Here is a 54,716-nt window from a genome sequence, read left to right on the forward strand (position 1 = left end):
CCCGCGATCCTCGAAGCCGCTCACGGCCTCGATCAGCGCGACCATGCCGATCTGGATCAGATCCTCGACCTCGACGATCGAACTCATCGATCCGTGGACGTGCCAGGCGATCCGGCGCACCAGCGGCAGATGCTTGCGCACCAGCGCCTCGGCATCGCGCCTGGGCAGCGGCACGGGCGAATAGGTCAGGGGCGCGGCAGTGGCCATGTCGGTCATGCTCCTGGGGCTGAAAGCGTTCATGCGGGCAGCGCCTCCGGCGCGCCGATTACGGCGACGACCTCGACTGCCTTATCCTCCGGAACTTCGAAGAAACTCATAACGGGCGTGTCGGGGAGCACGGTCTTGACCAGCTTGCGGATGGCGATGCGGATCGCGGGCTGGACGACCAATGCGAAGGGCTTGGCTTCGTTGACGAGGGGCTGTGCAGCGCGCTGCAATGCATCGGCGATGCGACGGCCGAGATCGGGCTCGATGGTGTGGCGGCGCGAGGGGTCCGAGCGGACCGCCTGCCCGAGCAAAGCCTCAAGCTGGCCTTCCAATGTCATCACCCGCAGCGGCTCGCGCACGCCGCAGAGCTTCTGGATGATCAATGGGCCGAGCTCCGGACGGATCAGTTCGAGGATTTCCTCGGGGTCGAGCGACTTCTGCGCGGCCACGGCAATTGCCGAGGCGATGCGGCGGAATTCCTTGAGCGGAATGTTCTCGGCGAGCAGCCCGCGCAGCACCGTCGTGAGCGTCGTGAGCGGCACCGGATTGGGCGACAGTGACGCGACCAGCGAAGCCGCGCGCTCCTTCAGGCCGTCGAGTAGCAGCTGGACATCGTCGGGACCGAGCAGATCGGCCGCGGAAGACGCCAGCGCCTGATTGAGGTGCGTTGCAACCACGGTGCCCGGATCGACGACGAGATATCCCGCCCCGGTCGCGGCATCGGCTTCGCCCTGCGGAATCCATACGGCGTCGAGACCGAAGGTCGGATCCTTGACGTGCTTGCCCTGCAAGGCGCCGACAGCCTGGCCGGTGTCGAGCGCGAGCATTTCGTCGGGCGAGACATTGTCCTCGGCCATGACGACGCCGCCGATCGAAATGCGATACGTGAAGGGCGACAGGTTGATGTCATCACGCACGCGCACCTGCGGCACGACGAAGCCCAATTCCTTGGAAAGCTGGCGGCGCACGCCGGTGATGCGGCCCATCAGCGGCCCGCCGCGGCGCTCATCGACCAGCGGCACCAGGCCATAGCCGATGTCGAGCATCACCTGCATGTTGTCGGTGACTTCATCCCAGCCGATCTTCGACTGATCGACCGGCTCGGGCGGCGCTTCGGGCGGGGGCGGAAGGTTGGCGATCTTCTTGAGACGCCACGCGGCGAAGCCGGCCACGGCTGCGGCGGGCAGGATCACGAAATGCGGCATGCCGGGCATCACGCCGAGCAGGCCAAGGATGATCGCCACCGGCATCCAGGTCTTGTGGCTGCCAAACTGCGTGCCGATCTGGCCGGCGAGATCCTGCGACGAACTGACGCGGGTGACGATCGCGGCGGCAGCGATCGAGAGCATCAGTGCCGGGATCTGCGCGACCAGCGCATCGCCGATCGCCAGCATGATATAGTGCTGCGCTGCGTCGCCGACTGCCATCTGGTGGCTGACGACACCGAGGATGAGCCCGCCGACGATGTTGATGAACAGGATCAGCAGGCCGGCGATCGCATCGCCTTTCACGAACTTCGACGAACCGTCCATCGAGCCGTAGAAATCGGCCTCGGTGCCGACTTCGATGCGGCGCGCACGGGCTTCGTCGGGGGTAAGCAGCCCGGCGTTCAAGTCGGCGTCAATCGCCATTTGCTTGCCGGGCAAGGCATCGAGCGTGAAACGCGCGCTGACTTCGGAGACGCGGCCGGCGCCCTTGGTCACCACGATCATGTTGATGATCACGATCACCGCGAAGACGACGATGCCGACGACATAATCGCCGCCGATCAGGAATTTGCCAAACGCCTCGATGACATGGCCCGCGGCGGCTTCGCCCTCATGCCCGTGCACCAGCACGACGCGCGTCGAGGCAACGTTGAGGCCGAGACGGAACAGGGTGGCGAAAAGCAACACCGTCGGAAAGGCGGAGAAATCGAGCGGCTTCTGCGCATTCAGCGCCACCATCAGCACTGCCAGGCTGATCATGATGTTCATCACGAAGAAGATGTCGAGCATGAATGCCGGGATCGGCACGACCATAAGCGCGACGAGAAGCAGCATCGCGCCGGGAAGCGCGAAGCTGCGAAGTGACGAAGTGAAGCCCTGGGGCAACGTCAGACCATTCACGTGGAATTACGCTCCAAGGTTCGCGAGCATGAGATAAGCGAGCTTTGCAGTCTCGGGCGTCGGCCGCAGCGGATCGACTGCGCGGGTAAAGGCATCGCGCCGCGCCGCGAAGGGATCAGCCGGGTTCTTCGCGACATTGAGCTGGGCCAGCGTGGTTTCGACCCAGTGGCGATCGCTATCGACTGCACCCGTACCCAGGATAACGTCGCCCTCGCCGAAATCGCCGAGCGTATCGAGCTTGTCCGAAGCAAGGCCGGTGGCGCCGCCCGCGGCTGCGCCCGAATCGAGCTTGCCCGCGAAGCGCGAATAGATTTCGCTGAGCGTGCGCGGCTGGCCGTTCGAAGCATAGAAGATGTTGCGATTGGCGCGTGCCGCCGCGGGAAACATGCTCGCCCCGGTGCGATTGGGGCTTTCCGCCATCGTGCCGAGAAACTTGCCGGCGCCGCCCAGCCCCAGGAAGTGCGCCATATAAAGGTCGGTGCCCGTCGTCGGGCGGCCGAGTCGTTCCTCGAGCGCGGCCTTGTTGTCCGATGCGTGCTCGGCGGCCATCAGCGATGCAGCCTGGGGATCGCTGCGCAGGTTGAGGATTGCCTGGCGCGCCGCGGGATCGCTGACGATGTAGCGGCCCGAGCTGGTCTGCTTGATGCTGTTGGCGGCCCAGCCCATGCCATGCTCGCCGCCGTGATCCTTGACCACGCCGAGCCAGCTCTGCTCGATGAACTGATAGAGGCCGGTCGCCGAGGAAGTGCGCGCACGTGCATCGGCGCGCATGCCGCTCTCGACCTGCGCCTGCCCGAGCAGATAATTGAAGTCGATGCCGGTCTTGCGGCTCGCGGCGGCAATGGCGCCCTGGACGCTTGCCTTGCTGTTTACCGAAGTGACGCTCATTCCTGGCTGACTCGATTGCCCATGGTTCGGGCGTAATCAGCAAGGAGCGTGCCAGTTAGGCGTCAGGCGAGCGCGTAGCCTACGGGGCTATAGGAGGGTGCGGCCTGGCCGGAAAGAAGTTGCAGGCGGCGGCGAACATTTGCCGTCATCAGGTTCACATAGATGCGGCAAGTCTCGTTGAGGCGGTGCGCCTCGGCTGCGAGCTCCTTGACCTCGGCGCTCGGCGCCTCGCCATCATAGAGCGCAACGCTGTCGATCCGCGCGAGCTTGTCGCGCGTTGCGGCCTCCAACGCCCCCACGTCATTGGTCTTGAGCGCCGAAATCTCGGCGTGCAGCGCTTCGATCACCCCTATCAAAGCGTCACGCCTAGTCATTGGGGCTCCACTGCATCTTGAGCGCGATCAGACGATCGGCAACGGTCGAGGGCACGAGCGGGAAATTGCCGTCCTCGATCGCCTTCTTGATCTTGGCGACGCGCTCGGCGTCGACCGGAGGTTTGGCAGCCATGCTGCCGGTCAGCTCGCTCGCCGCGGTTTGCACCATGGGGGCGGATTTCTGAACCGAAGCGGCTTCCGCCACTTTGCCCAGGGCATTTGCCGGCGACACTGGCCGTGCCGCGACTGCGCCCGTCTTCATGCCGATTGGATCCACCATGCTCGCCATCCCTAGCTACGCTTGCAACGAGTAGAACGACCATCTGCACGACAACTTAAATAAAAAGAATCAATTGCCCGCAGCGGAAAGCCGGGCGCGGCCCGTTTCGATCGCAATTGCCTGAACCGGCGGCTTTTTCTCTTCGATCTTGACCACCAGCCGCCCCCCTGCAGGCGCGTCCCCCATCGCTACGCCTTCGCGGGAGATCGAAAATCCGGAGGCATTAATTTCGATCGTGACGGCATCGCCGCGGCGGATGACGGTCTCGGCCTTGACCGCGAGAGCCGGCTTGGCCGCGACGGGCGCCACTGGCGCCGGAGCCGCCTTGGGCTGCGGCACCGCGTTTACGGCCACGAAGATCCGCCAACCCGGCTGCATGCAGCGCACGACTACAGCGTCCCTGGCATCGGTACGCCATTCGAGCTGCGGCGCGGCGCACGAAGCGAGCTTGAGCCGATTATCGACCGGGGCGCGGGCGCCGCCCTGCTCGCCGACGCGCTTGCCAGTGAATTGCGCGACGATCGTGTCGAGCATCGCAGTCGATTGGAATTCGTTCGCGGCGGCGGGGGCGGCGAGGATGAGCGCTGCGAGCAACATGGTCTTCTCCTTGAGATTTCTTGTCGGGCGGCAGACCCGCTTTGCCGGGCGGCAGATCATTGCCACTCCCCTTCGAAGCCGATGGTGAGCGCGGCGCGGCGCTTGCCGGTGGCCGTGGCGATGATGATGCGATCGGGCGAGACCGCGCCTGAGACGACGAGCTGCGCGGCAACGGCGCGGGCACGATCGGCGGCGAGTATCGCGCCGCTGCCGGTCGCCGCGTCCACATCCTCGCGCGAGCCATCGACCTCGCCGATAATCTTGAGCCGTGTGCGCGGGTCTGCCGCCGCTGCGTGCGCCCAGGCACGCGCGGCGCCGGTGCCGCCCGGGACTGCAGAGCCCGGTGCAAATCCCGCAACGAACGCCATCTCGACCGGCATCGCAGCCGGCGCTTCCGCCCCAAAACCGGCGCGCAAGCTGGCGGCGAGCGCCTTGCCGTCCATCTGATTGGCCTGGAGAAACACGAAGAAGCCGACGAGCAGCAATGCCAGATCGGCCAGCGTCGTCAGCCAGATCGGGCGCGCCGGGGCTTCGTCTTCGAACATGATGGTCATGCGGCCATCTCGCGCAGCCCGCCGCGTGCCGCCGGCTCGATCGCCGCAAGCGCCGTCAGCGCGGGCTCGAGCCGTGCGCGTTCCTGGGCCTCGTGCCGCGCCTGCCGCTTGAGCCGCGATGCGACGGGCAGAGCGACCAGGCTCGCGATCACCGCGCCATAAAGTGTGGTGAGCAATGCAACTGCCATCGCCCCGCCGATCGCGGCCGGATCCTTCATCGCGACGAACATGCTGACAAGCCCGATCAGCGTGCCGATCATGCCCATTGCCGGCGCGACTTCGGCCATGCCGGTCCAGACATCGGCAGCGGCGCGGTGCCGCTCGAAGCGCGCCAGGCGGCGGTGCTGGAGCAAGGCCGCGACATCGTCAGCAGAGGCGCCATCCACTGCTGCCGCCACCGCGGCGGCAATGTCGCCATCGGCGATGACCGAGCGATCGAGCGCAATCACGCCGTGGCGCCGGGCGATGCGCGTCAGCGCGGCGATCTGCGCCAGCAGCGGCTCGGCATCGAAGCGCCTGCGCCGCAACACCCGAAGCGCAGCCAGACTGCGCGCTAGGTCACCGAACGGCGTCCGCAGCACCACGGCAAGCGCAGTGCCGCCGCCGACAATGGCAAGCGCGAGCGGGTCGAGGAACGGCGCGAGGCCGGGAAAGGCTGACAGGTCCATGTGCTCGCGGTTGCAAATGGCGGGCCAAACCCGTCTCACCCATGAAAATTGGGGACAGTCCCTATGTCCCCCCGGAAGGCATGGGAGGGGCAGCGGCGAGGAAAATAGGGACTGCCCCCATTTTCGCACGCCCATGCGGCAGGCCATTGCCGCCACGACCGGCAAGACCTTGCCGCCACCTGCCGCTTGCCGCCCTCCTTCATGCCTTCCTGCCCTCGCATCCAAAACTGGCACGCCCATTGCAGGTACACCCGCGAACTTTTGTGCGGGAGACCCGTCAATGTCCAATGACAGCCTTTTCGGCGTACACGGCCAAGCGCTCGCGGTGCGTTCGCAGCGCATGGGCGTGCTTGCGTCGAACATCGCGAACGCATCGACGCCGGGCTACAAGGCCAAGGACATCGACTTCCAGGCCGCGCTCGCAGGGGCGCAGGGCGGATCGATGGACAATGCGATCGACAGCGCGACGCTCTATCGCGTGCCGCTCCAGCCTTCCGCAGACGGCAACACCGTCGAGCTCGCCACCGAGCAGACTGCCTTCGCCGAGAATGCCGTGGCTTATCAGACCACGCTCGCATTCCTGAACGGGCGCATCAGCACCATCACGCGCGCGCTCAAGGGAGAATAAGCATGGGCAACGGTCCCCTCTCGATCTTCCAGGTCTCCGGCCGCGCCATGAGCGCGCAGCTGGTGCGGATGAACACCACGGCATCGAACCTCGCCAATGCCGGCACCGTCGCTTCCAGCGCCGAGGCCGCATACCGCACGATCAAACCGGTGTTCCGCACCGCCTTTGACGAAGCGAGCGGCATGTCCACGGTCGATGTCGAGCAGGTCGTCACCGCCGGCGCCGAGCCGACCAAGCGCTACGATCCGGGCAATCCGATGGCCGACAAGGACGGCAATGTCTGGGAATCGGCAGTCGATGAGACCCGCGAGCTGGTCGACATGCTTGAGACCGCGCGCACCTATCAGAACAATGTCGAAGTGATGCAGACTGCCAAGCAGCTGATCACCGACACCCTCAAGCTGGGCCGCTGATCATGGCAACTTCCTTCGATACGACGATGCAGAATCTGGGCGTCACGCGCACTGGCAACGGCAAGACCGACACGTCGAACCTCGGCAAGACCGAGATGGACCAGTCGGACTTCCTGACGCTGATGACCGCGCAGCTCAAGAACCAGGACCCGTTCGAGCCCGTCGACAACTCGCAGATGGTTGCCCAGATGGCGCAATTCTCGTCGCTCTCGGGCATCACCGAGATGAATTCGACGCTCAAGGCAATGGCCGCCAAGCTCGGCGGCACGTCGCTCGGCGATGCGATCGGCTATGTCGGCAAGACCGTGCTGGTCGAAGGATCGACGGCTTTCCCGCGCACTTCGGGCGGCCTCGCCGGCGCAGTCAATCTGGCCAAGGACGCAGCCGGCGTCTCGGTCACCATCCAGAACGCCAATGGCGAAACGCTGCGCACCATCGATATGGGCGCGCAGACCAGCGGCGCAGTCGCCTGGGATTGGGACGGCACCACCGATAGCGGCGATCCCGCCGGCGAAGGCCCGTTCACGGTCAAGGTTTCCGCACGCAGCGCCGATGGCGGCGCCGTCACCGCCGCCCCGCTCGTCTGGGCGCCGGTATCCTCGGTTTCGATGGGCGCCAACGGCGCTCCCACTCTCACTCTTCCCGGCATCGGGAATGTCCCCCTGTCCGCCGTCTGGCAAGTCGGCTGATCGTCAAAGGAGCCTATCAAAATGTCCTTCTTCACTTCGCTTTCGGGCCTCCAGGCCGCTCAGACCGACATGTCGACGATCTCGCACAATCTGTCGAACGTCTCGACCAATGGCTTCAAGAAGTCGGTCACGCAGTTCGCAGACGTGATCGCCTCCACTGCCAATTCGAACCCGACCCAGATGGTCGGCTCGGGTACGGTGGTGAAGGCCGTGCGCCAGCAGTTTGGCCAGGGCGGCTTCACGCAGTCGACCTCGGCGCTCGACGTCGCGATTTCGGGCGATGGCTTCTTCATCGTCAAGGGCGATGAGAAGAGCGGCAACGGCGTCGCCTTCACGCGCAACGGCAGCTTCCAGGTCAACGCCGAGCGCTATGTGACCGACAGCCAGGGCAACAAGCTCCAGGTCTATCCGGTCGACGGTTCGGGCGCCGTGGTCGCCACCGGCCTCAGCTCGACCGTCAGCCTGCGCCTGCCGCAGACCAGCGGCACGCCGGAATCGACCGAAAACGTCAAGCTCTCGCTCAACCTCAATGCGGGTTCGGCGATCCCTTCGGACGCGGCGCGCTTCGACGATCAGGACTATGCCTTCGATCGCTTCGATCCGGGCACCTACAATCAGTCGACCCAGACGACGATCTATGACGGCAACGGCAATGCGCTGACGCTGACCAATTATTATGTCCGCGAAACCAAGCCGACCCCGGATGACGGGACCAGCAAGTGGCAGGTCTATTCGTTCGTCGGCGATCAGCAGCTTAACGCGGGCACCGACCCCGATGTCGCGACGCCGATCGAGCTGACCTTCGACGGCACCGGCAAGCTCTCGGCTCCGACCGCGGCGACCACCTTCATGGGCTTCCTCGCACCGGGCGCGACTTCGGAGCAGGTCCTCAAGCTCGATCTGACCCAGGGCATGACCCAGGTGAGCTCGCCGTTCAGCCTCAACCGCAGCGAGCAGGACGGTTCGCCCGTCGGCCAGCTGGAAGGCGTGACCATCGCCGATGACGGCACGGTCAATGCCAGCTTCTCGAACGGCGACACCCAGGCGCTGGGCAAGGTGGTGCTTGCCACCTTCTCGAACACCTCGGGGCTTCGCCAACTCGGCAGCTCGACCTGGGCGGCCAGCGGCTTCTCCGGCGATGCGCGTCTGGGCGAGCCGGGCACGAATGGCTTGGGCGGCCTGATGACCGGCGCGATCGAGCGCTCGAACGTCGATATCACCGAAGAACTGGTCAGCCTGATCGCGGCACAGCGCAATTTCCAGGCGAATGCCAAGGCGCTCGATACCGCAAGCCAGATCTCGCAGACCATCTTCAACATCCGCAGCTGATTCAGCCGCTTAGGAAAGCTTAGGTCATGGACCGTCTCGTCTATACCGCACTATCGGGGCTCAAGAGCCAGATGTCGGCGCAAGCGACGATCGCGAACAACATCGCGAACGCGTCGACCATCGGCTATCGCGCCGATCGCGTCAGCTTCGATCGGATGGTACTGCAGCAGCAGGGCGGTCTCGACTCGCGCCAGATGGCAGCGGAGGAAGTCAACGACTTCGATCGCCGCGCGGGCACGATCATCCAGACCGGCAAGCCGCTGGATATGGCCGTGACGACGGACTCATGGATTGCGGTCCAGGCCGTGAACGGCAGCGAAGCCTATACCAGGCGCGGCGACCTTTCGGTCGCCCCCTCGGGCGTGTTGGAAACCGGAGACGGTTTCCCGGTGATGGGGTCGGGGGGCCCCATCACCGTGCCCCCCTATCAGTCGATCGCGATTGCCGATGACGGCACGATCTCGATCGTCCCTCCCGGCGGCGACGCCAGCCAGCCCCAGGTCATCGACCAGATCAAACTGGTCAGCACCGATGGCAGCCAGACCGCCAAAGGCCTCGACAACCTTCTTCACGTCAAGGGCGGCGGCACGCTGCCGCAGGACATGGAAGCCAAGGTCCAGTCGGGCGCGCTCGAGCAGTCGAACGTCAATCTCACCCAGGCGCTGGTCGACATGATCGAGAACCAGCGCAGCTACGAAGTGCAGGCGAACCTTTTGAAGGAAGCCAAGAACATGGACGAGAGCGCCGCATCGCTGATGCGCGTCTCGGCATAAGGAGTAAGACAGATGGGTTCATCGGCAATGCACATCGCGCGTACCGGGCTCGACGCCCAGGATACGCGCATGCGGGTCATCTCGAACAATTTGGCCAACGTGAACACCACGGGCTTCAAGCGCGACCGCGCCTCGTTCCAGACGCTGGCCTATCAGGTGGTGACGGCGCCGGGCGCGCAGAGCACCGCCGAGACCAAATATGCGACCGGCCTCAATCTCGGCACCGGCGTCAAGATCCAGGGCACCAGCCGGATCGAGACCCAGGGCTCGCTCCAGACCACGGGCAACGGCCTCGACATGGCACTGGACGGCAATGGTTATTTCCAGGTGCAGCTGCCGGGTGGCGAGCTCGGCTATACCCGTGCCGGCAATTTCAGCCGCTCGCCCGAAGGCGTTCTAATTACCTCCGAAGGCTATCAGGTGATGCCCGGGATCACGATCCCCGAAGGCGCCACATCGATCACGATCGGCACCGACGGCACCGTCACTGCGCAGCTGCAGGGCCAGACCGAAGGCAGCGAGCTCGGCCAGATCCAGGTCGCCAATTTCGCTAATCCGGCGGGCCTACAGGCCAAGGGCGACAATTACCTGATCGAGACCAGCGCCTCGGGCGCCGTGAGCATGGGCAATCCCGGCGAGGAAGGCCGCGGTCGCGTCCGCCAGGGCATGCTCGAAGGTTCGAACGTCAATGTCGTTGAGGAGCTCGTCGACATGATCGAGACCCAGCGCGCCTATGAAGTCAATTCGAAGATGATCTCGGCAACCGACGAGATGCTCAAATATGTCAACCAGAACATTTGAGGCCGGGCTCGTGAAGTTCCTTACAGGTATCGCCGTCGGTTCACTCGTCGCTTGTGCAATGGCATTCAGTGCAACGCCGGCCAAGGCGCAGTTTTTGGGTCTCGGCAAGAAAAAGCCCAAGGAAGACTATTCGGTGACGCTGCCGACGCAGCTTCCCGTGGCCGTGGCGCCCTCCAATGGCGGCATCTTCCAGGCGAGCGACGGCTATGCCGCGCTCTACGAAGGCACGCGTGCGCGTCGCGTCGGCGATCCACTGACTATCGTGCTGGTCGAGCGCACCAGCGCCTCCAAATCTGCGGGCTCAAAGCTCGATTCGAGTGGCGGCTTCTCGCTCACCCCGCCCACCACGGGCGCGCTCAATCTATTCAACAAGACCGATGCCAGCATCAGCGGCAATCGTAATTTCGCCGGCACCGGCAGCGCCGACCAAGCCAACGCGCTGTCGGGCGAAGTCAGCGTGACGGTCGCCGCCGTCTATCCCAACGGCACGATGCTCGTGCAGGGCCAGAAGCGGGTGACGCTCAATCGCGGCGATGAATTCGTCCAGATCAAGGGCATCGTCCGCGTATCGGACATTACCGCCGACAATCGCGTGCCCAGCACGCGGGTCGCCGACGCCCGCATCGCCTATACCGGCAAGGGCGATGTCGCCCGCGCCAGCCGCCAAGGCTGGCTCAGCCGGTTCTTCTCCGTGATCAGCCCTTTCTAAGGCCCGAAATCATGCGCTTTCTTATCGCACTCATCGCTCTTGCCTTCGCCGCGCAGCCTGCAGCCGCGCAGCGCGTCAAGGATCTCGGTGGCTTCCAGGGCATCCGTACCAACCAGCTGACCGGCTATGGCGTGGTCGTTGGTCTGCCGGGCACCGGCGACGACAATCTGGAATATACCGTCCAGTCGATGAAGGGCGTAACTGCGCGCTTCGGGCTAAACCTGCCTGCGGGCGTGGCGCCAGGCCTTAAGAATGCAGCGGTGGTGATGATCACCGCCGAGCTGCCGCCCTTCGCCAAGCCGGGCCAGAAGCTCGACATCACCGTCTCGTCGATGGGCAAGGCCAAGTCGCTTCGCGGCGGTACGCTGATCATGACGCCACTCCAGGGCGCCGACGGCCAGATCTACGCGATGGCGCAGGGCAACTTGGCGGTCTCTGGCCTGGGCGCCGAGGGCAAGGACGGCTCATCGGTCGTAGTCAATATCCCCTCCAGCGGCCGCATCCCTGAGGGCGCGACAGTCGAGCGCACCGTCGATACCGGCTTCGACAAGGCCCCCTTCCTCACCTTCAATCTCCAGCGCGCCGACTTCACCACGGCACAGCGCGTTCAGGACGCAATCAACACCCGCTTCGGCGGGACCCGTGCCCGCGCCATCGACGGCGTCTCGATCGCGATCGCGGCGCCCGAAGGCCGCGACGTTCGTGCCGAATTGATGAGCGAAATCGAGAACCTCACGGTCGAGGCCGCCGAGGCACCGGCCAAGGTTATCGTCAATGCCCGGACTGGAACCGTCGTGATCAACTCGGCGGTCCGGGTCAGCCCGGCCGCGGTAACACATGGTAAACTGACTGTTCGTATTGATGAATCCCAGAAGGTTTCGCAGCCCCTGCCGTTTAGCAAGGGTGAGACCCGCACCGAGGAGCAGTCCACGGTCGGCGTCGAAGAGGAGAAGCGCCCGATGTTCCTGCTCAGCCCCGGCCCCAAGCTGGCTGATGTCGTCAAGGCAGTGAATGCCATCGGCGCGTCGCCGGCCGATCTGGTCGCGATCCTCGAAGCACTCAAGGAAGCCGGCGCGCTCAAGGCGGAGCTGATCATCCTGTGACCGAGATCCGCGGCCCCATCAGCGCGAGCCCCAGCAACGGCGTGTCGGACACGTCGCGGCTGGCGTCGAAGGAGAACCTCGAAGCCGCCGGCCAGCGCTTCGAGGCTATCTTCGTCGGCATGATGCTCAAATCGATGCGGGCTGCGAAGCTCGGCGACGGCCTGTTCGACAGCAAGGCGCAAGAGCAGTTCCGCGACATGCAGGACGACAAGCTTGCACAGTCGATGGCCGCGCATGCGCCGATCGGCATCGGCAAGGCGATGACCGAGTTTCTTGCCAAGGCCGCCAAGACCGAGGACGCAGCGGCCCCTGAACGCGGGAGCGCGACGCCATGAGCGACTTGCTGTCGATCGCCGCCTCGGGCCTGCGCGCCTATCAGACCGCGCTGACCACCACGTCCGAGAATATCGCTAACGCCGGCACTGCCGGCTATGTGCGCCGCACGTCCAACGTCCGCGAAGTGGCCGCCACGGGCGTCACTGGGCTCAACGGCATGGGCGTGATCGCCAACGGCATCTCGCGCCAGACCGACGTCTATCGCGCTGGCGAAGTCCGCCTTGCCACCACCGATCTCGGCCGCAGCGAGACCGCAGCGACCTGGCTCGACCGCATCCAAGGCGCGCTCACCGGCAACCGGCTGGGCGACCAGATCACTGCGTTTTTCTCCTCGGCGCGCACAGCCGCAGCGAACCCTGCTGCGCTGGGCCCGCGCCAGGCGATGCTCGAAGCGGCATCGAGCGTTGCTGCCGGCTTCACGGCGACGGGCAATTCGCTCGACGCCGCAGCTGCGGATCTCGACGCGACTGCCGATGCCGCGGTCCGCCAATTCAACAGCCTGACGACGACGCTGGCCCGCGTGAATTTCGCGCTTGGCAGCGTATCGCCAAACACCAGCAGCGCAGCCTCTTTACTCGATCAGCGCGACCAGGCGCTCGAGCAGTTGAGCGGCCTGACTGACATAAATGTTGCGCTCGACGCGGCCGGCCGCGCCACCGTCCGCCAAGGCGGAGCTTCGGGCCAGCTTCTCGTTATGGGCATCGAGGCGGCAACGGTCACCTCGGTCCGCAACAGCGAGGGGGCGGTCTCCTATGCCGCATTCTTCGGCGGCAGCATGCATGCGCTGGCTCCGGTGGGCGGCATGCTGGCAGGGATCGCCGAGGGCGCAACCGCCATCGCCGGCGCGCGCGGCCAGCTCGATACGCTTGCCCGCAGCTTCGCCGAGGCAGTCAACACCGTGCAAAAGGGCGGCGACACGCTAGCCGGCGTCCGCGGCGCGGACATGTTCACGATCGGCGACCCCGCCTCCAATCTCACGCTGGCGATCAGCGATCCTCGCGGCATTGCCGGCGCGGGCATCGGCAAGGGCGAGCGCGACAATGGCAATTTCCTGGGGCTCGATTCGATCCGCGGTGCCAATGGCGCCGAACAGCGGCTCACCGACCTGATCACTGCCAATGGCAGCGCGCTCAAGGGGCGCAACTCGGTAGTTGATGCGCAAACGGCGATCCGCGACAATGCCGTTGCGGCGCGCGATGCAGTCACCGGCGTCAATATCGACGAAGAAGCCGTCGATCTGATGCGCTTTCAGCAGGCCTATCAGGCATCGGGCCGCGTCATCCAGGTAGCGCGCGACGTGCTGCAGACCATCTTCGAGATCAGGTAACAGCAATGCGCGTTTCCACTTCCCAGACTTATCAGCGCTCGATGACCTTAATGTCGAATCTCGCGGCCAAGGCAGACGCGCAGCAGGCGCAGATCGCGTCGGGCAAGAAAGTGACTGCGCCTTCGGACGATCCCGGCGGCTATCGCCAGCTCGCCGGGCTCAAGCGCGACGACGCCAACGACAAAGCCTATATCGCCAACGTAAAGACCGCGCAGGGCATCCTCGATCAGAGCGATGACACGCTCAGCAATATCGAGCTCCAGCTCCAGCGCGCGCAGGAATTGTTCAGCAACGCCGCCAACGGCACGCTTTCGGATACGGACCGCAATTCGATCGGCAAGGAACTGGATTCGATCCGCGACACCCTGTTCGCGCTCGCCAACAGCCGCGACAGCCGCGGCCAGCCCTTGTTCGGCGGCGCCACGGGCGACCTGCCCTATGTCAAGGCTGCCGATGGCACGATCAGCTATGCCAGCAGCGGCGAGCCCGCGGGCATCCCGATCGGCGACCAGACCTGCATCCAGGTGGGCGTCACCGGCGACCGGGCGTTCACAGCGGGCGCAACCGACATGTTCGCCGTGATCTCCGATTTCACAACGGTGCTGCGAGGCGGCGGCGGCGATATCCAGGCTGCGGCGCAGAAGGCCGTGGGCGGCACCACCGAAGCCTTTACCAGCGTCACGCTCGCCCATGCCTCGGTCGGCGCGCGCGGAACCCGGCTCGAGCTGGTCGCCGACCAGCTCACTTATGCAGCCACAGCGCGCGAAGACGCCCGTTCGGCAGTCGAAGATGTCGATCTGGCCGCCACCATCTCCGAATTCCAGCAGACGCTGACCGTCCTTCAGGCGACCCAGGCGAGCTTCACCAAGCTCACTTCGTTGTCGCTGTTCGATTATCTTCGCTGATTCCTGCCCTTAGTAACGATTTAACCATGTTTTTCCGCTGAAACTCTCGGCGGAGCGGTCGTTAACCAGAACGACTAAATAGGGGGAATTCCAGCACCATGTTTCCGGCAATCGGCTTCGTAGTCCTGATCGCCATGGTCTTTGGCGGCTTTGCCTTCACGGGCGGCGCGCTGGGACCGGTCATGCATGCGCTTCCCCACGAAATGCTCATCATCGGCGGTGCCGCAGTCGGCGCGCTGATCATCGGCAATTCGGGCAAGGAGCTGAAGGCGCTCGGCACCGGCTTCATGAAGGTCATCAAGGGCCCGAAATACAAGAAGCAGGATTATCTCGACACGATCTTCCTAGTCTCGAAGCTGATGAAGATGCTGCGCACCGAGGGCCCGATCGCGCTCGAGCCGCATGTCGAGGATCCCGGCTCCAGCGCGATCTTCGCCGAATATCCGCGGCTCCTTGCGGATCACACGCTGATCAACCTGATCACCGATACGCTGCGCCTCGTCGTCGTCTCGTCGGGCACACTCGACGTGCACGCCGTCGAGGAAGTGATGGATAACGCAATCAAGACCCACCACCACGAGGTCCAGAGCCCGCAGACCACGCTGCAGGGACTTGCGGACGCATTGCCCGCGCTCGGCATCGTCGCGGCGGTGCTCGGCGTGGTCAAGACGATGGGCTCGATCGACAAGCCGCCCGCGATCCTGGGCGGGATGATCGGCTCGGCACTGGTCGGCACGTTCCTCGGCGTCTTGCTCGCTTATGGCTTGGTCGGCCCGCTCGCGACGCGTCTCCAGCAAGTGATCGATGCCGATGCGGCGATCTATCACACCGTCAAGCAGATCATCATTGCCTCGCTCCACGGCCATCCGCAGCCGCTGGTGATCGAAGCCGCACGCTCGGGCATCGCGCACAGCAACCAGCCAAACTTCGGCGAAGTGTTCGACGGGCTGAGGGGCAGATAAATGGCCGGCCGCGCTCCACACGGGAGCAATCAGCCGCCCAAGATCATCGTCAAGAAGATCTATATCGAGGGGCATGGCGGGCATCACGGCGGTGCCTGGAAAGTCGCGTACGCCGATTTCGTGACGGCGATGATGGCGTTCTTCCTGCTGATGTGGCTGCTTGGCGCCACCACCGAAAAGCAGCGCAAGGCACTCGCTGACTATTTCGCGCCGACGCTCGTGGAGATGAAGCAAAACAGCGCCGGCTCGAACGGGCTGCTCGGCGGCGACGCAATCAACGCCAAGGAAAATTATCCCAATCGCGCCGGCCAGACCGGCACGCGCTCGATGACCGTTCCCGTCGGCGGCACCGGCGGCAAGGATGCCGGCACTGGCGATAAGGGCACGCTCAAGGACCAGCGCGCACTGACTGCGCAGGACCAGAAGAATTTCGCCAAGATGAGCCAGACGGTGCAGCAGAAGATGCGCTCGAACCCAAAGCTCGCACGGCTGGCCAGCCATGTCCGCTTCGTGCCGACGCGCGATGGGATGCGGATCGACCTGATCGACGACGCCAATTATTCGATGTTCGATCTCGGCACGACTGCACTGGTGCCTGAGGCCGGCAATCTGATCGGGATGATCGCGCAATCGATCGCCTCGATGGAAAACCCGATCATGATCCGCGGCCATACCGACAGCCTGGGCTATGGTGATCCGCGCAACATGAACAACTGGATGCTCTCCAGCGGCCGCGCCGAAGCAACCCGGCGCCGGCTGGCATCGGGCGGCGTTCCCGAAAAAGCATTCGACCGCATCGAAGGCGTCGCCGACCGCGAGCCGATGATCCAGAACAATCCGATGGACCCGCGCAATCGCCGCGTCTCGATCACCTTGCTCTATCGCAAGACCGCATTTGGCGACACGCCGGTGGGCGGGCGCTTCCGCCCGACCCAGCCGACCATCGGCGGCCGCTAATTCAGAAGAACAATTTGCGGATGCTCAGCCGCACCATCCGGCCCTGCGGATCGAGCAGATCGGGCTGGTAGCTGATCGGCACCAGTCCGTTGCGATCGGTGACTCGCGGATGCGAATTGAGCAAATTGTCGACCGACAGCGTCACCCGCATGCCGCGCAACCAACCATGCTCGCGCACCAGCTTTCGCTGCTGACCGAGATCGGCGAACAGCCTGAGCCCGATCGTGCCGATGCTGCCGAAATCGAGCCGATCGCCGCTGCCCGCCGCGCCGGTGAACACCGTCGTCCCGCTTTGCCACTTGGCATTAAGCCGGAAGCCCAGACCGTCCCTCGATACCCCGCCCTGCGCTTCGATCTCATGGCGCGGCTGGCCGCCGCGGTTTCCGGTCGCAGCACCATTGAGCAGGTCGAGCACGGGCAGATTGTCGCGGATCGTCACCAACTCCTTGAAGTGCCAGGTGTGATAGAGGCTGAAATTGATCCGGCCGGCGGCATTGGCGCCGCCCCCGCGTCCACCGCCACCGCCACCGAAGCCGCGGCCACCGCCGCCGGGACGCCCGCCGCCACCGCCGAAAAAGCCGCCTTGCTGCTGGGGCTGCTGGCCGGGCACGTTTGCGCCTTCGCCGCGCTGGCGCCGGGGCCGTTCGGGCAAAGGCGTGCCGTTGCGCTCGGCCTCTTCGCGCGCCTTTTCGAATTCGGCGCGGCGCTCCTCCATTCGCTTCTGCAAAGCAGAGGTGAGCGGCATCGAGAAATTAAGTCCCCAGCGCAGCTGCGAGCGCTCAGCGCTGGCGAAATTGACTGCGCGATTGTCGACACTGATCAGCCGCCCGCTGGCGTCACGCACGAAACGCCCCGGAAATGCCGCCTCGACCGCCGCGCTCGCTGCCGGGAAGCCCGTAATCTGGTTGCGTGTGATGCTCGATACATAATCGGCGCTGAGCGAGAGGTCGGTCTCGGCGAGCGGCCGGATGTTGACGCCGAGCTTGGTGACATGCCGGCTGTCCGCGGTCAGTCCGGGATTACCGCCAGTTATGCTGGTGATGATCGCCGCCTCGCCGCGCACATAGTCGAACACCTGGACGTCCGGCGTAGTGATCGTCGGATCGGCGAGTTGCTGCGCGCTCGGTGCGCCCTCTTCGCTGGTGAACGAAGCGAGGAAGCGCACTTCCTTGATCGGCGACCATTTGACGCCATAGCCGGTGGTGATCAGGCTGCCGAAATCCGAGAGCCGCTCGATCTCGGCATTGGCATTGAGCGAAAGGTCGCCGAGCACCCCGAGCACATTGCGGCGGCGGCTGGCGATCGGCAGGTCCATATTAATCTGCGCGCTGCCGCTGTCGCGCGAGGCTGAACCGACACGACGCACGCCCGAGCGGAGCGAAGAGCCGTCGAAATCGCTGGTGCGTGCGCCCAGCCTGATGCTCGTCGAAAGGTCGCCCGCCGGAAGCTTGAGCACCGGCCCGCGAAGCAGCGCATCGAGCGTACCGACGCTCGAGGTCGAATTGGAAGTGTCGGCCGGGCTGCTGCCTGCACCGGTCAGACTCCGCGTGGAAATGCGGTCGTAATTCCCGGTGAGCGACCAGCGCCAGTCGCCGCTCCATGGCAGCCCGTCCCCATTGAGCGTGAAACCGCCATGCGCAGTCTGGCTTTTGGTATCGCGGGATCGCTGCAACGACTGGTTGTCAAGACCGAGCAACGCCTGGCGCTGATTGACCTCGAGCCTCGCATTGAGCGATCCGCTAACCTTCGATGAGAGATTCTGGCTGTATACGCCGTTGATCGTGAGCTGCTGGGTGGGGGCTATCAGGGTGCGATAGGGCGTTTGATCGACGGTCTGCCCATTGGTGGGCCGCGAGATCAAGTCGCGTTCGCTCTCCAGCAGGCCCGACGAGCCATTATATTGCACGTCGAGATTGACGCGCTTGTCGCGGCTGATCTTGAGTATGTTGAGACTAGTCTTGGTGCCTGCGAACCCGCCGCGGGTCGGCGCGCGGCCCTCCGCCTCGGCAGTGATCGCGCGGAAGCGGCGGCGCAGAACGATGTTCACGACCTTCTGATCGGCGCGGTAGCCATATTTCAGCGCGACTTCCTCGGGCAGGATATCGACGCGCTCGATCGCCTCGGTCGGCATTTCGCGGATTTCACTGAAGCCCGAGATGCGGCGGCCGTTGAGCAGCACCACCGGCTGCTCGCCGCCCCGCCCCTGCGCGGTGCCGAGTTGGGGCGCCAGTTCGGTGATCAGATCGGCGATCGTCGGCACGGCGAGCGCGCGGATATCGGCGGGCCCAAGCTGGATTTCGGGCGGGATGTCACTATCGACTGCACCGCGAAGCCGACCGCTGATAACGACTTCGCCCTCGTCGGCAGGCTCGGCGTCGTCGGCCTCTTGCGAAGCCGGTTGCGGCGCCTGCGCCTGCTCCTGGGCATATGCCATCATCGGCATCGCGCTCGCGAGCAAGGCAATCCCGACTGCACTCAGTTTACGCATCTAATACTCCAGGGGGCACGACCGGCGGCGCCCTTACCCCGCCTAGCGGCGACTTGTCGCAAAATTGTGCCGGTGCGCGGCCAAAACTGTCGCAGATCACCGCGTCAGCGCGATTTCGCGGCGCACGCCGATCGCTTCGAGGAACGCGGCGTCGTGGCTGACCACCAGCAACGCACCGTCATATTCGCGGAGCGCCGCCTCCAGCACGTCAACCGAATCCATATCGAGATGGTTGGTCGGCTCGTCGAGCAGCAGCAGCCAGGGCGGGCGTTCCCCGGCAAGCACGCAGGCGAGCCCTGCGCGAAGCCGCTCGCCACCCGAGAGCGTCGCCACCGGCTGGAGCGCATCGCGATTGCGAAAGGCGAAGCGCGCGCAGGCGGCGTGCGCGGCATTGGCGTCGAGGCCGGGATTGAGCCGGCGGAGATTGTCGAGGATGCTCGTCGCGGGATCGAGCAGCGAGACGTGCTGGTCGAGCATCGCCAGCCGCCCCTCCGCGCGGCGCACATGCCCGCCGGCGGGAGGCGTCAACCCGATGGCGACACGCAACAGGCTCGATTTGCCTGCCCCATTGGGCCCGGTCACCCCGACGCGTTCCGGCCCGCGCATCTCGAAGCTCCACGGACCCAACCGCTGCAATCCTGCCGTGAGCGTCACCTGGTCCATCGACAGCACTTCGCGATTGGCGGGAAGCCCGCTCGGCGGCACCTCGATCACCAGCGGCGTTACGATCTCGACCTGCGTGCGGGCGGCATGGAGCCGTTCGGATGCGTCGCTGACGAGACGTTCCGCCAGCCGGCTGTCGCGCCCGCTGCTATTCTCGGCGCGCTCCGCCTGGCGCCCGAGCAAAATTTTCGGGGCCGACCCCGAAGCGGCGAAGGCGCGCCCATCCCTGTCGCGGCGATCCTTGCGCTCGCGGCGCTCCTGCGCGGCGCGCTCGGCCCCGTGCATGGCCCCGCCCGCGCGCTCGAGCTCACTTTGGATACGCGTGCGTTCGGCGTCACGCGCTTCGGCAAAGGCGGACCAGCCCCCACCGAATATGTGGACACCGATCGGGGTCAGTTCGACGATCCGGTCCATGGCTTCGAGCAGGAACCGGTCGTGGCTCGCCACCAATACGCCGCCGCGCCAGCCGGCGACCAACGCCGCAATCGCCGCGCGGCCGTCTGCATCGAGATTATTGGTCGGTTCGTCGAGCAGGAGCAGGTCGGGCGCCTCGATCCTGAGCCGCGCGATTGCCACGCGCGTGCGCTCGCCCCCGCTGAGCGACGCCAGCTTGCGGTCGAGCGCCAGTCCGGCGAGCCCGGCCTCGGCCAGCGCCGCATCTATCCGTGCCTCCAGAGACCAATCGGCCTCGGCAAAATCGGCTTCGCTCCCCTCGCCCGCCGTGATTCGCGCCAGCGTCGCGAGCGGCTCTTCCACGCCCAGCACCTGTGAGACGCTCAGATCGGCGGCCAAATCCTGCATGAGCATCCCGATGCTGCCGGCGCGCGTGATGCTGCCCGCAAGCGGGGCGACTTCGCCCACCGCGATCCGCAGCAAGGTCGATTTACCCGAGCCATTGCGCCCGACCAGCCCGACGCGCTCGGCGCCGACCGACAGAGTCAAATTCTCGAAGAGCGGCCGCCCGTCAGGCGTCGCGGCGGCGAGAGAGTCCAGGGTGAGGAATGCAGGCATGGGGCACCATGAGATTTGAGGGAGCAAGGCGAGCGCACTGCATCCGATCCATGATTGCCTCCTGCTGGTCTCGTCCACGGAACCGCTGGTTCCGGCGAGAAATGGTGCGGCCGAGAAGACTCGAACTTCCACGGGCTTTCGCCCACAACGACCTCAACGTTGCGCGTCTACCAGTTCCGCCACGGCCGCACGTGAATCACCGCCGAACGAGCCGACGGGCTGGTGAGGCGCGGCCACTAGCAACGCCCTTGGACGATTGCAAGCGCGCTCGCGCCCAGCATGACTTAACCGCCGATTTCGCTCGCGAAGCTGAGTTCGACCACCTTGGCGTTCGGCGGCACGTCGAGCTTGGCCGAATTGAAATCAATCGCCGCCTTGGGCCCGAGGTTGCGCGTCTGCGGCGTGATTCGCCACGAATAGACCAGCCGGTCCTGCTGATCGCGCAGCTCTACGCGGACATCGGGCACGTGCTGCTTGTCGCCCGTGGGGTTCACGATCTTGCCCGATACGGCAAACAACTCGCTGCCGCTCGGCATGGTCCGCAACTCGACATTCTTGTCAGTGAAGCGGAGCGGCGTCTCTGCTTCGCCGCCGATACCGAGGCCAAGCTGCGCGGCGATGCCCGGCGCGCCCGAATAGAGGATAGCGCCGGTGCCGAGCAGCATCGAGAAGCCCGCAACGAATGCCGCCGCAGTCCAGCGCCGGGCCGGATTGCGGCGCGGCTTGAACGGAGGCTGGGGCGCAAAGGGATCATATTCGTGCTCGGGTGCCGCGGCCGAAACCGAAGCATCGTCGAACACACGTGGCGCTGGCGCTTCGCGCCGGGGCGAAACCGGAGGCGAGGCGATTGGAGGACCATCGCTCGGCGAAGCGCGGGTCGCGAGATCGAGGACTACAGGCGCCTGGAACCAGCTGTGCTTGCAGCTTGCGCAGCGCACCGTGCGTCCGTCCGCACCGATGGCGCTGTCTGGAACCAGGTAACGCGTCCGGCACTGGCTGCATTCAAGGATCATCGCGTCTCACCGGTCCGGCTGCCCACCGGCCGGCACTTCCGTGATTCTAGACGCTTCGAATCGCGCTCACAAGAGTCCCCCTGCTTGAGCCCGACAAGCGGCTGTGCGATGGGCATGCCATGGCGAGCATCGTGCAATTCGAGAATGTCGGACTGCGCTATGGCACCGGCACCGAGACCCTTTCGGACATCAGCCTGTCGCTCAATTCGGGCGCCTTCTATTTTCTCACCGGCCCATCGGGCGCGGGCAAGACTTCGTTGCTCAAGCTGCTCTACCTCGCCCAGCGCCCGACGCGCGGCGTGGTGCGGCTGTTCGGCGAGGATGCGGGCAACCTGCCGCGTACCCGCCTGCCCGGCTTTCGCCGCCGCATTGGGGTCGTCTTCCAGGATTTCCGCCTGGTCCCGCACCTTTCTGCCTATGACAATATCGCGCTGCCCCTGCGCGTCGCGGGGGTGCACGAAAGCGATATCGAAGCGCCGGTGCGCGAGATGCTGGCGTGGGTCGGGCTTACCGATCGCGGCAAGGCCAAGCCGCCGACGCTCTCAGGCGGCGAGCAGCAGCGAATCGCGATCGCGCGCGCGGTGATCGGCCGCCCCGAGGTGCTCGTCGCCGACGAGCCGACCGGCAACGTCGATCCCGATATGGCCGAGCGGCTGCTGCATCTGTTCGACAGCCTCAATCGGCTGGGCACCACGGTGGTGGTCGCAACCCACGACTTCCATTTGCTCAATCGCATTCCCAACGCCCACATGATGCGGCTCGAGAAAGGCCGGCTGAACGATCCCACCGGCGCGCTGCGCAATCCGCCGGGTGAGCGATAAATGCGCTTTAGCCTCAATCCTAACGCGCCCGACCGGCGCCTGCTCGACGAAAGCCGGCGGACGCGCGCTATGACTTGGATCATGGCGATCATGCTGTTCCTGACCGTGCTCGCCGGCGCGCTGGGGTTGGGCATGTTTACCGCAACTGCGCAGCTCGATCGTCAGCTTGCCGGGCGCCTGACGGTGCAGATCGTCGAGCCCAATGCCCAGGTCCGCGACAGCCAGGCCGCGGCGATGGTCGCCGCGCTCGCCAGGGTGCCCGGGGTGACGCATGCATCGGAAGCCGATCGCGCGCGATTGGCCGAATTGCTCAAACCATGGCTCGGCGATGCCGGGCTCGATCCCGATCTGCCGATGCCGGCGATGATCGATGTCGAGATGCGCGGCGGCGATGTGAACGCCGTGGAGCGCGCCGCCCGCGCGGTCGCGCCGAATGCGCGGATCGATCGCCATGCCCAGTGGCTGGCTCCGGTACGCAGCTTCATGTCGACGATGAGCTGGTTCTCGGTCGGGCTGATGCTGCTGATCGCCACCGCAACCGCCGCAGTGGTGCTGCTCGCGGCGCGCTCAGGGCTCGACACGCACCGCGACACGATCGACGTGCTCCATATGCTTGGCTCAACCGACTTGCAGATCGCCCGGCTGTTTCAGCGGCGGATCGCCTTCGACACATTGCTCGGCGGGCTGCTCGGCAGCGTGGCGGCGATGGGCGTGGTCTGGTTCCTGCAATCGCGGATGGGGGCGCTCGGATCGGAAATGCTCAGCGGCGTCGCACTCCAGCAGCGCGACTGGTTCCTGCTTCTGCTGCTTCCGATCGGCTTTGCGTTGCTCGCGACCTTGGCGGCGCGCGCCGCCGTGCTGCGTGCCTTGGGCAAAACGCTGTGATCTGGCGGATCGCCGCGCTTGTCGTGATCGCCTGGGCACTCGGCTTCGCCGCGTTCATGCTCTCGCTCGGCAAGCCGCTCGAGGGGCGCAAGACCGACGCGATCGTCGTGCTGACCGGGGCTTCGGGGCGCATCGACCGCGGGCTGGCAGTGCTGCGTGCAGGTGACGCCAAGCGTATGCTAGTCAGCGGTGTCGATCCGGACGTCCGCCCCGGCGAATTCGCGGCACAGTATAAGATTGACCGGCGGCTCTTTGCCAATTCGATCGATCTCGGCTGGCAGGCAGTCGATACCCGCTCCAATGCCGATGAGACCGCGAAATGGGTTCAGCGGCACAAGTATAAAAGCGTGCGGCTGGTGACTTCGGACTGGCACATGCCGCGCGCCAAGCTTGAGCTTTCACACCAATTGCCGGGTGTCGAAGTCGTGGGCGATCCAGTCCGCAGCCAGCCGGGCTTCGGCATGCTGTTCCGCGAATATCACAAATATCTGGTACGCCGCGTCGCGCTTCTGGTCGGCGCCGGCTGATGCTGCTGCTTCGCAATCTGGTCTTCGCAATCGTCTTTTACGGGCTTTCGATATTGATCGTCGGGCTCGCACCGGTGTCCGGGCTATTCGGCGCCACGGCGCTGCGCAACTATTGCGACGGCTGGGCAGCATTCATGATCTGGTGCGCGCGCTGGATCCTTGGCATCCAGGTTCGCGTCGAAGGGGTGATGCCCGCGGGGCCGGTGTTCTTCGCCGCCAAGCATGAGAGCAATTTCGAGGCGGTCGACCTGACCCGGCGGCTGCGCCAGCCCGCGCCGGTGATGAAGCGCGAACTGACCAAGATCCCGGTCTGGGGCTGGGCGGCACAGAAATATGGCGGGATCGTCGCCGACCGTGCGGCCAGCGCCGGCGCGCTCCGTTCGATGATGAAGGACGCCAAGGTAGCACTCGCCGAAGGCCGCTCGGTGCTGATCTTTCCTGAGGGCACGCGCACCCAGATCGGCGAATGCCCCGAACTGCGCTCGGGCTTTGCCGGGCTCTACCGAATACTCGGATTGCCGGTGGTGCCGATCGCAGTGAAGAGCGGACATGTCTGGCCAAAAAAGGGCCTCAAGCGGCCGGGCACCGTGGTCTTTTCGTTCGGTGAACCCATACCGGCGGGTCTTTCCCGCGACGAAATCGAGGCGCGGGTGCACGAAGCGATCAATGCGCTGAACACCGCCACTTGAGGCAAGTGCGAATCTTCCCAATGTTCGCACTGCCCATGGGGTTTTGCGCGCGGGAATTCGGGGCAGAATTCAGGCTAAGGCGGTGCCTGCCATGCACTCCGCTGGTCCGTCACGATGAGAAAGAGCCGGGCGACTCTTTCAGACCAAATCCTACATTGGAAGCGAAATCGGGCGGTCCGCGCCGCCCGTGACTCAGTCGTGCGAGCGCCCGAAATCGGGTGCAGCATCGTCCTGGCCCTGCTCGATGATCGAGCGGCGGACGGCGCGGGTGCGCGTGAACAGCTCGAACAATTCGTCGCCCTTGCCCCAGCGGATCGCGCGCTGGAGCGCCGACAAATCCTCAGAGAAGCGCTGGAGCATTTCGAGCACGCCTTCGCGATTGGCGAGAAACACGTCGCGCCACATCGTCGGATCGGAGGCTGCGATGCGCGTGAAGTCGCGAAAGCCGCCCGCCGAATATTTGATCACTTCGGACTGGGTGACTTCCTCGAGGTCCGAGGCGGTGCCGACGATCGTATAGGCAATCAGATGCGGCAAATGGCTGGTGATCGCGAGCACGCGATCGTGATGCGCGGGCGCCATGATCTCGATATCGGCGCCGAGCCGCTTCCAGAATTCGGCGACGCGCTCGATCGCGAGAGCATCGGTGCCTTCAGGCGGCGTGACGATGCACCAGCGATTGTGGAATAGCGAGGCGAAGCCCGCCTCAGGTCCGCTATTCTCGGTGCCCGCCACCGGGTGCGCGGGCACGAACACCGCCTCGGGAAGCGCTGCGCGCACCGCCTCGACAACGTTTTCCTTGCACGATCCGACATCGCTGAGGATCGCATCGGCGGGCAGATCGGCCGCGATCGCCGCCGCCGCTTCGCCCATCGCGCCGACGGGCACGCACAGGATTACCAGATCGGCATCTATCACCGAAGCGCCAGGCGTGTCGGTCACGTCGTCGCACAGCCCGATCCGTGTCGCCGTCTCGCGGACATCTGCGTCGGCGTCGTGCCCGGTCACCCGCACGCTCGGCATATGCTGCTTCACGCCGCGCGCGATCGACGAGCCGATCAGGCCCAGTCCGATGATCGTGACGCGGCTGAACGGCAGCATCAGGCCCCCACGATCTCGCGCAGCGCCTGAGTCAGCCCCTGGATTTCCTCTTCGGTGCCGATCGTGATGCGCAGGCCGTGCGGCAGCCCCTGCCCCGGCAGCCAGCGGACGATATAGCCCGCTTCCATCAGCGCCTTGTACGCCGTCTCCGCGCTGACATCGCCTTCGAACAGGACCAGCTGGAAATTGGCCTTGGAGGGTACGGCGCGCAGGCCCTTATTGCCCATCGACTCGATCTGCTCGGCGAACCATGCCCGCCACTTGGCATTGTGAGCATAGCTGTGCTCGACGAAATCGCTCGCGCCCAAAGCTGCAATGGCCGCGCGGCTGGCGCCGATCCCGAAGGCGAAGGGCGCGCGGATGCGGTGCATCGCGGCGATCACATCCGGATGGCCATAGCCCCAGCCGATACGCTCGGAGGCGAGCCCGAAGATCTTGGAGAAGGTGCGCGTGACGAGCACATTGGGCTGGGTCCGCGCCAGATCGAGCCCGCCATCATCATCTTCGGGGTCGAGATATTCGGTATAGGCCTGATCGAGCACCAGCAGCACATGGCTCGGCAGGCCAGCATGCAGCCGCGCGATCTCGGCCTTGGTCGTATAGGTGCCCGTCGGGTTGTTGGGATTGGCGACGAACACCAATCGCGTGCGCTCGGTGACCAGCGCCAGAATCGCATCGACGTCGGTCGCATAATCCTTGTCGGGCGCCACCACCGGCGTCGCGCCGACCCGACGCGCGGCGATATCGTAGACCGCGAAGCCGTAGCGCACATAAACGACTTCATCGCCCGGGCCGGCATAGGCCCCCGCCGCCAGATGCAGAACTTCATCCGAGCCCGTGCCATAGATGATCCGCGCCGCGTCCAGATCGTAATGGCCGGCAAGTGCCTCGCGGAGATCGTGCGCGCTGGCGTCGGGATAGCGTTCGAGCACCTCCGCGGCGCCGGCATAGGCTGCGCGGGCAGCCTCGGGCGTGCCGAACGGGTTCTCGTTCGACGAGAGCTTGGCGGCCTTCTTGCCCGAATCGGTGGTCGCGCGCCCCGGAATATAGGGAGCGATGGCCATTACCCAGGGCTTGGGGACAGGTGCGTTCATGGTCGCGCGGCTTGGCGGAACGGTTACCGGATGGCAAGGGTAGGCCATTAAGGCAGGTCTCGAATGGGGCCAAGGAGGGGCAATGCGGGGCAATGGCATGTTCTGGCGCGCGCTGGAGACGGCGCGGCGGAGCAATCTTGCAGAAGCGGGCGAGGCGATGGCGGTCAAAGCGAGCTTCGCCGCGACCCGGCGAACCTTGCTCAAGGCGATCGCCGCGAGCGGCGCGGCAGTTGCGGTTCCGCGAGCCGCGCAGGCGCGCGCACCCGGCCGGGTCGCCATCGTCGGCGGCGGGATTGCCGGGCTCAGCGCGCTGCATCATTTGCGCGACGCCGGCGTCGAGGCCCATCTCTACGAAGCCCGCAATCGCACCGGTGGGCGCATGTTCACGCACAGGTCCGGCGAATGGACCTTCGAAGTCGGCGGCCAGCTGGTCAACACCGATCATTACGACATGCAGGGCCTGGCCAAGCGTTTCGGCATCGCCTTGGTTGATCGCAAGGCCGATCCGCACACGACGCTGACGCTGGCCAATGGCCAGCTGCTCCCGGAGGCCGAGCTGGCCGAGGGCCTGCGCGCCATCGCCGGGCAGATCGGCAAGGATGCCGATATGCTCGACAAGCATCCCGGCCGCATTTCGAAGCAACTCGATGCGATCTCGATCCACGATTATCTTGAGCGCCATGCGCATCTGATCCGCGACCCCTGGGCACGCCAGTTGCTCGAGGCGACCAGCCGCACCGAATATGGCGTCGAGCCAAGCCAGGCCTCGGCGATCGAATTGATCTTCAATCTGCCGACAGTGAATGGCGAGCGCGTCGAAGTGCTTGGCGGCGCGGACGAACGCTATGTCATCCAGGGCGGCAGCAGCGCGCTGATCGAAGCAATGTCGGCGCATTATGCCGACCGGATCGAGACGGGCAAACGCCTGTTGCGCATCGAGCGGCACGGCTCGGGGGTGCGCCTCGCTTTTCTCGACAGCAGCGTGGCCGAGGCCGATACGGTGATCGTCGCGGTCCCGGCGCCGCTCACGCGTCAGATCGATTTCCGCATTGCTCTGCCCGCGGCGTGGCGCAGCTTCATCGCCGAGATGGACCTGGGCTTTAACGAGAAGGTCCAGTCGGGCACCAACGCCACGCCGTGGAAGGGCCCGATGGGCGTCGGCGGCGAGCTGTGGCAGACCAAGGCCGAGGATGGCTGGGCATTGGGCTGGGACGGCAGCGTCCACAGCAAGCAAGGCGTCTCGCATGTCTGGACCTGGTTTCTCGGCGGCGACGAAGTCAAAGCCGCCGAAGCCCTCGCCCCCTCTCAGCTGGCCGCAGCCTTCGCCAAAAGCGCTGCGCCCGCAATCCCCGGCCTGATCGAAGCCGCCACCGGTCCGTTTGCCCGAACCAACTGGCACGCTCAGGCACTCACGCTTGGCGCGTACGTGAATTACGCCCCTGGCCAGCTCAGCCGTTTCGCGCATCTGCTCTATATCGATTCGGACAATCCCGCCGAGCGCCAGGTGTCCGGCGCGGGCCGCGTGTGGTTCGCAGGCGAGCACCTCTCGGATGCGTTCCCAGGGTATATGAACGGTGCGGCGGAGACCGGGCGGATGGCCGCGGAGGCGATCACCGGCAAGCGCCTCAGCGCCAAGGCTGCGTAACTCCCTCCCCCGATGGGAGAGGGAATATTGCGTCGCACCACGGCACACCGTAACGCCACAAGCATGTCCGACGACGCCCGCTTCGGGCTTGCCCGCACTGCCACGTTGCCGGGGCCGCTGCGCCTCGATGGCGGCGCTTTGCTGTCGCCGGTCGACATCGCCTACGAAACCTATGGCGCGCTCGACGAAGCCGCGAGCAACGCGGTCCTGATCTGTCACGCGCTCACCGGCGACCAGCACGTCGCTTCCAACCATCCGGTCACCGGCAAGCCCGGCTGGTGGACGCGCATGGTCGGGCCGGGCAAACCGATCGATACCGACCGCTACTTCGTCATTTCTTCGAACGTTCTCGGCTCGTGCCTTGGCTCCTCGGGACCTGCGAGCATCAACGCCGCGACTGGCGCGCCCTGGGGGATGGCCTTTCCGGTCATCACTATCCGCGACATGGTCCGCGCGCAGGCAATGCTGCTCGATCATCTGGGCGTCGAGCGACTGTTCGCGGTGGTCGGCGGATCGATGGGGGGCATGCAGGCGCTGAGCTGGGCCGCGACTTTCCCAGAGCGCACAGCGTCCGCCGTGGTGATCGCCAGCGCCGCGCGGCATTCGGCGCAGAATATCGCCTTCCATGAGGTCGGCCGCCAGGCGATCATGGCCGATCCCAACTGGCGCGGCGGCGATTATTATGCCGAGGGCGCCCCGCCCATTGCCGGCCTTGCGGTCGCGCGGATGGCGGCGCACATCACCTATCTTTCCGAAGCCGGACTGACCGCCAAGTTCGGTCGCAAGCTGCAGGGGCGCCCGGATAATCCGGATGGGGCCAAGACCTTCGGCTTCGACGCCGATTTCCAGGTAGAGAGCTATCTGCGCCATCAGGGGATCAGCTTCGTCGAGCGCTTCGACGCCAATTCCTATCTCTATATCACTCGCGCGCTGGACTATTTCGATCTCGCCGAGGAACACGGCACGCTGGCGAACGCCTTCAAGGGCTCGGCCACCCGCTTCTGCTTGGTCAGCTTCGACACCGATTGGCTCTATCCGACCAGCGAGTCGCGCAGCATCGTCCATGCGCTCAACGCGGCGGGCGCGGCGGCAAGCTTCGTCGAGCTCAAATCGCCCTTCGGCCATGACGCCTTCCTGCTCGAAAGTCCCGAGCTCGACCGCGTCATCCGCGGCTTCCTCGGCGCGGGGGTGCGGTGATGCGCCTCTCGTTCGACAAGTCCGAGCTCGATCTCGACTTGATCCATGCCTTCCTGAGCGGCGCTTACTGGTCGGTGGGCATCCCGCGTGACATCGTCGAGCGCGCGATCCGCGGGTCGCTCTGCGTCGCCGTGTTCGAAGCCGATGAGGACGGCAGGGACGAGCAGATCGGTTTTGCGCGGGTGATCAGCGACCAGGCGACCTTTGCCTATCTCGCCGACGTTTTCGTCCTACCCGCGCATCGCGGCAAGGGCGTCGCCCGCGCGATGATCGAGGCGCTGCACAGCCACCCCGACCTCCAGGGTCTGCGCCGCTGGGCCCTTTTCACTCGCGACATGCAGCCGCTCTACGCCAAGCTTGGCTGGACGCCCTATCCCCATCCGCCCGAGCGGCTGATGGTCCGCGAAGATGCCGGAGTATATGGATGACGCTCCGCCCCGATCTCGCAATCATCGCCGCCAATGTCGCCAAGGGCAGCCGCGTGCTCGATATCGGCTGCGGCGATGGCGCGCTTATGGCGGCGTTGCGCGACGAGCGCCAATGCGACGCGCGCGGTCTCGAGCTCGACGCGAGCGACGTCGCCTCGGCAGTCGCGCGCGGGCTTTCGGTGGTGCAGGGCGACGCCGATGCCGATCTCGCCGACTATCCGGATGCCAGTTTCGACTATGCGATCCTGAGCCAGACGCTGCAGACCACGCGCCGTCCGGACTGGGTGCTCGATCAGTTGCTGCGCATCGGCGGCCAGGCGTTCGTGTCCTTCCCCAATTTCGCGCATTGGCGGGTGCGGGCCTCCTTGCTGTGGGGCGGGCGGATGCCCGTCACGCGGCTGCTGCCGCTCAAATGGTATGCCACGCCCAATATCCACCACGTCACCGTCGACGATTTCCGCGCGCTGCTGAAGGAACGGGGGATCGCAATCCATGGTTGCTGGTTCCTGACGGGTGACAAGCAGACGGGCGCTGGCCTGGCGAACCTCCTCGCCGAGCATGCGGTGTTCCTGCTCAGGAAATAGGCATGAGCGAACGGACGATCCTGCGCCTCCACCAGGCACTGCGCGACGATATCGGCGATCTGGTGACCCGCCGCCCGGTGCCCGGGCCGCGTATCGATCATGTCGGCGCGTTCCTGTTCCTTAACCATCACGGGCCACAGACTTATGCCGCGGACAATCGCGGGCTGCCGTTCGGGCCGCACCCCCATCGCGGCTTCGAGACCGTCACCTTCATTCTTGATGGCGAGCTCGCGCATACCGACTCGGCGGGGCATGAAAGCGTGATCCGCGCGGGCGGGATCCAGTGGATGACCGCGGGCAGCGGCATCGTCCATGCCGAGGTCTCGCCGACATCGTTCAAGCGCGACGGCGGCGATATGGAGATCCTCCAGCTCTGGCTCAACCTGCCCGCGCGCCTCAAGATGACTGCGCCGCGCTATACCGGGGTCCAGGCCGACGCGATCCCCGCGGTCGCAGCGTCCGGCGCGACGGTGCATCTGATCTCGGGCGAATATAGCGGCGAGACGGGTCCGGTGGAATCGCTGACCAGGACCTTCCTCTGCTGGGTCGAGGCCGAAGCCGGCGCGGCGATACGCTTCGAGGGGCTGACCGGCCGCGACGTCTTCCTCTATTCGGCGCGCGGGGCGTTCCAGGTCGATGGCGTGAGCGTCCCGCATTTCACGCTCGCCGAACTGGGCGAAGGCGATTCGGTCACAGTCACGGCATCCGAACCGGCGCTGTTCGTGTTCGGCCATGCCGCGCCGATCGATGAGCCGATCGTCGCGCACGGCCCATTCGTGATGAACAGCGAGCAGGAAATCCGCCAGGCCTTTGCCGATTACCAGGCGGGCAAGTTCGGCGTCGCCGAAATCGTCGAGCGCTAAATCCCGCTGCCCCAATTAAGCGTTGCGCGGGTGCCGCCGTCCAGCGGCTCGACGACTACCATCAGCGTGCGCTTACCCTCTTCGCCCGCTTCGTATTTACCGGCGCTTGAGCTGCGATGCGCCAGTCCCGAAGCATCGGCCTGCGCGCGCGACCAGCCGAGCACGGCATCGGGCTGCGCAGCGACCTGATAGACGACGCTGCCGCTCACGTGCCGGGGGGTGCCGTCGGGGCCCGAAACGCATTGGGTGACGCGCCCGCCTTCATAGATTTTCACGAAATTCGGGAGGTTGTTGCAGTCGATCGCCGCGGCCACCGCGGCCGACCTGCCCTCGGCGGCCGCCGCCGCAACATTCTGCCCGACGGGATCGTCGGTCGATTCGGTCGAAGTTCCGCCGCATGCCCCGGCCAGCAATGCGATTCCGATGATGGCCAGACGCATGGTGCACTCCTTTGCCAGCCCAACGACGGGCGAGGCGGCGGGTTGCGGGGCTTAGAACGGAACGTCGTCGTCGAGATCGTCGCCCGGGAAGCCGCCGCCGAAATTGCCGCCGCTCTTCTGCCCGCCGCTGTTGAAATTGCCGCCGCGGCTGGAGGACTGGCCCGCGAATTCATCGCTGGCGCCCCAATCGTCGCCGCCGCCCGAGCTGCGCCCGCCGCCCTGGCCGCCGCCACCGCCCGGCGCGCCGTCGAGCATGGTCAGCACCGAATTGAAGCCCTGAAGCGTGATTTCGGTCGAGTAGCGATCCTGCCCCTGCTGGTCCTGCCATTTGCGGGTAGTCAGCGCGCCTTCGATATAGACCTTCGAGCCCTTGCGCAGATACTTTTCGGCGACATTGGCCAGGCCTTCATTGAAGACCTTGACCGTGTGCCACTCGGTCTTTTCCTTGCGCTCGCCGGAATTGCGATCCTTCCAGCTCTCCGAAGTCGCGATGCGCAGCTCGACGACCTTGCCGCCGTTCTGGAACGAACGCGACTCGGGATCCTTTCCGAGATTGCCGACGAGAATGACCTTGTTGACGCTGCCCGCCATGAAATCTGTCCTTATATTCGCCCTGGAGCTTCGCCTTCGGGGTACTATCGAAGCGGAGAGTCATCAACCGCTTCGGCCAAAGCCACTTGTGGGTAAGTGACTCCAAGGCCTAGAACATAATGAGAACGACAGCGGGCCGCAAGCTATAAGCCCAAGGCCCGTGCGCCCCAATAAGTCGCTCCCGCGGCGGCATAAGCCAGCACGAACAGATAGACGATCATCACCGTCGGCCACTTCCACCCATTGGTCTCGCGGCGCGCCACGGCGATCGTCGATAGGCATTGCGGCGCGAACACGAACCAGGCCAGGAACGCCAGCGCCGTCGGCAGCGACCAGCGCGCCGAGAGCTGGCTGCCCAAAGCCTGCGCGCCGGCATCCTCGTCTTCGGCGTCGATCGAGTAGACCGTCTGCAGCGCCGACACCGCGACTTCGCGCGCCGCCATCGCCGGGATCACCGCCAGGCTCATCTCGTGATTGAAGCCGATCGGGGCGAGCACGACTTCAAGCCCCGACGCAATCCGCCCGGCGATCGAATATTCGCTCTGCTTCTGCCCCTCGGGAGCGATCGGGTAGGAGGTCAGCACCCACAAGACCACAGTCACGCCCATGATGATCGTGCCGGCGCGGCGCAGGAAGACATAGGCGCGCTGCCACAGCCCAATCGCGACGTCGCGAATCGACGGCAATTGATAGCGCGGCATTTCCATCATGAAGCCGCCGCCGGCGCCCTTGGTGGCGGTCCGCCGCAGCACCAGCGCCGCCAGCACTGCGCCGACGATTCCCGTCAGGTACAAGGCCAGCAGCACGAGCCCCTGCAAGCCGATCCCCGGACCGATGCTGCGCGCCGGAATGAACGCGCCGATGATCACGGCATAGACCGGCAGCCGCGCCGAGCAGGTCATCAGCGGGGCAATCAGGATCGTCGTCAGCCGTTCGCGCGGATCGTCGATAGAGCGCGTCGCCATTATTCCTGGAATCGCGCAGGCGAAGGACGACAGCAGCGGGATGAACGAACGCCCCGAAAGCCCGACTCCGGCCATCAACCGATCCATCAGGAAAGCGGCGCGGACCATATAGCCCGATGCTTCGAGCACGAGGATGAAGGCGAACAGGATCACGATCTGGGGCAGGAATACCACCACCGATCCGACGCCGTTGATGACCCCTTCGACCAGCAAATTGCGCAGGAAATTCTCGGGCAACGTCGCGACTGCCGTTTCGGCGAGCCAGCCCTGAAACGCCTCGATCCAGCCGATCGGCGCTTCGGACCAGCTGAACACCGCCTGGAACATCGTGAACAGGATCGCGATCAGGATGATCGGTCCGGCCACCGGATGCAGCGCGATGCGATCGACCGTGCGGGTAAAGGCCCGCGACCGCGGCTGTTCGACGATCGCCAATGCCGCGATCCGTCGCGCGTCGCGCTGGAAATGGGTGATATCGGTATCGAGCACTGGCATCGCCTTGGGCGCCTTGCCCGCAGTCAGGCCGGCGATCGCTTGCTTGAGCTCGTCGAGGCCGCGTTTGCGCACCGCCACCGTCGCCACGACCGGCACGCCGAGCTCGCGGCTGAGCGCATCCGTATCGATCTTGAGCCCGTCGCGAGTCGCCATGTCGATCATGTTGAGCGCGAGCACCATCGGCCGTCCCAGCGCGCGAAGCTGGAGGACGAAGCGCAGATGATTGTCGAGGTTTGTCGCGTCGGCGACGACGACCAGCGCATCGGGCAGCCGCTCGCCTTCCTGCCGCCCCAGCACGACGTCGCGCGTGACTTGCTCGTCGGGGCTTGAAGGATCGAGGCTGTAGGTGCCGGGCAAATCGACCAGCTCGACCGGGCGGCCGTCGGGAAGCGCCATCCGCCCCGAATGCCGCTCGACCGTCACGCCGGGATAATTGCCGACCTTCTGCCGCGCGCCGGTCAGCGCGTTGAACAAGGCGCTCTTGCCGGCATTGGGATTGCCGACCAGCGCGATCAAAGGTGTCGTCTCCATCGGGGTCAGGCGATCTCGGCAACATGGATGGCGTCGCCGACATGGCGGCGCAGCGCCACCGTCATCCGCCCGATCCGCGCCGACATCGGCCCACCGAACCAGCCCGAGCGCTGGAGCAGCTCGACTTCGACGCCCTCGTCGAGCCCGAACTCGCGCAGCCGCCGCGCCTCGCTGGGCGCAAGCTTGTGCCAATCGATCACGCTGACCGTGCCGGCATGCATGGGCGCGAGCTGAGCAAGGGGTGTTGACGCTGCGAGGGAACTCATTTGCGAGTGATTATCAATAACTCGCGCGAGAAGCTAGTGGCGCGTCACACAGCCGGGTAGCGCAGCCTGCCGATGAAGCGCGATAGGCTGAAATGATGCTCTGCGGGCCGGAGCCACTGTGCCTTGGCCTTTTCGAAGGCCATGATTCCGTCGATCCGCCGCGACAAAAAAGCGCGGGTATCGGCGTGGTCCTCGCTCTCGTCATTGAGGAACACGGTCACCGTCGCGGCATAGACGCCGCCGAGAATGCCGCGCTTGGTATAGTGGTTATAATCGGTCGCGACGTCCCCTGCGGCGCGCCACATCACGTCTGCCGAACGCCAGCCGAGCCGGGCGGCCTTGGCCACATTCTGCGGCAGCGCCAGCACGGCGAGGGCACGGCGCAGCGATTCGCGGTTGGGCGCGAGCAATTCCAAGCGCGTCTCGACCAGCGAAGCGATCCGCTGGCGGATCTTCATCGCGGCGAGCTTCTCGGACGTCAGCCGCGCGAGCATCGCGCCGTCCACGCTGGCGAACCATGCGTCGATCATCGCTACCGGACCGTCGGTGAAGGCCAGCCGCGCCACATCCTTGTCGATGCCCATGCCCTCGGCCGCCATGTCCAGCGCTTCGAAATTCCATCCGTCGAACGCCGCATTGGCCGCAACCGCCGGCGCGAGCGCGAAGCGGAGTTCGTCGAGCGTGGCGTTCGCTAGGTCCATCAGAGCGATTTAGGCTCCTCGCGGGCGGAAGCAACCTCGCTGCTGCGCACCAGCACCAATGCTACCGCCACCAGCACCGCGCCGATAATGTCCGCAGTCGCCAGCCGCTCGTCGAAAATGCTCCAGCCGAGCGCTGCGGCCACCACCGGCTGGATCAGCAGCCCGATCCCGATCACTAGCGGAGAAAGGTGCCCGAGTGCGTAGATCATGCACCCCTGCCCGATCAGCTGGCTGACGATCGCGAGGGTCACGACCGGCGTCCAGTTCCCCGGCATCACCGTCTCGCCCATGGCCAGCGCCAGAATCAGCAACGGCGGGATCGTCGCGAGCGAAGACAATGCCAGCGCCGGTATCGGCGCCAGCCGTTCGCGCGCGCGCGCCATGAAGACGAAATAGACTGCGTAGAGCATGCCGGCGAGCATGCAGAGTAAGTCGCCGGTGAGATTGTCGGCGGACAGGCTCGCCGAGCGCCCCAGCAGCAAGGCGGCGCCCAGGGCCGCGAGCAAAAGTGCCAGCCCCTGCAATCGCGTAGGCCACATCCGCACGGCGAAGAAGCCGTAGATCGGGAAGATCAACGTCGCCGAATTGCCGAACAGAGTCGAATTGGCGAGCGTGGTGTGGAGGATGCCGACATGCCAGCTGGCCAAGTCCGCGGCAAAGGCGACACCGGCAATCGCCAGCACGCCCCACAGCCCCCGCGACGCGGCGATCGGCCTGCCCCCGCCCGCCACTGCGATCGCGAGCAGCACCGGGGTGGCCAGCGCGATCCGCCAGAACCCCGCCGCCACCGGCCCGACATCGGCCATCCGCACGAACAGCGGCCCCGATGCCAGGGCAATATTGGCGATCAGCAGCGCAGCCACCGCGCGGCTTCGCGGCGAAATAGTTTTTGTTGCGGCCTCGGCGTGATGCATGCCGCCCTCTAGCGCCCTATCTCGCAGACGTCACAGATTGAAAGAGAATTATGGCCGACCTGTTCGATCCGATCCAGCTGGGCGCAATCACCGCGCCGAACCGCATCCTGATGTCGCCGCTAACCCGCGGCCGCAGCACGCGCGAGCATGTGCCCACTGCTATCATGGCCGATTATTACGTCCAGCGCGCCGCGGCCGGGCTGATCATCTCGGAGGGCACCGGCATCAGCCGCGAAGGCCTGGGCTGGCCCTTTGCACCGGGCTTGTGGACCGACGAGCAGGTCGAAGCCTGGAAGCCGATCACCGACGCCGTTCACAATGCCGGCGGCCGGATCTTCACGCAGCTCTGGCACATGGGCCGCATCGTCCATCCCGATTTCCTCGACGGCGCACCGCCGCTCTCGGCCTCTGCGACCACCGCTCCGCATTACGCCCACACCTATGCGGGCAAGCAGCCTTATGGCGAGGCGCGGTCCGCAACCAAGGACGACATCGCCCGCACCCTCGACGATTATTCCGCGGCGACGCGCAACGCCGTCCGCGCCGGGTTTGACGGGGTGCAGCTTCACGCCGCCAATGGCTATCTGATCGACCAGTTCCTGCGCGATAATTCCAACCACCGTGACGACGAATATGGCGGCACCCCCGAGAACCGCGGACGCCTGCTTCGCGAAGTCGTTGCTCGCTTGATCGCCGAGGCCGGTGCCGATCGCACTGCCGTCCGCTTCTCGCCCAATGGCGACACCCAGGGCGTGGTCGATAGCGATCCCGAGAGCGTTTTCGTCCCCGCCGCGCAATGGTTGTCCGAGCAGGGCATCGCTTTTCTCGAGCTGCGCGAGCAGTCTCCCACCGGCACCTTCGGCAGGTCCGATCAGCCGCGCGTCTCGCCGGCGATCCGCAAGGTGTTCAAGCAGCCGCTGATCCTCAACCAGGATTATACGCTGGCCCGCGCGCAGGAAGAAATCGCTTCGGGCCACGCCGACGGCATTGCCTTTGGCCGGCCCTTCCTCGCCAATCCCGATCTGGTCGAGCGCCTCCGCCGCGACGCCCCGCTCAACGCGCCCGACATGGCGACCTTCTACACCCAGGGGGTGGAGGGCTATCTGGATTACCCGGCGTTGGAGCCCGTCACCGGCTGATTGATCTCGTCGAGGAATTTGGTCGAGGCGGCGCGGAGATTCTTTCGCGTCGCCTCGTTCAACACCAGGAACGGGACGATGAACAGCAGCGGCCAGAACAGGAAGGCCATCACCGCGAGGATGAAAAGCGCGACGAAGGCGACGATGCGCAGACCCTTGAGTTTTTCTTCGCCCGCCGGAGTTACCACTATTTGGCGGGGGCCCTTGTCGTCATACCACGGCTTGGTGTGGAGCAGGCCGCGTCCGCGCTGATCGAGCTTGGGCGCGCGGACTGATTCGATGGGGATGGCCGTGTCACGGCGCAATGCCTCAATCGCCGCGGCGGCATCGCGCTGCGGTGCGCGCTCGACAGGATCGTGCCGCGCCGGCTTGACCGTCGCGTTGCCGTTCCAAGTGTCGATGACTTCCAGCCGCCGTCCGCGCTCCACCACCTTGTAGCGAGTGCGGGGCGCGTCCATCAGCCCAGCCGGGCCCGCAGCGCGAGCATTGCCAGCGCCGCCTCGGCCGCCTCGCCGCCCTTGTTCTTTTCATTCGGACGGGCACGCGCCAGTGCCTGGGCTTCGTTCTCGACGGTGAGAATGCCATTGCCGATCGCGACGCCGTCCATCGACAGCGCCATCAGCCCGCGCGCGCTCTCGCCGGCGACGATCTCGAAATGATAGGTCTCGCCGCGGATCACTACGCCCAGAGCTACGAACGCGTCATAACGACCGCTCTCTGCCGCCAGAGCTACCGCACCCGGAATCTCGAGCGCGCCGGGAACCGTCACGACCTCATAGCTGTGTCCCGCTTCTTCGATTGCGGCGACGGCGCCGGCGAGCAGCAAGTCGTTTAGATGCGCGTAGAAGCGCGCCTCGACGATGAGGACATTGGCCATTTACGCGGCTCCGTCGATCGGGCGCTCGCCGACGATCGACAGGCCATACCCGTCGAGGCCGACCAGCGTGTGGTGGGTGTTGGTGAGCAGGATCATGTCGCGCACGCCGAGCTCGGTGAGGATCGTCGCGCCGACGCCGTAATCGCGCAGCTCCTCCATATCGGCCTCGGGCAAGTCGCCGGAGCGCGCCTGGAGCGACACCGTGAACTTGTCGGGGCGGGCATGGCTGAGCAAAACGACGACGCCGGCGCCCTCTTGCCCAATCATTTCCATCGAGCGCCGCAGCAGCCCGCCGCGCGCGCCACCCTCGCCGAAGATGTCGCTGAACGGTGAGAGCGCGTGCATCCGCACCAGCACCGGCTGAGCGGGATCGATCCTGCCCTTAACCAAGGCGACCTGCTCGCTCTCGCTGGCCTTGTTCCAGAACGTGATCGCGCTCCACTCGCCGCCCCATTCGCTGGTGAAGCGCGTCTCGGCGCGCTTCTCGACGAGATGATCCTTGCGGCGGCGATAGGCGATGAGGTCGCGGATCGTGCCGATCTTGAGATTGTGGAACTGCGCGAACGATACGAGATCGTCCATCCGCGCCATCGTCCCGTCCTCGTTCATGATCTCGCAGATCACGCCCGAGGGATTGAGGCCCGCCAGCCGCGCGACATCGACTGCGGCCTCGGTATGCCCGGCGCGCACCAGCACCCCGCCGTCGCGCGCGACCAGCGGAAAGACATGGCCGGGCGTGACGATCTCGTCCTTGCCCTTCGCCGCATCGATCGCGACCGAGACGGTGCGGGCACGGTCGGCGGCGGAGATGCCAGTGGTGACCCCCTCGCGTGCCTCGATCGAGACCGTGAAGGCGGTCTCGTGGCGGGTGCCGTTGTTGCGGCTCATCAGCCCGAGGCCGAGCTGGTCGACCCGGTCCTTGGTCATCGCCAGGCAGATCAGCCCGCGGCCGTAACGCGCCATGAAGTTGATTGCATCGGGCGTCGCCATCTGCGCCGGAATGATCAGATCGCCTTCATTCTCGCGATCCTCGTCATCGACCAGGATGAACATCCGACCGTTGCGCGCCTCGTCGATAATCTCTTCGGGCGAAGAGAGAAATGCGTGCTTGAGGCGGGCTAGTTCAGGCTTTGCCACGAAGCGACTCCATGCGCTGCAGATAGCGGGCGAGCACGTCGATCTCGATATTGACGGCCTGGCCCTCGGCCAGCGTCGCGAACGTGGTCACCGCTGCGGTGTGCGGAATGATGTTGAGGTCGAACTCGAAGCCCTGCGGCGTGTCGCGCACGGCATTCACGGTGAGCGAAACGCCGTCGATCGTCACCGAGCCCTTGGGTGCGACGAAGGGCGCGAGTTCGGGGCCGGCGGCGATGATAACACGGTGCGAACCGCCCTCTTCGGCGATGCTCGAGACCAAGCCGATGCCATCGACATGGCCGGTGACGATATGCCCGCCGAGTTCGTCGCCGAGCTTCAATGCGCGCTCGAGATTGAGCCGCCGCCCCTCGCGCCACATATCGCCGGCGGTGCGCGAGACGGTCTCGCTCGAAACGTCGAACGCCACCCAGCCCGCGCCCTTGTCGACCACGGTCAGGCACACGCCCGAACAGGCGATCGAGGCGCCCAAATCCACGGTTGCGGTATCGTAGCTGGTCGAGACCCGTACGCGCAGATCACCCTGCGTGCCTGCGGCCTCGATCGTGCCGATATCGGTGACTATGCCAGTGAACATTATGCGCTCGCGTAGACTTCTAGCCGGTCGCTGCCAAGCTGGCGCGAATCGGTGAGCCGCCAGCGGCCATGCGCCTCGGCGAGCGAACCAAGCCCGATATCGCCAAGTGCGGATTTGCCGGCGCCGATCAGGATCGGGGCGCGGTAGAGCAGGAGGCGGTCGACCAGCCCTTCGCGGAGGAAGGATGCCGCGGTCTCGGCGCCGCCTTCGACGAGGAGGTGATCGACGTTTTGGAGGCGGACGATTTCGGAGAGAGCAGAGATTATTTCGTCACCCCCGCGAACGCTGGGGCCCCGCTTCTTCTCTCCCGACGCGGAAGAAGCGGGATCCCCGCGTTCGCGGGGAAGACGGGTAAGGAGCAGGCGGCGTGGCGATCGCCCCTCCAGCCCCGCGAGCCGCACATCGAGCCTGGGCGCGTCCGCCTCCCATGTCCCCCGCCCCACCAGGATGGCCTCATGGCGCGCGCGCTCGACATGCGCATGCGCCCGGGCTTCCGGCCCGGTGATCCACTTGCTCTCGCCCGATTCGCGCGCAATCCGCCCGTCGAGCGAGGTCGCCAGCTTGAGGGTGACGTGCGGGCGCCCCTTGCTGCGCCGCGTCAGGAAGCCGGCCATCGCCTGCCGCGCCTCGGCCTCCCCAACGCCTTCGACAATTTCGATTCCCACCGCCCGCAGTCGATCTACGCCCAGACCATTGGTCCGCCGATCGGGATCGCCCAGCGCGATTACCACCCGCGCGGGCCCGGCGCCGACCACCAGGTCGGCACAGGCAGGCCCCCTCTCCGAACGATGCGCGCAGGGCTCCAGCGTCACATAGACAGTTGCGCCGCGCGACTTCTTGCCGGCCTGTTCGAGCGCCATCGCTTCGGCATGGGGCCGCCCGCCTGGCTGGGTCCAGCCGCGCCCGACGACGCGGCCTTGGCTGACGATCACACAGCCGACATTGGGATTGGGCGCTGTCCGCCCGCGCCCGCGCTCGGACAGCGCGCACGCCGCCGCCATCCAGCGCGCGTCGTTCAGATCCCCCACGATTTCAGCTTGTCGTCGAGCCGCTTGAATTCCTGCCGCCGCTTTTCCTGCGCGTCGGTGACTGCCTTTTTGCGCGCCTGTTCCGCGGGCAGATCGGCCTTTTGCTGCTCGACGATCTCGGCATCGCTGCGGTTGGTCGCGTAGCTCTGCACATAGATGATTTCGGGCTCGACATAGTCGGCCTTGACGCCGTCGGTATCGGCGGAAAAGACTACGATCACCGTCCAGGTGACTGCGATGGAGAGCGCCATGAAGGCGACTTCATAGGGCTTTCGCGAGCGCAAATACGCACGGAGATCGCGAAAGGCACGCAGCGGCGATAAACGGGAAAAGAAGCTCATATCTGCGCCAAGATAGGGATGCGGAGGCCCGGGAGCCAGCCCCCGCATCAAGGGTACGCTTCAGGTGTTCTTGAGCTCGAAGCGCACGTTCATGGTCTTCCAGCTTTCCTGCGGCACGCCGCCACGGGTCGCCGGCTTGAAGCGCCACTTGGCGAGTGCCTGACGCCGAGTCGCCTCGAAGAACGCGGCGCTGGTCGTGCTGAGCTGTTCGATCGACTTCACCCGGCCGTCGGTGCCGATCAGCACGCGTACGAGCACCTTGCCGTCGCGCTCCGCGCGCAATTCCTGGGCGGGGTAATCCGGCTGGAAATCGCGGGCATAGCGAGGATCCTGTTCGGCGCCGATCAGCGGCGGCAGCGGCTTGGGGACTTCGGCGATCACCGTCGGTCCGGGCTTCTCCGCGATCGTCGGCAAAGGTGGCTCGACGGGGATGATATCGGTGCTGCGGATCACCGGCTGATCGGGCTGGGGGAGCGCCGTCGGCGGCACATAGGGAAGCGGCTGTTGCGCCTCGGGCTTTGTTTCCGGCTTCGGCGGAGTTTCGGGCGGAGGCGGGACCGGATCGGTCGGCGTGAAAATCTTGAGCCGCTCAGGGGGCAACTGGGCGACGATATCGGGCACGAACGTGAGCATACCGGCAATCAGCAGGCCGCTGATCGTAAGCGCGCCGCCCAGGCCGACCGAGCGGGGCGCGTGTGGAACATAGCGTTGATCGGCAACCATGACATGCTCTCCATCTCACCACCGGTCAGTGCCGGCTTCAGTGATGATACAACATTACATGAAGCGGGTAAATAGTTCCCTCATGCTGCGCGCCTGAGGCGTTCCACCGCGCGATCCTTGCCGATGAGCGGAAGCAAGGCGGCCATGTCCGGTCCATAGTCGCGCCCGGTCAGCGCGAGTCGGAGCGGCAGAAACAGTGCCCGCCCCTTGCGCCCCGTCGTTGCCTTGAGCGCACTGGTAAGCTGCGCCCAAGCATCGCCAGCCCAGTCGATCGCCGCCGCCGCTTCCGCCGCCTGAAGCAGGAATGCGCGATCCTCTTCGGGCACGGCCGGCTCGACCGGCCCCTCGACCACACTCCACCATTCCGCCGCCTCGGCCACGGTCGAGAGGTTCGGGCGAATGGCTTCCCAGGCGGCAGGGCTCATCCCGGCCGGCAGCCGGGCCGATACGACGGCGAAGTCGAGCTGGTGGACGATCTTCGCATTGATCGCGGCTAGCTCGGCCTCGTCGAACCGCGCCGGCGCGCGTCCGAAGCGGCCGAAATCGAAGCTCGCGATCAGCGGCGCGGCATCGGCAAAGGGTTCGACGGGATCGCTGGTGCCGAGTTGGCCGAGCAAGGCGACCAGCGCCTGCGGCTCGATACCCGCCTCGCGGAAATGATCGACGCCGAGCGAACCGAGCCGCTTGGAAAGCTTGCCCTCATTGCCCGTCAACAGCGCCTCATGCGCGAAGCGCGGCGGCTTGGCGCCCAACGCAGCGAACATCTGGAGCTGGCTCGCCGTGTTCGAGACATGATCCTCCCCGCGCACGACATGCGTGATCGCCATATCCACATCGTCTATCACCGAGGGCAGCAGATAGAGCCACGATCCGTCGGCGCGGCGGACTACCGGATCGCTCATCGTCGCGGGCTCGAAGCGTTGAGGACCGCGCACCAGATCGTCCCATTCGATCGGGGTCTCGTCGAGCCGGAAACGCCAGTGCGGCTTGACGCCATCCGCCTCCAGCTTGGCGCGATCGGCATCGTTCAAGGCAAGCGCGGCACGGTCGTAGATCGGCGGCAGCCCGCGCCCGAGCAGGATCTTGCGCTTGAGTTCCAGCTCCTGCGAAGTCTCGTAGGCCGGATAGACGCGTCCCACCGCCGCCAGTTCTGCGAAGCGCGCCCCGTAGCGATCGAACCGCGCCGACTGGCGCTCCTCGCCATCGGGACGCAGCCCCATCCAATCGAGATCGGCGCGGATCGCATCGACATGGCGTTCTTCCGAACGCTCCTTATCGGTATCGTCGATCCGCAGCACGAAGCGGCCGCCATGCCGCTTCGCGAAGAGCCAGTTATGCAGCGCGGTGCGCAGATTGCCGACATGGAGCGTGCCGGTCGGGCTGGGCGCGAAGCGAGTGATGACGGTCATGCGAAGCGCCTAGGGCGGCCAATGCCTCTTTGCCAAGCCGGAACACGGCCCTAAGGGAGGCGCACACCAGCAGCCGACGGGACATGACATGAAGCTGATCGCGGGCAATTCGAATCTTCCCCTCGCCACTGCGATCGCCGCCTATCTCGAAATTCCGCTGACCAAGGCCAATGTCCGCCGCTTCGCCGACGAGGAAATCTTCGTCGAAATCCTGGAAAACGTCCGCGGCGAGGACGTGTTCGTCGTCCAATCGACCAGCTATCCGGCCAATGACAATCTGATGGAGCTGCTGATCATGATCGATGCGCTCAAGCGCGCATCGGCCAAAAGGATCACCGCCGTCCTCCCTTATTTCGGCTATGCCCGGCAGGATCGGAAGCCCGGCCCCCGCACGCCGATCTCGGCCAAACTCGTCGCCAATCTGCTGACCGTGGCGGGTGCGAACCGGGTGCTCTCGGTCGATCTCCATGCTGGCCAGATCCAAGGCTTTTTCGATATCCCGACCGACAATCTCTGGGGCGCCCCAGTGATGTCGTCCGACATCCGCAGCCGTTTCCCTGGCAAGCAATGGATGGTCGTCTCGCCCGATGTCGGCGGCGTGGTCCGCGCGCGCAGCCTGGCGAAGCGGCTCGACAACGCCCCGCTGGCGATCGTCGACAAGCGTCGCGAGAAGCCGGGCGAATCCGAAGTGATGAACATCATCGGCGACGTCCAGGGCCGCTTCTGCATCCTGATCGACGACATCGTCGATTCGGCGGGCACGCTCTGCAATGCCGGCGCGGCGCTGAAGGCCGCCGGCGCCGAGGAAGTCGTGGCTTATTGCACCCATGGCGTACTTTCGGGTGGTGCGGTCGCGCGAGTCGATGGATCGGCGCTGGCCGAGCTCGTCATCACTGATTCGATCGGCAATCACGCGATCGTCGCCGAGAGCAGCAGGATCCGCCACTTGACCATCGCCCCGCTGATCGCTGAGGCGATCCGCCGGATCGCGGACGAGACCTCCGTCTCGAGCCTTTTCGACTAGGCGAACGCGTCCCAGGCCAGCTTCACGCCCACGACGATCATCAGCCAGTAGATCGCCGTATAGAAGCGCTCGGGCGCAATCCGCCGGACCAACCAAACGCCCCATAACGTCGACAGAATCGCAATCGGCATCAGCGCGGCCGCCAGCAGCAGATTGTCCCGCGTAAACTGACCTAGCGCGAGATAGGCTGGCACCTTGATCCAATTGACCGCGGCGAAGAAGATCGCGGTCGTGCCCACCAGCACATCGCGCGCGAGGCCGCGCGGAAGGACCCAGAGCTGGAAAGGCGGCCCGCCGGCATGCGCGATCTGGCTGGTAAAGCCTGATGCGACTCCTGCGAGGGTGCCGAGCCAGCCGGGCGAGTGACGGGCCTCGGGCAGGCTGTGGCGCTCGGCCCAGAGGCGATACCCGCCGAACACGATCGAAATCGCGCCTACCGCCGCCATCACCGCATCGGGCGAAACCGACGCCGCATAGACATAGCCAAGCACGATCCCCGCTACCGCGCCGGGCAGCATCCAGACGAGCACGAACCAGTCGATAGAGCGTCGAAACGCCCAGACGCTGACCACGTCCTGCGCGATCAGCAGTGGCAGCATGATCGCCGCCGCGCGCACCGGATCGGTAACCAGTGCCAGCATCGGCAACGAGAGCGCACCCATTCCCGCGAAGCCGCCCTTGGCAAGCCCGAGCAAAATCACGGCGGGGATGGCGAGCGCCCAGAAATGCCAGTCGGTGAGCATTGCCCGGCGCTAGCGGGTTTGCGCGGCGAGCCAAAGTGCCTAATCGGGCTGCATGGCCGAGGATCGCACCGGACAGACCGTCGTAATGTTCATCTCGCAGCGCACGGGTGCGGATGCGGAAGGCTATGCCACGGCGGCGGCGGCTATGAATGCGCTCGCCGCCGGGCAACCTGGCTATCGCGGCATGGACAGCTTGTCGCAAGGCGATCTGGGGATCACCCTCAGCTATTGGGCAGACGAGGCCAGCGCCGTGGCCTGGCGTAAGCACCCTGAACATGCCGAGATCCGCGAGGCCGGCCGCGATCGCTGGTATGATTGGTACAAGCTCCATGTAGCCGAAATCGGCCGCAGCTATGATTGGACGCGGCCATGAAGGTTCGCGGCGACCGCACCTTCGCATTGCTCTTCACCGTCATGCTCGTCATCGCCGCGGGCAACACCGCGCTGCAATCGGTGCTCCCGGCATTGGGCCGCTCGCTCGGCGTCGCCGACAGCGCCGTGGCTGCGGTGTTCTCGGTCTCGGCACTGCTCTGGGTAATCGCCGCGCCTTTCTGGGCCAATCGCTCGGACCGGCATGGGCGGCGGGCGATGGTACTGCTCGGGGTTGCTGGATACACGGTCTCACTATTGCTGTGCGGGGTCTTCCTGGCGCTGGGCATCAACGGCGTACTGGCGCCGCTCGCCACCTTCATCGCCTTCATCCTTGCCCGGATGATCTATGGCGCGCTTGGATCGGCGGCCCCGCCCGCCGTGCAGGCACTGGTCGCCGGACGGACGACGCGCGAGGAGCGCACCAAGGCTCTGACGCTGATTGCCTCCGCCTTCGGCCTCGGCACGATTCTCGGCCCCGCCATTGCTCCGTATCTGGTGCTCGGGAATCTCTGGGAGGATGGCCCGGTGATCGGGCTAGCCGGCCCAGCCTTTTTTGCCGCGGCGATCGGCGCGGCGCTATGGATCGCAGTGGTGAAGCTTCTGCCTCGCGATGAGGGCATTTCGCATGGTGCGGCGGCCAGCTATCCCTCGATCGGCGGCCAGGCCACCGGCGCGACGGTCACTGCTGCGATGGCCGAAACCAGCGAGCCGGTCGGCTTTTTCGACCGCCGGATCCGCGCCTGGATCATCGCCGGACTGGTGATCGGCCACGCTCAGGCGATGACCGGCCAGGCGATCGGCTTCCTCGTTATCGACCGGCTGGGCGTCACGCCGCTCGAGGCCCTCCAGCCCACCGGCTTGGTGCTGATGATGGGCGCAGGCTCGGCCCTGCTCGCACAATGGGGGCTGATCCCGCTGCTCGACCTGAAACCACGCCAATTGATCCTGGCCGGCGTGATGCTAGGCGCAGTTGGCTGCGTCGCGACGGGCACTTCCACGACCCTCTACGGCATCGCCCTGGGCTATGCGCTGACCTCGCTCGGCATGGGGCTGGCGCGGCCTGGCTTCACTGCGGGCTCGTCGCTTGCCGTCGGCCCGGAAGCGCAAGGCTCGGTCGCCGGCAAGGTCACCTCGATCAACGGCGCGGCGTTCGTGCTCGGGCCGTCAATCGGCGTCGGGCTGTACGAATTGTGGCGGCCGCTACCCTATCTGACGGCCGCCGCCGCGCTCATCTGCCTGCTGGCCTACGCCTTTCTCACTCTGCGCCCTTCGGCCCCCGGCCCTGGAGCATCCCCGGCGCAATGAAGCCGAGCGGCTGGATCGCCGAGGCCTGCTGCTTGAGCTTGGACGACATCGCTTCATATTCCGCCTCCATCTCGGGCGTGACCGTTGCGCGCGAATCGTCCAGCGCGCCCTCGAAATTGGCCATGGTGACGGTTTTCGCCTCGAGCGACGCGCGAAGCGCGACCAGGCCTGCGCGGCGGACCACGTCCTCCAAGTCCGCACCGGTATAGCGCTCGGTCCGCGCCGCGATGGCGGCCAGATCGACATCCGGGTCCAGCGGCATCTTGCTCGTCTGAATCTTAAGGATGCGCTCGCGGCCAGCCGCATCGGGAACGCCGACATAGACCAGTTCGTCGAACCGCCCCGGGCGCAGCAGCGCCGGATCGATCAGATTGGGGCGGTTGGTTGCGCCGATCACCACCACTGATTGCAGCTCTTCCAGACCATCCATTTCCGAGAGGATGGTGTTGACCACCCGCTCGGTCGCCTGCGGCTCGCCGAGCCCGCCGCCACGCGCCGGCACCAGCGAATCGAGTTCGTCGATGAAGATAACGCACGGCGCGACCTGGCGGGCGCGGGCGAACAGTCGCGCGATCTGCTGCTCGCTCTCGCCATACCATTTGCTGAGCAAATCGCTCGATTTGGTGGCGATAAAATTCGCCTCCGCCTCGCGCGCGACTGCCTTGGCGAGCAGAGTCTTGCCGGTGCCCGGGGGCCCGTAGAGCAGGAAGCCTTTGGCCGGGCGGATGCCCAAGCGGCGGAATGCATCGGGATCCTTGAGCGGGAGCTCGACCCCTTCCTTGAGCCGCATCTGGGCATCGTCGAGCCCGCCGACATCCTCCCAGCGGACGCGCGGCGCCTCGACCATCACTTCGCGCATCGCCGAAGGCTGGACGCGCTTGAGAGCATCGAGGAAATCCTCGCGAGTCACCGAAAGCGTGTCGAGCACTTCGGGCGGGATCGTATGATCCTCGAGATTGAGCCGCGGCATCAGCCGCCGCACTGCCTCGATCGCCGCCTCTCGCGTGAGCGCCGCTAGATCGGCGCCGACAAAGCCATAGGTCGTGCGCGCCAGTTCGCCGAGATCGACTCGGTCGCCCAGCGGCATGCCCCGCGTGTGGATCCCCAGGATCTCGCGACGCCCGCGCTCGTCGGGCACGCCGATCACGATCTCGCGGTCGAACCGGCCTGGACGCCGCAGGGCCTCGTCGATCGCATCGGGGCGATTGGTCGCCGCGATCACGACGATATTGGCGCGCGCTTCCAGCCCGTCCATCAGCGTCAGCAATTGCGCGACAAGGCGCTTCTCGGCCTCGCCCGAGACCTGCCCGCGCTTGGGCGCAATCGAATCGATCTCGTCGATGAACACGATCGAGGGCGCGGACTTGGCGGCCTCCTCGAACACCTGGCGCAGGCGCGACTCGGACTCGCCGTAAGCCGAGCCCATGATCTCGGGGCCGTTGATCAAATGAAAGGTCGCATCCGATTCATTCGCCACCGCGCGGGCCAGCCGCGTCTTGCCGGTTCCGGGCGGGCCATGGAGCAGCACGCCCTTGGGCGGATCGACGCCCAGGCGCTGGAACAGCTCGGGATAACGCAGCGGCAGCTCGACCATTTCGCGAAGCTGGTCGATCGTCGATGCCATGCCGCCGATATCGTCATAGGTCACGTCCGCGCGGCGCGAATCGCCGGCTTCCTCATATTCGGGGCGCAGCTCGATTTCGGTATTCTCGTCGATATGAACGATGCCCTTGGGGCTCGCCGCAATCACTGCAAGGCGAATCTCCTGGAGCGCATAGGCCGGCGCGCGCAGATGCTGGGCGATCTGCGGAGGCATATCGCCGACGCGCTGTTGCCCGGCGGTCGCCACGACATCGCCCTGGCACAAGGGGCGCCCGAAAAAGGTCCGCTTGAGCGCCATTGCCGAACCTTGAAGACGCAGATTCTGCTGTGCGGGGGCGAACACTACCCGAGTCGCGGGCTTGGACTGGGCCTTACGCACTTCGACGAAGTCGCCCGCGCCGATCCCGGCATTGGCGCGCTGGAGTCCGTCGATCCGCAGGATCTCGAGCCCTTCATCCTCCGAATAGGGGAATACGGCGCGTGCCGGCGTGATCCGCTTGCCGACGATTTCGACGACATCGCCTTCGGCCAGGCCGAGCGACGCCATCAGCGCACGCGGAAGATGCGCGAGGCCGCGGCCGCTATCTTCGGGCCGGGCATTCGCGACTTGCAACTTGCGCGGCTGGTTTTCGGCGTCGGCCATCTTGATCTCCCGTGAACCGGAGAACCTAGGGATGCGCGCGCCAAAAAAAAGGCCGGTCACAGGGACCGGCCGGGAAAGTTTTAGGAGAGGATGCCTGAAAGGCTCGATCTTTGTGCAGGCGCGCCGTTTTTTGTGCAAGTGCGAAGTAAAGTCGTTGCGCATGCAATGCTTGCAATCGTGATGATCCCATAGGATAGTCTGTGCACAGAGCGAAACCGTGCAGGGGGAGCATGGCGTCGTTCGTCCGGCTTATGACGCAACGCACAAGAAGGGCTCGGTATGCGCCGACTTCCCCCGCTCACTGCCATCGAGGCGTTCGTACAGGTCGCGCGCCTCGGCTCGATCAAGGCCGCCGCCGAGGAACTGGCTTTATCCTCGCCCGCGCTCAGCCGCCGGGTCCAGTCGCTCGAACGCTTCATCGGCAGGCCATTGTTCGAGCGGCGGCACCAGGCGTTGCGGCTCAACGAGGATGGCGAGCGGCTGCTGAGCGGCATCGCGCCCGCGCTCGACGCAATGACCGACGCCGTCGAGGCGATGACCAGCGGCACCGAATTGCTCCGCCTCCGCCTCGGCGTGCTCCCGCTTTTCGCAACCCAGCGGCTGCTGCCCAAGCTGCCCGAGCTGAAGCGCAAACATCCCGAGTTGCACTTGGACGTCGATACGGGCGGGCATGGCGTGACGCGGCTGGGCGACGGGCTCGATGCTGCGATCGTGCTCGCGCGCGACATCGATCCGGGACTTTATGCGCGCCGCCTCGACCGCAACCGCGTCCATGTCATCGGTGCACGGTCGCTGGTAGAGGGCCCCGACCCGGTGACGCGTCCCGAGCAGCTTGCGGGGCTCACTGCGCTGGTTCATCGCGACATGGCCGAGACCTTTACGGCCTGGCGCGCCGCCGCTGGCGTCCCCGAACTCGAGCCGCTGGCGATCGATCATTTCGATTCGGGCACACTGATGCTCGAGGCGGCGGCGCAGGGGCTCGGCGTCGCGTTCATGCTCGAATCGCATTTCGAGGCGGCGCAGGATCCGCGGTTGGTCCAGCTCTTCGATCTGACTGTGGAGAGCCAATACAGCTATTGGTTCGTCTGCCGTCCGCGCGCGCTGACCCAGCGCCCGGTGCGGCTGTTTCACGATTGGCTGATCGAAGCTGTTGGGGCCGAGGCCGCTTAAGCCAGCGCGGCGTCGCTCACATAGGGATTGGTCTTGCGCTCGTGCGCGAAGTTGCTGAGCGGGCCATGGCCGGGGACGAACACGGTTTCATCCCCCAGGGGCCAGAGCTTGGTGACGATCGCGTTGAGCAGGTCCTGATGATTGCCCATCGGGAAATCGGTGCGCCCGATCGATCCTTGGAACAGCACGTCGCCGACGGTGGCGAATTTCGATTCGGGATGGTGGAAGATCACATGGCCGGGCGTGTGCCCGGGGCAATGATAAACGTCGAGCGTGAGATTGCCGACAATGACCTGATCCCCCTCGACCAGCCAGCGATCGGGCTCGAAGGGTTTGCCGGGAACGCCATAATTGCGGCCGTCATCCTCGAGCCGGGCGATCCAGAAACGGTCGGCCTCATGCGGCCCCTCGATCGGCACGCCGAGCTCCTTGGCGAATTCGCCCGCCGAGCCGCAATGATCGATATGGCCGTGAGTCACGAGAATCTTCTCGATCGTGACACCGTGCTGCTGCGCCGCGGCGCGGAGCTTGTGGAGATCGCCGCCCGGATCGACAAAGGCGCCCAGCATCGTCTGCGTGCACCACAGAAGCGTGCAATTCTGCTGGAGGGGCGTGACCGGCACGATCGCGGCGCGCATCGGAGCACTCTGGGGGGCGTTCTGCATCTGCGCGAGATAGGGCGCTAAACAACAAGCGGCAACATGGGCTTGCCCGGCGCGGCGCGGCGCTGCATTCCGGCCGGATGGGGCTGACTCCGCCATTCGTGCTGCTCGACGACGCTCGCCCCGGTGGCGCGGGCGCGCGCCTGTATCACGGCCAGGCCTCGATCGTCCGCGCCGAGGGTCCCGATGCAGTCGCCAGCGCGCTGGCGACTCTGCGCATCCACCACGACCATAATATCCATCTTGCCGGGTTCATGACCTATGAGGCTGCCGCCCGGCTCGAGGACCATGCCTCCACCTTGCCGGCGCCGGGCCCATGCCTGTGGTTCGGCGCCTTTGCCCATTGTGACATCCAAGTCGATGTCGATGCCTTGCTGCCCGATCCTGCAGGCGCATGGGCCGGCGCGCCGATCCCGCGCATCTCGCGGGGTGAATACGCAGCCCAATTCACGCGGGTGGCCGAGCTGATCGAGGCGGGGGACATCTATCAGGCGAACCTCACCTTTCGCGCCGACGTACCCTTTGCGGGACACCCGGCCGCGCTCTACGCGCTGCTCCGCAGGCGGGCGGGCGCGGGCTATGGCGCGCTGATCTCCACCGGCGAACAATGGGTTTTGTCGCTGTCGCCTGAATTGTTCTTCTTGACCGACGATGGCGGCGACTTGGTGGTGCGGCCGATGAAGGGGACTGCGCGGCGCGGCGCGAGCCCTGCGGAGGATGAGGCGCTTGCGGCATCGCTTACCGCAGATCCCAAGCAGCGTGCCGAGAATCTGATGATTGTCGATCTGATGCGCAACGATCTCAGCCGCATCGCCCATCCCGGCACCGTCCGCGTGCCCGAGTTGTTCCGCGTCGAGCGCTATCCAACCGTCCATCAGATGGTGTCGACCGTTACCGCGACGCCGCGCGCGGACATTGGTGCGGTCGAGGCGCTGGCGGCGCTCTTCCCCTGCGGCTCGGTGACCGGGGCGCCCAAATTGCGCGCGATGGAAGTGATCGCCGAAGTCGAAGGCACCCCGCGCGGCATCTATACCGGCGCCATCGGCCGGATCGACCCCGATGGCGACGCTGCGTTCAATGTTGCGATCCGCACCCTGACGATCGATCCCGGCGCGACCCGCGCGACGCTGGGGCTCGGCTCGGGCGTCGTCGCCGATTCCTTGGCAAGCGAGGAATGGGCCGAATGCCTCGCCAAAGGCGCGTTTGTGACTGCGGGCGAAAAGCCGTTCGACCTGATCGAGACGATGAAGTTCGATCCCGAGGCGGGCATCGAATTGCTCGAGCGCCACCTCGCGCGGATGAAGGCGAGTGCCGTCACCTTCGGGTTCGATTTCGACCGGCATGCGGCCCGCAATGAGCTTCAAGCAGCGACCTTCCGGCTCCGTGCTCCCGCCAAGGTGCGGCTGTTGCTCGCACCTTCGGGCGCCATCGCCATCGGCGTTGCGCCCTTGCCGGACGTGCCTGCCGGCCCCGTCACCGTCGCGATCCGCGCAGTCCAAGTCGCGCCAGACGACTTCCGCTTGTTCCACAAGACCAGCCGTCGCAGCTTCTATGTCCGCGAGCCCGGCGCATTCGAGACGCTGTACGTCGATGCGGAAGGCTATCTCACCGAAGGCAGCTTCACGTCGATTTTCGTCGAGCGCGATGGCGTGCTGATCACCCCGCCGCTCGGCCGCGGGCTGCTTCCCGGAGTCCGGCGTGCCGAGTTGCTGGCGAACGGGCGCGCGGTCGAAGGCGATCTCGTGCCTGCCGACCTCGCCAGGGGCTTCTTCCTCGGCAATGCCCTGCGCGGACTGGTTTCAGCCGTTACAGTTGCGGATCAAGTCCTCGCAGGTTAGTCGCGCGGCCATGCAGACTTCGGCAGCGCTCCAGCGAATCCAGCCCTCCGCCACGCTCGCGGTGACCAGCCGCGTCTTCGATCTCAAGCGCCAGTGCGTCGATGTGATCGGACTAGCCGCGGGCGAGCCCGATTTCGACACGCCGGATTTCGTCAAGGAAGCGGCGATCGAGGCGATCCGCAAGGGCGTGACCAAATACACCAATGTCGATGGCACCCCCGAGCTCAAGCAGGCGGTCATCGCCAAATATGCCCGCGACAACGGCCTGACCTATGCCGAGAACCAGATCAGCGTGAATTCGGGCGGCAAGCACACCTTATTCAACGCCTTCTGTGCGACGATCGACGCCGGGGACGAAGTGATCGTGCCCGCGCCTTATTGGGTGAGCTATCCGGACGTCGTCCAGTTCGCCGGCGGCACGCCGGTGTTCGTCGCGGCGGGCGCCGAGCAGAATTACAAGCTCAAGCCCGAGCAACTGGAAGCCGCGATCACGGCCCGGACCAAGTGGGTCGTGCTCAATTCTCCGTCAAACCCCACCGGCGCGGCCTATAGCGAAACTGAACTCAAGGCATTGGGCAAGGTTCTCGAACGCCATCCGCATGTTCTCATCTACGCTGACGATATGTATGAGCACATCCTCTATGACGGCTTCGAATTCCGGACGATCGCCCAGGTCTGCCCGACGCTCTACGATCGCACCCTGACGGCCAACGGCGTGTCGAAGGCCTATGCGATGACCGGCTGGCGGATTGGCTATGCGGGTGGCCCGGCCTGGCTGATAAAGGCGATGGGCAAGCTCCAGTCCCAATCGACGTCGAACCCGTGCAGCATCAGCCAAGCGGCATCAGTCGCGGCGCTCAACGGCGACCAGAGCTTCCTCAAGGAGCGCGTCACGGCCTTTCAGGGCAGGCGCGACTTGGTCGTCTCGATGCTCAACCAGATCAACGGTATGAACTGCCCGCGTCCCGAAGGCGCATTCTATGTCTATCCCGAGTTCAGCGCGCTGATCGGCAAGTCCACGCCCAAGGGTCAGTTGATCGACAGCGATGAGGCAATGATCAATTATCTGCTCGATGACGCCCGCGTTGCGGCAGTCCATGGCGCCGCTTTCGGCTTCTCGCCGGCGCTTCGCATCAGCTATGCGACGTCGGACGCAATTTTGACCGAAGCATGCGGCCGGATCCAGGAAGCGTGCGCGGCCTTGCGCTAAGCCACTGGAATTCCGACATTGCGCTCATGCTGAAATGCTTGCTTCCCGTCGCTGGCCTTGTCGGGGCCGCGCTGTTGCTTGTGCAGCCTTCCGCCGGAGCGGAGCGCGCAATCCCGATTCCGGCCCCCACACAGGACGTAACCGGCGTCAAAGGCCAGCAAGTCGCTGTGCTGGCAGGCGGCTGCTTCTGGGGAATGGAAGCAGTGTTTCAATCGGTGAAGGGTGTGACCTCGGTCACATCGGGCTATGCGGGGGGCACCAAGGGCACCGCGACCTATGAGCAGGTTTCGACCGAGCGCACCGGGCATGCGGAGGCGATTCGCGTCGTCTACGATCCCCGCAAGGTCAGCTACGGAACGCTGCTGCGCATCTATTTCT

The 54,716-nt window shown here is 65.6% G+C and carries 60 protein-coding genes and 1 tRNA gene (2 of these 61 running past the window's edge); 30 read left to right on the forward strand and 31 right to left on the reverse strand.

Annotated elements, in window-relative coordinates; genetic code table 11:
- The 8 genes from ACZZZM_RS02795 to ACZZZM_RS02830 form a co-directional block, all read right to left on the reverse strand.
- Positions 1-216: the start of a sigma-70 family RNA polymerase sigma factor gene (locus tag ACZZZM_RS02795; RefSeq protein WP_463593589.1), read on the reverse strand. The gene continues 522 nt to the left of window position 1, outside the view; only the first 216 of its 738 coding nucleotides appear in the window; its start codon is at positions 214-216; its stop codon lies beyond the left edge, outside the window.
- A 20-nt stretch (positions 217-236) separates the two neighbouring features.
- The gene (gene flhA / locus ACZZZM_RS02800; protein WP_463593590.1) at positions 237-2,315 is read right to left on the reverse strand and encodes a flagellar biosynthesis protein FlhA; all 2,079 of its coding nucleotides are present in this window, start codon (positions 2,313-2,315) and stop codon (positions 237-239) included.
- Positions 2,316-2,321: 6 nt separating this feature from the next.
- Positions 2,322-3,203 carry a lytic transglycosylase domain-containing protein gene (locus ACZZZM_RS02805; protein WP_463593591.1) on the reverse strand — a complete coding sequence of 294 codons (882 nt, stop codon included), beginning with the start codon at positions 3,201-3,203 and terminating at the stop codon, positions 2,322-2,324.
- A gap of 62 nt (positions 3,204-3,265) precedes the next feature.
- Positions 3,266-3,577 (reverse strand): flagellar protein FlgN, encoded by a 312-nt coding sequence (locus ACZZZM_RS02810; RefSeq protein WP_463593592.1) that lies wholly within the window; start codon positions 3,575-3,577, stop codon positions 3,266-3,268.
- Positions 3,570-3,857: a flagellar biosynthesis anti-sigma factor FlgM gene (gene flgM, locus ACZZZM_RS02815; RefSeq protein ID WP_463593593.1), complete on the reverse strand. Its 288-nt coding sequence runs from the start codon at positions 3,855-3,857 to the stop codon at positions 3,570-3,572. The genes ACZZZM_RS02810 and flgM overlap by 8 nt, the downstream gene beginning before the upstream one ends.
- A 69-nt stretch (positions 3,858-3,926) precedes the next feature.
- Positions 3,927-4,454: a flagella basal body P-ring formation protein FlgA gene (locus ACZZZM_RS02820; RefSeq protein WP_463593594.1), complete on the reverse strand. Its 528-nt coding sequence runs from the start codon at positions 4,452-4,454 to the stop codon at positions 3,927-3,929.
- A gap of 56 nt (positions 4,455-4,510) precedes the next feature.
- The gene (locus ACZZZM_RS02825; RefSeq protein ID WP_463593595.1) at positions 4,511-5,008 is read right to left on the reverse strand and encodes a flagellar motor protein MotB; all 498 of its coding nucleotides are present in this window, start codon (positions 5,006-5,008) and stop codon (positions 4,511-4,513) included.
- Positions 5,005-5,676 (reverse strand): motility protein A, encoded by a 672-nt coding sequence (locus ACZZZM_RS02830; RefSeq protein ID WP_463593596.1) that lies wholly within the window; start codon positions 5,674-5,676, stop codon positions 5,005-5,007. The genes ACZZZM_RS02825 and ACZZZM_RS02830 overlap by 4 nt, the downstream gene beginning before the upstream one ends.
- Positions 5,677-5,956: 280 nt before the next feature.
- Here ACZZZM_RS02830 and ACZZZM_RS02835 point away from each other — a divergent pair, with 280 nt between their 5' ends.
- From ACZZZM_RS02835 to ACZZZM_RS02895, 13 genes are all read left to right on the forward strand, one after another.
- Complete coding sequence (locus ACZZZM_RS02835; protein WP_463593597.1) at positions 5,957-6,304, forward strand: flagellar basal body rod protein FlgB; 348 nt, start codon at positions 5,957-5,959, stop codon at positions 6,302-6,304.
- 2 nt (positions 6,305-6,306) lie between these two features.
- A complete protein-coding gene (gene flgC / locus ACZZZM_RS02840; protein ID WP_463593598.1) occupies positions 6,307-6,717 on the forward strand; it encodes a flagellar basal body rod protein FlgC in 411 nt (136 codons plus the stop codon).
- Between the two features lie 2 nt (positions 6,718-6,719).
- The gene (locus ACZZZM_RS02845) at positions 6,720-7,406 is read left to right on the forward strand and encodes a flagellar hook assembly protein FlgD (RefSeq protein ID WP_463593599.1); all 687 of its coding nucleotides are present in this window, start codon (positions 6,720-6,722) and stop codon (positions 7,404-7,406) included.
- A gap of 21 nt (positions 7,407-7,427) precedes the next feature.
- Positions 7,428-8,735 (forward strand): flagellar hook protein FlgE, encoded by a 1,308-nt coding sequence (locus ACZZZM_RS02850; RefSeq protein ID WP_463593600.1) that lies wholly within the window; start codon positions 7,428-7,430, stop codon positions 8,733-8,735.
- Between the two features lie 26 nt (positions 8,736-8,761).
- The gene (gene flgF / locus ACZZZM_RS02855) at positions 8,762-9,508 is read left to right on the forward strand and encodes a flagellar basal-body rod protein FlgF (RefSeq protein ID WP_463593601.1); all 747 of its coding nucleotides are present in this window, start codon (positions 8,762-8,764) and stop codon (positions 9,506-9,508) included.
- Positions 9,509-9,520: 12 nt separating this feature from the next.
- Entirely contained in the window at positions 9,521-10,309 is a 789-nt protein-coding gene (gene flgG / locus ACZZZM_RS02860; protein ID WP_463593602.1) for a flagellar basal-body rod protein FlgG, read from the forward strand.
- A gap of 58 nt (positions 10,310-10,367) precedes the next feature.
- Positions 10,368-11,018, forward strand: a complete 651-nt coding sequence (locus ACZZZM_RS02865; RefSeq protein ID WP_463593603.1) for a flagellar basal body L-ring protein FlgH — start codon at positions 10,368-10,370, stop codon at positions 11,016-11,018.
- An 11-nt stretch (positions 11,019-11,029) separates the two neighbouring features.
- Positions 11,030-12,121 (forward strand): flagellar basal body P-ring protein FlgI, encoded by a 1,092-nt coding sequence (locus tag ACZZZM_RS02870; protein WP_463593604.1) that lies wholly within the window; start codon positions 11,030-11,032, stop codon positions 12,119-12,121.
- Positions 12,118-12,456 carry a rod-binding protein gene (locus ACZZZM_RS02875; RefSeq protein ID WP_463593605.1) on the forward strand — a complete coding sequence of 113 codons (339 nt, stop codon included), beginning with the start codon at positions 12,118-12,120 and terminating at the stop codon, positions 12,454-12,456. Before ACZZZM_RS02870 ends, ACZZZM_RS02875 begins: the two co-directional genes overlap by 4 nt.
- Positions 12,453-13,784, forward strand: a complete 1,332-nt coding sequence (gene flgK, locus ACZZZM_RS02880; protein ID WP_463593606.1) for a flagellar hook-associated protein FlgK — start codon at positions 12,453-12,455, stop codon at positions 13,782-13,784. Before ACZZZM_RS02875 ends, flgK begins: the two co-directional genes overlap by 4 nt.
- Positions 13,785-13,789: 5 nt before the next feature.
- Entirely contained in the window at positions 13,790-14,689 is a 900-nt protein-coding gene (flgL, locus tag ACZZZM_RS02885) for a flagellar hook-associated protein FlgL (protein ID WP_463593607.1), read from the forward strand.
- Positions 14,690-14,787: 98 nt separating this feature from the next.
- Positions 14,788-15,651: a flagellar motor stator protein MotA gene (motA, locus tag ACZZZM_RS02890; protein WP_463593608.1), complete on the forward strand. Its 864-nt coding sequence runs from the start codon at positions 14,788-14,790 to the stop codon at positions 15,649-15,651.
- Entirely contained in the window at positions 15,652-16,608 is a 957-nt protein-coding gene (locus ACZZZM_RS02895) for a flagellar motor protein MotB (protein ID WP_463593609.1), read from the forward strand.
- Position 16,609: 1 nt separating this feature from the next.
- Here the strand turns inward: ACZZZM_RS02895 and ACZZZM_RS02900 are convergent, their stop codons facing one another.
- From ACZZZM_RS02900 to ACZZZM_RS02915, 4 genes are all read right to left on the reverse strand, one after another.
- Complete coding sequence (locus ACZZZM_RS02900; RefSeq protein ID WP_463593610.1) at positions 16,610-19,096, reverse strand: TonB-dependent receptor; 2,487 nt, start codon at positions 19,094-19,096, stop codon at positions 16,610-16,612.
- A 96-nt stretch (positions 19,097-19,192) separates the two neighbouring features.
- Positions 19,193-20,770: an ABC-F family ATP-binding cassette domain-containing protein gene (locus tag ACZZZM_RS02905; RefSeq protein WP_463593611.1), complete on the reverse strand. Its 1,578-nt coding sequence runs from the start codon at positions 20,768-20,770 to the stop codon at positions 19,193-19,195.
- A 102-nt stretch (positions 20,771-20,872) separates the two neighbouring features.
- Positions 20,873-20,959: transfer RNA gene (locus ACZZZM_RS02910), tRNA-Leu, on the reverse strand.
- 95 nt (positions 20,960-21,054) lie between these two features.
- Positions 21,055-21,783, reverse strand: coding sequence for an MJ0042-type zinc finger domain-containing protein (locus ACZZZM_RS02915; protein WP_463593612.1), 729 nt, complete (start codon positions 21,781-21,783; stop codon positions 21,055-21,057).
- 119 nt (positions 21,784-21,902) lie between these two features.
- On the opposite strand from ACZZZM_RS02915, the gene ftsE reads away from it, so the two are divergent.
- From ftsE to ACZZZM_RS02935, 4 genes are read left to right on the forward strand one after another with little or no spacing between them, the layout of a single operon-like run.
- The gene (gene ftsE / locus ACZZZM_RS02920; protein ID WP_463593613.1) at positions 21,903-22,604 is read left to right on the forward strand and encodes a cell division ATP-binding protein FtsE; all 702 of its coding nucleotides are present in this window, start codon (positions 21,903-21,905) and stop codon (positions 22,602-22,604) included.
- Positions 22,605-23,489: a cell division protein FtsX gene (locus ACZZZM_RS02925; protein WP_463593614.1), complete on the forward strand. Its 885-nt coding sequence runs from the start codon at positions 22,605-22,607 to the stop codon at positions 23,487-23,489.
- On the forward strand, positions 23,486-24,016 hold the full coding sequence (locus ACZZZM_RS02930; protein WP_463593615.1) for a YdcF family protein: 531 nt from the start codon (positions 23,486-23,488) through the stop codon (positions 24,014-24,016). Before ACZZZM_RS02925 ends, ACZZZM_RS02930 begins: the two co-directional genes overlap by 4 nt.
- On the forward strand, positions 24,016-24,705 hold the full coding sequence (locus tag ACZZZM_RS02935) for a lysophospholipid acyltransferase family protein (protein ID WP_463593616.1): 690 nt from the start codon (positions 24,016-24,018) through the stop codon (positions 24,703-24,705). The genes ACZZZM_RS02930 and ACZZZM_RS02935 overlap by 1 nt, the downstream gene beginning before the upstream one ends.
- A 192-nt stretch (positions 24,706-24,897) precedes the next feature.
- Here the strand turns inward: ACZZZM_RS02935 and ACZZZM_RS02940 are convergent, their stop codons facing one another.
- Both ACZZZM_RS02940 and hisC read right to left on the reverse strand, forming a co-directional pair.
- The gene (locus ACZZZM_RS02940) at positions 24,898-25,806 is read right to left on the reverse strand and encodes a prephenate/arogenate dehydrogenase family protein (RefSeq protein ID WP_463593617.1); all 909 of its coding nucleotides are present in this window, start codon (positions 25,804-25,806) and stop codon (positions 24,898-24,900) included.
- Positions 25,806-26,900, reverse strand: coding sequence for a histidinol-phosphate transaminase (gene hisC / locus ACZZZM_RS02945; protein WP_463593618.1), 1,095 nt, complete (start codon positions 26,898-26,900; stop codon positions 25,806-25,808). Before hisC ends, ACZZZM_RS02940 begins: the two co-directional genes overlap by 1 nt.
- Before the next feature lie 82 nt (positions 26,901-26,982).
- On the opposite strand from hisC, the gene ACZZZM_RS02950 reads away from it, so the two are divergent.
- From ACZZZM_RS02950 to ACZZZM_RS02970, 5 genes are all read left to right on the forward strand, one after another.
- Positions 26,983-28,545 (forward strand): flavin monoamine oxidase family protein, encoded by a 1,563-nt coding sequence (locus tag ACZZZM_RS02950; protein WP_463593619.1) that lies wholly within the window; start codon positions 26,983-26,985, stop codon positions 28,543-28,545.
- Between the two features lie 63 nt (positions 28,546-28,608).
- Complete coding sequence (gene metX / locus ACZZZM_RS02955) at positions 28,609-29,742, forward strand: homoserine O-acetyltransferase MetX (protein WP_463593620.1); 1,134 nt, start codon at positions 28,609-28,611, stop codon at positions 29,740-29,742.
- The gene (locus tag ACZZZM_RS02960) at positions 29,742-30,170 is read left to right on the forward strand and encodes a GNAT family N-acetyltransferase (RefSeq protein WP_463593621.1); all 429 of its coding nucleotides are present in this window, start codon (positions 29,742-29,744) and stop codon (positions 30,168-30,170) included. Before metX ends, ACZZZM_RS02960 begins: the two co-directional genes overlap by 1 nt.
- Positions 30,167-30,754, forward strand: coding sequence for a methionine biosynthesis protein MetW (gene metW / locus ACZZZM_RS02965; RefSeq protein WP_463593622.1), 588 nt, complete (start codon positions 30,167-30,169; stop codon positions 30,752-30,754). The genes ACZZZM_RS02960 and metW overlap by 4 nt, the downstream gene beginning before the upstream one ends.
- A 2-nt stretch (positions 30,755-30,756) precedes the next feature.
- Entirely contained in the window at positions 30,757-31,617 is an 861-nt protein-coding gene (locus tag ACZZZM_RS02970) for a pirin family protein (protein ID WP_463593623.1), read from the forward strand.
- Here the strand turns inward: ACZZZM_RS02970 and ACZZZM_RS02975 are convergent.
- The 6 genes from ACZZZM_RS02975 to ACZZZM_RS03000 all read right to left on the reverse strand — a co-directional run bounded on the left by ACZZZM_RS02975 (position 31,614) and on the right by ACZZZM_RS03000 (position 36,469).
- Positions 31,614-32,057 (reverse strand): hypothetical protein, encoded by a 444-nt coding sequence (locus ACZZZM_RS02975; RefSeq protein ID WP_463593624.1) that lies wholly within the window; start codon positions 32,055-32,057, stop codon positions 31,614-31,616. The two genes, ACZZZM_RS02970 and ACZZZM_RS02975, sit on opposite strands and share 4 nt — an antisense overlap.
- Positions 32,058-32,108: 51 nt before the next feature.
- On the reverse strand, positions 32,109-32,648 hold the full coding sequence (ssb, locus tag ACZZZM_RS02980; protein WP_463593625.1) for a single-stranded DNA-binding protein: 540 nt from the start codon (positions 32,646-32,648) through the stop codon (positions 32,109-32,111).
- Between the two features lie 143 nt (positions 32,649-32,791).
- Positions 32,792-34,639 carry a ferrous iron transporter B gene (feoB, locus tag ACZZZM_RS02985; RefSeq protein ID WP_463593626.1) on the reverse strand — a complete coding sequence of 616 codons (1,848 nt, stop codon included), beginning with the start codon at positions 34,637-34,639 and terminating at the stop codon, positions 32,792-32,794.
- A gap of 5 nt (positions 34,640-34,644) precedes the next feature.
- Entirely contained in the window at positions 34,645-34,905 is a 261-nt protein-coding gene (locus tag ACZZZM_RS02990) for a FeoA family protein (RefSeq protein ID WP_463593627.1), read from the reverse strand.
- A 44-nt stretch (positions 34,906-34,949) separates the two neighbouring features.
- On the reverse strand, positions 34,950-35,606 hold the full coding sequence (locus ACZZZM_RS02995) for a COQ9 family protein (RefSeq protein ID WP_463593628.1): 657 nt from the start codon (positions 35,604-35,606) through the stop codon (positions 34,950-34,952).
- Entirely contained in the window at positions 35,606-36,469 is an 864-nt protein-coding gene (locus ACZZZM_RS03000; protein WP_463593629.1) for a DMT family transporter, read from the reverse strand. Before ACZZZM_RS03000 ends, ACZZZM_RS02995 begins: the two co-directional genes overlap by 1 nt.
- 101 nt (positions 36,470-36,570) lie before the next feature.
- Between ACZZZM_RS03000 and ACZZZM_RS03005 the strand changes: the two genes are divergently transcribed.
- Complete coding sequence (locus ACZZZM_RS03005; RefSeq protein WP_463593630.1) at positions 36,571-37,659, forward strand: alkene reductase; 1,089 nt, start codon at positions 36,571-36,573, stop codon at positions 37,657-37,659.
- Here ACZZZM_RS03005 and ACZZZM_RS03010 read toward each other — a convergent pair.
- The 8 genes from ACZZZM_RS03010 to gltX all read right to left on the reverse strand — a co-directional run bounded on the left by ACZZZM_RS03010 (position 37,629) and on the right by gltX (position 43,769).
- On the reverse strand, positions 37,629-38,117 hold the full coding sequence (locus ACZZZM_RS03010) for a hypothetical protein (protein ID WP_463593631.1): 489 nt from the start codon (positions 38,115-38,117) through the stop codon (positions 37,629-37,631). The two genes, ACZZZM_RS03005 and ACZZZM_RS03010, sit on opposite strands and share 31 nt — an antisense overlap.
- Complete coding sequence (gene ribH, locus ACZZZM_RS03015) at positions 38,117-38,536, reverse strand: 6,7-dimethyl-8-ribityllumazine synthase (protein ID WP_463593632.1); 420 nt, start codon at positions 38,534-38,536, stop codon at positions 38,117-38,119. Before ribH ends, ACZZZM_RS03010 begins: the two co-directional genes overlap by 1 nt.
- Positions 38,537-39,673 carry a 3,4-dihydroxy-2-butanone-4-phosphate synthase gene (ribB, locus tag ACZZZM_RS03020; RefSeq protein WP_463593633.1) on the reverse strand — a complete coding sequence of 379 codons (1,137 nt, stop codon included), beginning with the start codon at positions 39,671-39,673 and terminating at the stop codon, positions 38,537-38,539.
- The gene (locus tag ACZZZM_RS03025) at positions 39,660-40,268 is read right to left on the reverse strand and encodes a riboflavin synthase (protein ID WP_463593634.1); all 609 of its coding nucleotides are present in this window, start codon (positions 40,266-40,268) and stop codon (positions 39,660-39,662) included. The genes ribB and ACZZZM_RS03025 overlap by 14 nt, the downstream gene beginning before the upstream one ends.
- Positions 40,268-41,269 (reverse strand): bifunctional diaminohydroxyphosphoribosylaminopyrimidine deaminase/5-amino-6-(5-phosphoribosylamino)uracil reductase RibD, encoded by a 1,002-nt coding sequence (ribD, locus tag ACZZZM_RS03030; RefSeq protein WP_463596364.1) that lies wholly within the window; start codon positions 41,267-41,269, stop codon positions 40,268-40,270. Before ribD ends, ACZZZM_RS03025 begins: the two co-directional genes overlap by 1 nt.
- 14 nt (positions 41,270-41,283) lie before the next feature.
- Entirely contained in the window at positions 41,284-41,637 is a 354-nt protein-coding gene (locus ACZZZM_RS03035; RefSeq protein ID WP_463593635.1) for a hypothetical protein, read from the reverse strand.
- Between the two features lie 60 nt (positions 41,638-41,697).
- Positions 41,698-42,360 carry an energy transducer TonB gene (locus ACZZZM_RS03040; RefSeq protein ID WP_463593636.1) on the reverse strand — a complete coding sequence of 221 codons (663 nt, stop codon included), beginning with the start codon at positions 42,358-42,360 and terminating at the stop codon, positions 41,698-41,700.
- An 80-nt stretch (positions 42,361-42,440) separates the two neighbouring features.
- Complete coding sequence (gene gltX / locus ACZZZM_RS03045) at positions 42,441-43,769, reverse strand: glutamate--tRNA ligase (RefSeq protein WP_463593637.1); 1,329 nt, start codon at positions 43,767-43,769, stop codon at positions 42,441-42,443.
- 88 nt (positions 43,770-43,857) lie between these two features.
- Between gltX and ACZZZM_RS03050 the strand changes: the two genes are divergently transcribed.
- Entirely contained in the window at positions 43,858-44,793 is a 936-nt protein-coding gene (locus ACZZZM_RS03050; RefSeq protein WP_463593638.1) for a ribose-phosphate pyrophosphokinase, read from the forward strand.
- Here the strand turns inward: ACZZZM_RS03050 and ACZZZM_RS03055 are convergent.
- A complete protein-coding gene (locus tag ACZZZM_RS03055) occupies positions 44,790-45,536 on the reverse strand; it encodes a sulfite exporter TauE/SafE family protein (protein ID WP_463593639.1) in 747 nt (248 codons plus the stop codon). The two genes, ACZZZM_RS03050 and ACZZZM_RS03055, sit on opposite strands and share 4 nt — an antisense overlap.
- A 52-nt stretch (positions 45,537-45,588) precedes the next feature.
- Between ACZZZM_RS03055 and ACZZZM_RS03060 the strand changes: the two genes are divergently transcribed.
- Complete coding sequence (locus ACZZZM_RS03060; protein ID WP_463593640.1) at positions 45,589-45,909, forward strand: antibiotic biosynthesis monooxygenase family protein; 321 nt, start codon at positions 45,589-45,591, stop codon at positions 45,907-45,909.
- Positions 45,906-47,213, forward strand: coding sequence for an MFS transporter (locus ACZZZM_RS03065; protein WP_463593641.1), 1,308 nt, complete (start codon positions 45,906-45,908; stop codon positions 47,211-47,213). The genes ACZZZM_RS03060 and ACZZZM_RS03065 overlap by 4 nt, the downstream gene beginning before the upstream one ends.
- Here the strand turns inward: ACZZZM_RS03065 and ACZZZM_RS03070 are convergent.
- Positions 47,164-49,458, reverse strand: a complete 2,295-nt coding sequence (locus tag ACZZZM_RS03070) for a CDC48 family AAA ATPase (RefSeq protein ID WP_463593642.1) — start codon at positions 49,456-49,458, stop codon at positions 47,164-47,166. The genes ACZZZM_RS03065 and ACZZZM_RS03070 overlap by 50 nt on opposite strands.
- Before the next feature lie 279 nt (positions 49,459-49,737).
- On the opposite strand from ACZZZM_RS03070, the gene ACZZZM_RS03075 reads away from it, so the two are divergent.
- The gene (locus ACZZZM_RS03075) at positions 49,738-50,628 is read left to right on the forward strand and encodes a LysR substrate-binding domain-containing protein (RefSeq protein WP_463593643.1); all 891 of its coding nucleotides are present in this window, start codon (positions 49,738-49,740) and stop codon (positions 50,626-50,628) included.
- On the opposite strand, the gene ACZZZM_RS03080 is transcribed toward ACZZZM_RS03075, so the two are convergent.
- A complete protein-coding gene (locus ACZZZM_RS03080) occupies positions 50,625-51,293 on the reverse strand; it encodes an MBL fold metallo-hydrolase (RefSeq protein WP_463593644.1) in 669 nt (222 codons plus the stop codon). The genes ACZZZM_RS03075 and ACZZZM_RS03080 overlap by 4 nt on opposite strands.
- A gap of 77 nt (positions 51,294-51,370) precedes the next feature.
- On the opposite strand from ACZZZM_RS03080, the gene pabB reads away from it, so the two are divergent.
- The 3 genes in view from pabB to msrA are tightly spaced (at most 26 nt apart) and all read left to right on the forward strand, a layout consistent with a single transcriptional unit that may run on beyond the window.
- Positions 51,371-53,128: an aminodeoxychorismate synthase component I gene (pabB, locus tag ACZZZM_RS03085; RefSeq protein ID WP_463593645.1), complete on the forward strand. Its 1,758-nt coding sequence runs from the start codon at positions 51,371-51,373 to the stop codon at positions 53,126-53,128.
- Between the two features lie 10 nt (positions 53,129-53,138).
- The gene (locus ACZZZM_RS03090; protein WP_463593646.1) at positions 53,139-54,338 is read left to right on the forward strand and encodes a pyridoxal phosphate-dependent aminotransferase; all 1,200 of its coding nucleotides are present in this window, start codon (positions 53,139-53,141) and stop codon (positions 54,336-54,338) included.
- A 26-nt stretch (positions 54,339-54,364) separates the two neighbouring features.
- On the forward strand, positions 54,365-54,716 hold the 5' portion of the coding sequence (gene msrA / locus ACZZZM_RS03095) for a peptide-methionine (S)-S-oxide reductase MsrA (protein ID WP_463593647.1). It continues 305 nt past the right edge of the window; only the first 352 of its 657 coding nucleotides appear in the window; it begins with the start codon at positions 54,365-54,367; the stop codon falls past the right edge of the window.

Source organism: Sphingomonas sp. AC522 (genome assembly GCF_979258125.1).

Coding starts and splice junctions, on each gene's coding strand:
- ACZZZM_RS03070 (WP_463593642.1), bottom strand. CDS start 49,458: ATGGCCGACGCCGAAAACCAGCCGCGCAAGTTGCAAGTCGCGAATGCC.
- ACZZZM_RS02905 (WP_463593611.1), bottom strand. CDS start 20,770: ATGCCTGCATTCCTCACCCTGGACTCTCTCGCCGCCGCGACGCCTGAC.
- metW (WP_463593622.1), top strand. CDS start 30,167: ATGACGCTCCGCCCCGATCTCGCAATCATCGCCGCCAATGTCGCCAAG.
- ACZZZM_RS03090 (WP_463593646.1), top strand. CDS start 53,139: ATGCAGACTTCGGCAGCGCTCCAGCGAATCCAGCCCTCCGCCACGCTC.
- ACZZZM_RS02805 (WP_463593591.1), bottom strand. CDS start 3,203: ATGAGCGTCACTTCGGTAAACAGCAAGGCAAGCGTCCAGGGCGCCATT.
- ACZZZM_RS02940 (WP_463593617.1), bottom strand. CDS start 25,806: ATGCTGCCGTTCAGCCGCGTCACGATCATCGGACTGGGCCTGATCGGC.
- ACZZZM_RS03010 (WP_463593631.1), bottom strand. CDS start 38,117: ATGGACGCGCCCCGCACTCGCTACAAGGTGGTGGAGCGCGGACGGCGG.
- flgC (WP_463593598.1), top strand. CDS start 6,307: ATGGGCAACGGTCCCCTCTCGATCTTCCAGGTCTCCGGCCGCGCCATG.
- ACZZZM_RS03060 (WP_463593640.1), top strand. CDS start 45,589: ATGGCCGAGGATCGCACCGGACAGACCGTCGTAATGTTCATCTCGCAG.
- ACZZZM_RS02935 (WP_463593616.1), top strand. CDS start 24,016: ATGCTGCTGCTTCGCAATCTGGTCTTCGCAATCGTCTTTTACGGGCTT.
- ACZZZM_RS03005 (WP_463593630.1), top strand. CDS start 36,571: ATGGCCGACCTGTTCGATCCGATCCAGCTGGGCGCAATCACCGCGCCG.
- ACZZZM_RS02845 (WP_463593599.1), top strand. CDS start 6,720: ATGGCAACTTCCTTCGATACGACGATGCAGAATCTGGGCGTCACGCGC.
- ACZZZM_RS02995 (WP_463593628.1), bottom strand. CDS start 35,606: ATGGACCTAGCGAACGCCACGCTCGACGAACTCCGCTTCGCGCTCGCG.
- ACZZZM_RS02820 (WP_463593594.1), bottom strand. CDS start 4,454: ATGTTGCTCGCAGCGCTCATCCTCGCCGCCCCCGCCGCCGCGAACGAA.
- ribH (WP_463593632.1), bottom strand. CDS start 38,536: ATGGCCAATGTCCTCATCGTCGAGGCGCGCTTCTACGCGCATCTAAAC.
- ACZZZM_RS02850 (WP_463593600.1), top strand. CDS start 7,428: ATGTCCTTCTTCACTTCGCTTTCGGGCCTCCAGGCCGCTCAGACCGAC.
- ACZZZM_RS03080 (WP_463593644.1), bottom strand. CDS start 51,293: ATGCAGAACGCCCCCCAGAGTGCTCCGATGCGCGCCGCGATCGTGCCG.
- hisC (WP_463593618.1), bottom strand. CDS start 26,900: ATGAACGCACCTGTCCCCAAGCCCTGGGTAATGGCCATCGCTCCCTAT.
- ACZZZM_RS02900 (WP_463593610.1), bottom strand. CDS start 19,096: ATGCGTAAACTGAGTGCAGTCGGGATTGCCTTGCTCGCGAGCGCGATG.
- pabB (WP_463593645.1), top strand. CDS start 51,371: ATGGGGCTGACTCCGCCATTCGTGCTGCTCGACGACGCTCGCCCCGGT.
- ACZZZM_RS02950 (WP_463593619.1), top strand. CDS start 26,983: ATGCGGGGCAATGGCATGTTCTGGCGCGCGCTGGAGACGGCGCGGCGG.
- ACZZZM_RS02835 (WP_463593597.1), top strand. CDS start 5,957: ATGTCCAATGACAGCCTTTTCGGCGTACACGGCCAAGCGCTCGCGGTG.
- feoB (WP_463593626.1), bottom strand. CDS start 34,639: ATGGAGACGACACCTTTGATCGCGCTGGTCGGCAATCCCAATGCCGGC.
- ACZZZM_RS03055 (WP_463593639.1), bottom strand. CDS start 45,536: ATGCTCACCGACTGGCATTTCTGGGCGCTCGCCATCCCCGCCGTGATT.
- flgK (WP_463593606.1), top strand. CDS start 12,453: ATGAGCGACTTGCTGTCGATCGCCGCCTCGGGCCTGCGCGCCTATCAG.
- ACZZZM_RS03040 (WP_463593636.1), bottom strand. CDS start 42,360: ATGGTTGCCGATCAACGCTATGTTCCACACGCGCCCCGCTCGGTCGGC.
- ACZZZM_RS02915 (WP_463593612.1), bottom strand. CDS start 21,783: ATGATCCTTGAATGCAGCCAGTGCCGGACGCGTTACCTGGTTCCAGAC.
- metX (WP_463593620.1), top strand. CDS start 28,609: ATGTCCGACGACGCCCGCTTCGGGCTTGCCCGCACTGCCACGTTGCCG.
- ACZZZM_RS02925 (WP_463593614.1), top strand. CDS start 22,605: ATGCGCTTTAGCCTCAATCCTAACGCGCCCGACCGGCGCCTGCTCGAC.
- gltX (WP_463593637.1), bottom strand. CDS start 43,769: ATGACCGTCATCACTCGCTTCGCGCCCAGCCCGACCGGCACGCTCCAT.
- ACZZZM_RS03065 (WP_463593641.1), top strand. CDS start 45,906: ATGAAGGTTCGCGGCGACCGCACCTTCGCATTGCTCTTCACCGTCATG.
- ACZZZM_RS02990 (WP_463593627.1), bottom strand. CDS start 34,905: ATGAGTTCCCTCGCAGCGTCAACACCCCTTGCTCAGCTCGCGCCCATG.
- flgL (WP_463593607.1), top strand. CDS start 13,790: ATGCGCGTTTCCACTTCCCAGACTTATCAGCGCTCGATGACCTTAATG.
- ACZZZM_RS02970 (WP_463593623.1), top strand. CDS start 30,757: ATGAGCGAACGGACGATCCTGCGCCTCCACCAGGCACTGCGCGACGAT.
- ACZZZM_RS02975 (WP_463593624.1), bottom strand. CDS start 32,057: ATGCGTCTGGCCATCATCGGAATCGCATTGCTGGCCGGGGCATGCGGC.
- ACZZZM_RS02870 (WP_463593604.1), top strand. CDS start 11,030: ATGCGCTTTCTTATCGCACTCATCGCTCTTGCCTTCGCCGCGCAGCCT.
- ACZZZM_RS02960 (WP_463593621.1), top strand. CDS start 29,742: ATGCGCCTCTCGTTCGACAAGTCCGAGCTCGATCTCGACTTGATCCAT.
- ACZZZM_RS02830 (WP_463593596.1), bottom strand. CDS start 5,676: ATGGACCTGTCAGCCTTTCCCGGCCTCGCGCCGTTCCTCGACCCGCTC.
- ACZZZM_RS03075 (WP_463593643.1), top strand. CDS start 49,738: ATGCGCCGACTTCCCCCGCTCACTGCCATCGAGGCGTTCGTACAGGTC.
- flgF (WP_463593601.1), top strand. CDS start 8,762: ATGGACCGTCTCGTCTATACCGCACTATCGGGGCTCAAGAGCCAGATG.
- flgM (WP_463593593.1), bottom strand. CDS start 3,857: ATGGTGGATCCAATCGGCATGAAGACGGGCGCAGTCGCGGCACGGCCA.
- ssb (WP_463593625.1), bottom strand. CDS start 32,648: ATGGCGGGCAGCGTCAACAAGGTCATTCTCGTCGGCAATCTCGGAAAG.
- ACZZZM_RS02810 (WP_463593592.1), bottom strand. CDS start 3,577: ATGACTAGGCGTGACGCTTTGATAGGGGTGATCGAAGCGCTGCACGCC.
- ACZZZM_RS02825 (WP_463593595.1), bottom strand. CDS start 5,008: ATGACCATCATGTTCGAAGACGAAGCCCCGGCGCGCCCGATCTGGCTG.
- ACZZZM_RS02895 (WP_463593609.1), top strand. CDS start 15,652: ATGGCCGGCCGCGCTCCACACGGGAGCAATCAGCCGCCCAAGATCATC.
- ACZZZM_RS03035 (WP_463593635.1), bottom strand. CDS start 41,637: ATGAGCTTCTTTTCCCGTTTATCGCCGCTGCGTGCCTTTCGCGATCTC.
- ACZZZM_RS03025 (WP_463593634.1), bottom strand. CDS start 40,268: ATGTTCACTGGCATAGTCACCGATATCGGCACGATCGAGGCCGCAGGC.
- ACZZZM_RS03050 (WP_463593638.1), top strand. CDS start 43,858: ATGAAGCTGATCGCGGGCAATTCGAATCTTCCCCTCGCCACTGCGATC.
- ftsE (WP_463593613.1), top strand. CDS start 21,903: ATGGCGAGCATCGTGCAATTCGAGAATGTCGGACTGCGCTATGGCACC.
- flgG (WP_463593602.1), top strand. CDS start 9,521: ATGGGTTCATCGGCAATGCACATCGCGCGTACCGGGCTCGACGCCCAG.
- ribD (WP_463596364.1), bottom strand. CDS start 41,269: ATGGCGGCGGCGTGCGCGCTGTCCGAGCGCGGGCGCGGGCGGACAGCG.
- ACZZZM_RS02865 (WP_463593603.1), top strand. CDS start 10,368: ATGGCATTCAGTGCAACGCCGGCCAAGGCGCAGTTTTTGGGTCTCGGC.
- motA (WP_463593608.1), top strand. CDS start 14,788: ATGTTTCCGGCAATCGGCTTCGTAGTCCTGATCGCCATGGTCTTTGGC.